General features: G+C 65.9%; 51 protein-coding genes. 26 read left to right on the forward strand and 25 right to left on the reverse strand.

The genetic code is table 11. The features are described from left to right. The 3 genes from ACFQ4E_RS13140 to tsf all read left to right on the forward strand — a co-directional run. Nucleotides 1–180, forward strand: a 180-nt coding sequence (locus ACFQ4E_RS13140; protein ID WP_386804274.1) for a hypothetical protein, incomplete at its 5' end; no start/stop codon positions are given. A gap of 322 nt (nucleotides 181–502) precedes the next feature. Further along, nucleotides 503–1,288, forward strand: coding sequence for a 30S ribosomal protein S2 (rpsB, locus tag ACFQ4E_RS13145; RefSeq protein WP_386804276.1), 786 nt, complete (start codon nucleotides 503–505; stop codon nucleotides 1,286–1,288). Nucleotides 1,289–1,379: 91 nt separating this feature from the next. Further along, nucleotides 1,380–2,255 (forward strand): translation elongation factor Ts, encoded by an 876-nt coding sequence (tsf, locus tag ACFQ4E_RS13150; protein ID WP_386804278.1) that lies wholly within the window; start codon nucleotides 1,380–1,382, stop codon nucleotides 2,253–2,255. Nucleotides 2,256–2,723: 468 nt separating this feature from the next. Here the strand turns inward: tsf and ACFQ4E_RS13155 are convergent, their stop codons facing one another. The 3 genes from ACFQ4E_RS13155 to ACFQ4E_RS13165 form a co-directional block, all read right to left on the reverse strand. After that, complete coding sequence (locus ACFQ4E_RS13155) at nucleotides 2,724–3,515, reverse strand: LuxR family transcriptional regulator (protein ID WP_386804280.1); 792 nt, start codon at nucleotides 3,513–3,515, stop codon at nucleotides 2,724–2,726. Between the two features lie 6 nt (nucleotides 3,516–3,521). Next, on the reverse strand, nucleotides 3,522–3,959 hold the full coding sequence (gene aroQ, locus ACFQ4E_RS13160) for a type II 3-dehydroquinate dehydratase (protein WP_386804282.1): 438 nt from the start codon (nucleotides 3,957–3,959) through the stop codon (nucleotides 3,522–3,524). A 147-nt stretch (nucleotides 3,960–4,106) separates the two neighbouring features. Further along, nucleotides 4,107–4,892 (reverse strand): DeoR/GlpR family DNA-binding transcription regulator, encoded by a 786-nt coding sequence (locus ACFQ4E_RS13165; protein ID WP_386804283.1) that lies wholly within the window; start codon nucleotides 4,890–4,892, stop codon nucleotides 4,107–4,109. Between the two features lie 268 nt (nucleotides 4,893–5,160). Between ACFQ4E_RS13165 and glpD the strand changes: the two genes are divergently transcribed. The 9 genes from glpD to ACFQ4E_RS13210 all read left to right on the forward strand — a co-directional run bounded on the left by glpD (nucleotide 5,161) and on the right by ACFQ4E_RS13210 (nucleotide 14,047). After that, nucleotides 5,161–6,759, forward strand: coding sequence for a glycerol-3-phosphate dehydrogenase (gene glpD / locus ACFQ4E_RS13170; protein ID WP_386804285.1), 1,599 nt, complete (start codon nucleotides 5,161–5,163; stop codon nucleotides 6,757–6,759). A 15-nt stretch (nucleotides 6,760–6,774) separates the two neighbouring features. Then, nucleotides 6,775–7,866, forward strand: coding sequence for an ABC transporter ATP-binding protein (locus ACFQ4E_RS13175; protein ID WP_386804287.1), 1,092 nt, complete (start codon nucleotides 6,775–6,777; stop codon nucleotides 7,864–7,866). Continuing rightward, on the forward strand, nucleotides 7,866–8,963 hold the full coding sequence (locus ACFQ4E_RS13180) for an ABC transporter ATP-binding protein (protein ID WP_386804289.1): 1,098 nt from the start codon (nucleotides 7,866–7,868) through the stop codon (nucleotides 8,961–8,963). Before ACFQ4E_RS13175 ends, ACFQ4E_RS13180 begins: the two co-directional genes overlap by 1 nt. Nucleotides 8,964–9,003: 40 nt before the next feature. Beyond that, nucleotides 9,004–9,873, forward strand: coding sequence for a carbohydrate ABC transporter permease (locus tag ACFQ4E_RS13185; protein WP_386804291.1), 870 nt, complete (start codon nucleotides 9,004–9,006; stop codon nucleotides 9,871–9,873). 109 nt (nucleotides 9,874–9,982) lie between these two features. After that, complete coding sequence (locus ACFQ4E_RS13190; protein ID WP_386804293.1) at nucleotides 9,983–10,855, forward strand: carbohydrate ABC transporter permease; 873 nt, start codon at nucleotides 9,983–9,985, stop codon at nucleotides 10,853–10,855. A 419-nt stretch (nucleotides 10,856–11,274) separates the two neighbouring features. Continuing rightward, nucleotides 11,275–11,571 (forward strand): SH3 domain-containing protein, encoded by a 297-nt coding sequence (locus tag ACFQ4E_RS13195; protein ID WP_386804295.1) that lies wholly within the window; start codon nucleotides 11,275–11,277, stop codon nucleotides 11,569–11,571. A 118-nt stretch (nucleotides 11,572–11,689) separates the two neighbouring features. Next, on the forward strand, nucleotides 11,690–11,953 hold the full coding sequence (locus ACFQ4E_RS13200) for a hypothetical protein (RefSeq protein WP_386804297.1): 264 nt from the start codon (nucleotides 11,690–11,692) through the stop codon (nucleotides 11,951–11,953). A 1-nt stretch (nucleotide 11,954) separates the two neighbouring features. Further along, the gene (locus tag ACFQ4E_RS13205; protein WP_386804298.1) at nucleotides 11,955–12,227 is read left to right on the forward strand and encodes a DUF2160 domain-containing protein; all 273 of its coding nucleotides are present in this window, start codon (nucleotides 11,955–11,957) and stop codon (nucleotides 12,225–12,227) included. 98 nt (nucleotides 12,228–12,325) lie between these two features. Beyond that, entirely contained in the window at nucleotides 12,326–14,047 is a 1,722-nt protein-coding gene (locus ACFQ4E_RS13210; protein ID WP_386804300.1) for an ABC transporter substrate-binding protein, read from the forward strand. Between the two features lie 198 nt (nucleotides 14,048–14,245). On the opposite strand, the gene ACFQ4E_RS13215 is transcribed toward ACFQ4E_RS13210, so the two are convergent. Beyond that, nucleotides 14,246–15,184, reverse strand: a complete 939-nt coding sequence (locus ACFQ4E_RS13215; RefSeq protein WP_386804302.1) for a LysR family transcriptional regulator — start codon at nucleotides 15,182–15,184, stop codon at nucleotides 14,246–14,248. 96 nt (nucleotides 15,185–15,280) lie between these two features. Here ACFQ4E_RS13215 and ACFQ4E_RS13220 point away from each other — a divergent pair, with 96 nt between their 5' ends. From ACFQ4E_RS13220 to ACFQ4E_RS13230, 3 genes are all read left to right on the forward strand, one after another. Beyond that, nucleotides 15,281–16,474 carry a cytochrome P450 gene (locus ACFQ4E_RS13220; protein ID WP_386804304.1) on the forward strand — a complete coding sequence of 398 codons (1,194 nt, stop codon included), beginning with the start codon at nucleotides 15,281–15,283 and terminating at the stop codon, nucleotides 16,472–16,474. Nucleotides 16,475–16,550: 76 nt separating this feature from the next. Continuing rightward, nucleotides 16,551–17,588 (forward strand): TRAP transporter substrate-binding protein, encoded by a 1,038-nt coding sequence (locus ACFQ4E_RS13225; RefSeq protein ID WP_386804306.1) that lies wholly within the window; start codon nucleotides 16,551–16,553, stop codon nucleotides 17,586–17,588. Between the two features lie 114 nt (nucleotides 17,589–17,702). Continuing rightward, nucleotides 17,703–18,170 carry a DUF3237 domain-containing protein gene (locus ACFQ4E_RS13230; RefSeq protein WP_386804308.1) on the forward strand — a complete coding sequence of 156 codons (468 nt, stop codon included), beginning with the start codon at nucleotides 17,703–17,705 and terminating at the stop codon, nucleotides 18,168–18,170. A 9-nt stretch (nucleotides 18,171–18,179) separates the two neighbouring features. Here ACFQ4E_RS13230 and ACFQ4E_RS13235 read toward each other — a convergent pair whose 3' ends face one another. The 4 genes from ACFQ4E_RS13235 to pcaC all read right to left on the reverse strand — a co-directional run bounded on the left by ACFQ4E_RS13235 (nucleotide 18,180) and on the right by pcaC (nucleotide 20,834). Further along, entirely contained in the window at nucleotides 18,180–19,019 is an 840-nt protein-coding gene (locus ACFQ4E_RS13235) for a BKACE family enzyme (RefSeq protein ID WP_386804310.1), read from the reverse strand. Nucleotides 19,020–19,127: 108 nt separating this feature from the next. Further along, the gene (gene pcaG / locus ACFQ4E_RS13240; RefSeq protein WP_386804312.1) at nucleotides 19,128–19,724 is read right to left on the reverse strand and encodes a protocatechuate 3,4-dioxygenase subunit alpha; all 597 of its coding nucleotides are present in this window, start codon (nucleotides 19,722–19,724) and stop codon (nucleotides 19,128–19,130) included. Between the two features lie 5 nt (nucleotides 19,725–19,729). Continuing rightward, nucleotides 19,730–20,458, reverse strand: a complete 729-nt coding sequence (gene pcaH / locus ACFQ4E_RS13245) for a protocatechuate 3,4-dioxygenase subunit beta (RefSeq protein ID WP_386804313.1) — start codon at nucleotides 20,456–20,458, stop codon at nucleotides 19,730–19,732. Continuing rightward, the gene (pcaC, locus tag ACFQ4E_RS13250; protein ID WP_386804315.1) at nucleotides 20,451–20,834 is read right to left on the reverse strand and encodes a 4-carboxymuconolactone decarboxylase; all 384 of its coding nucleotides are present in this window, start codon (nucleotides 20,832–20,834) and stop codon (nucleotides 20,451–20,453) included. The genes pcaH and pcaC overlap by 8 nt, the downstream gene beginning before the upstream one ends. A 103-nt stretch (nucleotides 20,835–20,937) precedes the next feature. Between pcaC and ACFQ4E_RS13255 the strand changes: the two genes are divergently transcribed. Continuing rightward, entirely contained in the window at nucleotides 20,938–21,855 is a 918-nt protein-coding gene (locus ACFQ4E_RS13255; protein WP_386804317.1) for a LysR substrate-binding domain-containing protein, read from the forward strand. Here ACFQ4E_RS13255 and ACFQ4E_RS13260 read toward each other — a convergent pair. Then, complete coding sequence (locus tag ACFQ4E_RS13260) at nucleotides 21,840–23,063, reverse strand: acyl-CoA dehydrogenase (RefSeq protein ID WP_386804379.1); 1,224 nt, start codon at nucleotides 23,061–23,063, stop codon at nucleotides 21,840–21,842. The two genes, ACFQ4E_RS13255 and ACFQ4E_RS13260, sit on opposite strands and share 16 nt — an antisense overlap. Nucleotides 23,064–23,220: 157 nt before the next feature. Between ACFQ4E_RS13260 and ACFQ4E_RS13265 the strand changes: the two genes are divergently transcribed. The 8 genes from ACFQ4E_RS13265 to ACFQ4E_RS13300 all read left to right on the forward strand — a co-directional run bounded on the left by ACFQ4E_RS13265 (nucleotide 23,221) and on the right by ACFQ4E_RS13300 (nucleotide 31,319). Then, a complete protein-coding gene (locus ACFQ4E_RS13265; protein ID WP_386804318.1) occupies nucleotides 23,221–23,841 on the forward strand; it encodes a MarC family protein in 621 nt (206 codons plus the stop codon). A 65-nt stretch (nucleotides 23,842–23,906) separates the two neighbouring features. Further along, entirely contained in the window at nucleotides 23,907–24,488 is a 582-nt protein-coding gene (locus tag ACFQ4E_RS13270; protein WP_386804320.1) for a retropepsin-like aspartic protease family protein, read from the forward strand. A 40-nt stretch (nucleotides 24,489–24,528) separates the two neighbouring features. Beyond that, a complete protein-coding gene (locus tag ACFQ4E_RS13275; protein WP_386804322.1) occupies nucleotides 24,529–26,379 on the forward strand; it encodes an ABCB family ABC transporter ATP-binding protein/permease in 1,851 nt (616 codons plus the stop codon). A gap of 1 nt (nucleotide 26,380) precedes the next feature. Then, the gene (locus ACFQ4E_RS13280; protein ID WP_386804324.1) at nucleotides 26,381–26,719 is read left to right on the forward strand and encodes a hypothetical protein; all 339 of its coding nucleotides are present in this window, start codon (nucleotides 26,381–26,383) and stop codon (nucleotides 26,717–26,719) included. A 233-nt stretch (nucleotides 26,720–26,952) separates the two neighbouring features. Further along, complete coding sequence (locus ACFQ4E_RS13285) at nucleotides 26,953–27,645, forward strand: metal-dependent hydrolase (RefSeq protein WP_386804326.1); 693 nt, start codon at nucleotides 26,953–26,955, stop codon at nucleotides 27,643–27,645. An 88-nt stretch (nucleotides 27,646–27,733) separates the two neighbouring features. After that, nucleotides 27,734–28,735 carry a hypothetical protein gene (locus ACFQ4E_RS13290; RefSeq protein ID WP_386804328.1) on the forward strand — a complete coding sequence of 334 codons (1,002 nt, stop codon included), beginning with the start codon at nucleotides 27,734–27,736 and terminating at the stop codon, nucleotides 28,733–28,735. A gap of 49 nt (nucleotides 28,736–28,784) precedes the next feature. Continuing rightward, nucleotides 28,785–29,945: a WD40/YVTN/BNR-like repeat-containing protein gene (locus ACFQ4E_RS13295; protein ID WP_386804330.1), complete on the forward strand. Its 1,161-nt coding sequence runs from the start codon at nucleotides 28,785–28,787 to the stop codon at nucleotides 29,943–29,945. 81 nt (nucleotides 29,946–30,026) lie between these two features. After that, the gene (locus ACFQ4E_RS13300; protein ID WP_386804332.1) at nucleotides 30,027–31,319 is read left to right on the forward strand and encodes an O-acetylhomoserine aminocarboxypropyltransferase/cysteine synthase family protein; all 1,293 of its coding nucleotides are present in this window, start codon (nucleotides 30,027–30,029) and stop codon (nucleotides 31,317–31,319) included. A 149-nt stretch (nucleotides 31,320–31,468) separates the two neighbouring features. On the opposite strand, the gene ACFQ4E_RS13305 is transcribed toward ACFQ4E_RS13300, so the two are convergent. The 4 genes from ACFQ4E_RS13305 to ACFQ4E_RS13320 all read right to left on the reverse strand — a co-directional run bounded on the left by ACFQ4E_RS13305 (nucleotide 31,469) and on the right by ACFQ4E_RS13320 (nucleotide 35,900). Next, nucleotides 31,469–32,362: a fructose bisphosphate aldolase gene (locus ACFQ4E_RS13305; RefSeq protein WP_386804334.1), complete on the reverse strand. Its 894-nt coding sequence runs from the start codon at nucleotides 32,360–32,362 to the stop codon at nucleotides 31,469–31,471. An 82-nt stretch (nucleotides 32,363–32,444) separates the two neighbouring features. Further along, a complete protein-coding gene (locus ACFQ4E_RS13310; RefSeq protein ID WP_386804336.1) occupies nucleotides 32,445–33,791 on the reverse strand; it encodes a cytochrome P450 in 1,347 nt (448 codons plus the stop codon). After that, nucleotides 33,788–35,020: a hypothetical protein gene (locus ACFQ4E_RS13315; RefSeq protein ID WP_386804339.1), complete on the reverse strand. Its 1,233-nt coding sequence runs from the start codon at nucleotides 35,018–35,020 to the stop codon at nucleotides 33,788–33,790. The genes ACFQ4E_RS13310 and ACFQ4E_RS13315 overlap by 4 nt, the downstream gene beginning before the upstream one ends. Before the next feature lie 127 nt (nucleotides 35,021–35,147). Further along, complete coding sequence (locus ACFQ4E_RS13320; protein ID WP_386804340.1) at nucleotides 35,148–35,900, reverse strand: cytochrome c biogenesis CcdA family protein; 753 nt, start codon at nucleotides 35,898–35,900, stop codon at nucleotides 35,148–35,150. A 93-nt stretch (nucleotides 35,901–35,993) separates the two neighbouring features. Between ACFQ4E_RS13320 and ACFQ4E_RS13325 the strand changes: the two genes are divergently transcribed. Further along, complete coding sequence (locus ACFQ4E_RS13325; protein ID WP_386804381.1) at nucleotides 35,994–36,224, forward strand: sulfurtransferase TusA family protein; 231 nt, start codon at nucleotides 35,994–35,996, stop codon at nucleotides 36,222–36,224. A 73-nt stretch (nucleotides 36,225–36,297) separates the two neighbouring features. Here the strand turns inward: ACFQ4E_RS13325 and ACFQ4E_RS13330 are convergent, their stop codons facing one another. Next, nucleotides 36,298–39,129 (reverse strand): Rne/Rng family ribonuclease, encoded by a 2,832-nt coding sequence (locus tag ACFQ4E_RS13330; RefSeq protein ID WP_386804342.1) that lies wholly within the window; start codon nucleotides 39,127–39,129, stop codon nucleotides 36,298–36,300. Nucleotides 39,130–39,534: 405 nt separating this feature from the next. After that, entirely contained in the window at nucleotides 39,535–40,413 is an 879-nt protein-coding gene (locus ACFQ4E_RS13335) for an NAD(P)-dependent oxidoreductase (RefSeq protein ID WP_386804343.1), read from the reverse strand. A gap of 116 nt (nucleotides 40,414–40,529) precedes the next feature. Between ACFQ4E_RS13335 and ACFQ4E_RS13340 the strand changes: the two genes are divergently transcribed. Beyond that, nucleotides 40,530–42,995 carry a penicillin acylase family protein gene (locus ACFQ4E_RS13340; RefSeq protein WP_386804345.1) on the forward strand — a complete coding sequence of 822 codons (2,466 nt, stop codon included), beginning with the start codon at nucleotides 40,530–40,532 and terminating at the stop codon, nucleotides 42,993–42,995. 4 nt (nucleotides 42,996–42,999) lie between these two features. Here ACFQ4E_RS13340 and ACFQ4E_RS13345 read toward each other — a convergent pair whose 3' ends face one another. From ACFQ4E_RS13345 to dusB, 10 genes are all read right to left on the reverse strand, one after another. Then, nucleotides 43,000–43,986, reverse strand: a complete 987-nt coding sequence (locus ACFQ4E_RS13345) for an FUSC family protein (protein ID WP_386804347.1) — start codon at nucleotides 43,984–43,986, stop codon at nucleotides 43,000–43,002. 58 nt (nucleotides 43,987–44,044) lie between these two features. Next, nucleotides 44,045–45,298 (reverse strand): GTPase HflX, encoded by a 1,254-nt coding sequence (gene hflX / locus ACFQ4E_RS13350; protein WP_386804383.1) that lies wholly within the window; start codon nucleotides 45,296–45,298, stop codon nucleotides 44,045–44,047. 17 nt (nucleotides 45,299–45,315) lie between these two features. Next, entirely contained in the window at nucleotides 45,316–45,555 is a 240-nt protein-coding gene (hfq, locus tag ACFQ4E_RS13355; protein WP_386804349.1) for an RNA chaperone Hfq, read from the reverse strand. 130 nt (nucleotides 45,556–45,685) lie between these two features. Then, on the reverse strand, nucleotides 45,686–47,203 hold the full coding sequence (locus ACFQ4E_RS13360) for a potassium transporter TrkG (RefSeq protein ID WP_386804351.1): 1,518 nt from the start codon (nucleotides 47,201–47,203) through the stop codon (nucleotides 45,686–45,688). 1 nt (nucleotide 47,204) lies between these two features. Beyond that, nucleotides 47,205–48,581, reverse strand: coding sequence for a Trk system potassium transporter TrkA (gene trkA / locus ACFQ4E_RS13365; protein WP_386804352.1), 1,377 nt, complete (start codon nucleotides 48,579–48,581; stop codon nucleotides 47,205–47,207). A gap of 144 nt (nucleotides 48,582–48,725) precedes the next feature. Further along, nucleotides 48,726–50,153 carry a nitrogen assimilation response regulator NtrX gene (ntrX, locus tag ACFQ4E_RS13370; RefSeq protein WP_386804354.1) on the reverse strand — a complete coding sequence of 476 codons (1,428 nt, stop codon included), beginning with the start codon at nucleotides 50,151–50,153 and terminating at the stop codon, nucleotides 48,726–48,728. Between the two features lie 16 nt (nucleotides 50,154–50,169). Continuing rightward, on the reverse strand, nucleotides 50,170–52,488 hold the full coding sequence (locus ACFQ4E_RS13375) for a sensor histidine kinase NtrY-like (protein ID WP_386804355.1): 2,319 nt from the start codon (nucleotides 52,486–52,488) through the stop codon (nucleotides 50,170–50,172). Between the two features lie 54 nt (nucleotides 52,489–52,542). After that, on the reverse strand, nucleotides 52,543–53,913 hold the full coding sequence (locus ACFQ4E_RS13380; RefSeq protein WP_386804357.1) for a response regulator: 1,371 nt from the start codon (nucleotides 53,911–53,913) through the stop codon (nucleotides 52,543–52,545). Further along, nucleotides 53,913–54,998, reverse strand: coding sequence for a two-component system sensor histidine kinase NtrB (locus ACFQ4E_RS13385; RefSeq protein WP_386804359.1), 1,086 nt, complete (start codon nucleotides 54,996–54,998; stop codon nucleotides 53,913–53,915). Before ACFQ4E_RS13385 ends, ACFQ4E_RS13380 begins: the two co-directional genes overlap by 1 nt. Next, nucleotides 54,995–55,984 (reverse strand): tRNA dihydrouridine synthase DusB, encoded by a 990-nt coding sequence (gene dusB, locus ACFQ4E_RS13390; RefSeq protein WP_386804360.1) that lies wholly within the window; start codon nucleotides 55,982–55,984, stop codon nucleotides 54,995–54,997. The genes ACFQ4E_RS13385 and dusB overlap by 4 nt, the downstream gene beginning before the upstream one ends. Nucleotides 55,985–56,089: the final 105 nt, after the last annotated feature.

Raw genomic sequence — 56,089 nt, forward strand, 5'->3', positions numbered from 1 at the left:
GAACTTGCTGCTGCTCATCATGGCCTCCTTGCCTCAAAATTAGCGAAGAAGGCGTCCACGATACACGGGGCTATTCACGACCGAGATCGACGGGATGCCTCCGGCGCAGCTCATCTGCTGAATTCCTTGCAATCCTGGCCCAGCGCGGCCAGCGTGCAGCCGTGGAACGGCTCCCGGTGAGAACCCCAAATAACGGCAAAGCAGGGGGCGCTGCCCCCTCTTGGCCTTCGGCCAATTCACCCCCGGCGGTATTTGGGAAAAAGAGAAGCTCAAGGGCGCGGCGCTCCTGAGGCTTCTTCTTTTTCCAAATACGCACCCCAACGCCGGCCACAGGCTCCGGCCCGTCGAGGGGTTGCGCGTCGGGTGAAACCCCGCTATCAGCGCGCGCATTCGCAATCCCGCAGGCGGGGGCGGGCGGATCGGGGGAGACATCCCCGGACGTCCACCGGTTGACCGAACGGTCTTCTCCCCGCCGAGGCGTAAACCGGAAAGGTAATACGGCATGGCTCTTCCCGAGTTCTCCATGCGCCAGCTCCTCGAAGCCGGCGTTCACTTCGGCCACCAGACGCAGCGTTGGAACCCCCGCATGGGCGAGTTCATCTACGGCGCGCGCAACGGCATCCACATCATGGACCTGACGCAGACCGTCCCGATGCTGGACGCGGCGCTCAACGCGATCCGCGAGACCGTCGCCAAGGGCGGCCGCGTGCTCTTCGTCGGCACCAAGCGCCAGGCGCAGCAGCCGGTCGCGGAAGCCGCAGAGAAATGCGCGCAGTACTACATGAACCACCGCTGGCTCGGTGGCACGCTGACCAACTGGCAGACCGTGTCGCAGTCGATCAACCGTCTCAAGTCGATCGACGAGCAGATGGAGCAGGGCGCCGAGGGCCTCACCAAGAAAGAGCGCCTGAACATGGAGCGTGACCAGCAGAAGCTGCAGGCCTCGCTCGGCGGCATCCGCGAGATGGGTGGCGTGCCCGACATGCTCTTCGTCATCGACGTCAAGAAAGAGCAGCTCGCCGTCGCCGAAGCCAACAAGCTCGGCATCCCGGTCGTGGCCGTGGTCGACACCAACTGCTCGCCCGAGGGCGTGGACTACATCATCCCCGGCAACGATGACGCGGCCCGTGCCATCGCGCTCTACTGCGACCTCGTCAGCCGCGCCGCGCTCGACGGCATGACCGCCCAGATGGGCGCTGCCGGCGTCGATCTCGGTGCGCTCGAAGAGGCGCCGGTCGAAGAGGCCGCCGCCGAAGAGGCTCCCGCCGAGGAAAAGGCCGAGGGCTGAGCCCATCGTCGCATCCGCGACATCAGCAGATGATATTTCCAGGGCTGCCCGCCGTCCGGGCGGCCCCGCAATCCAATCGAGGAGAACCACCATGGCGATTACAGCCGCACAGGTGAAAGAGCTGCGCGAGATGACCGGCGCAGGCATGATGGATGCCAAGAAAGCCCTGACCGAGAACGATGGCGACATGACCGCCGCCGTTGACTGGCTCCGCACCAAGGGCCTGGCCAAGGCCGCCAAGAAATCCGGCCGCACGGCCGCAGAGGGCCTCGTTGCCGTCAAGGTCGATGGCGGCACCGGCGTCGCGGTCGAGGTCAATGCCGAGACCGATTTCGTCGCCAAGAACGCCGAGTTCCAGGAGATGGTCGGCCAGATCGCGGATGCCGCGGTCGGCGTGGACAGCGTCGAGGCGCTGGCCGATGCCGAGGCCGGCGGCAAGAAGGTCTCCGAGCTGATCACCGACAAGATCGCCAAGATCGGCGAGAACATGACGCTGCGCCGGATGGCCAAGCTCTCGGGCGGTCAGGTCGTGTCCTACGTCCACAACGCCGCTACCGACGGCATGGGCAATATCGGCGTTCTGGTCGCGCTCTCGGGCGAGAACGAAGCGTTCGGTCGCCAGGTCGCGATGCATATCGCCGCCGTGAACCCCGCGTCGCTCTCCGAGGCCGATCTCGATCCGGCAGTGGTCGAGAAGGAGCGTCAGGTCCAGATCGACATCGCGCGCGAAAGCGGCAAGCCCGAGCAGGTCATCGAGAAGATGATCGAGGGCCGCATGAAGAAGTTCCTCGCCGAGGTGACGCTTCTCGGCCAGGCCTTCGTGATCGATCCCGACAAGACCGTGGCGCAGGCCGCCAAGGATGCCGGCGTCGAGATCACCGGCTATGTGCGCATGCAGGTTGGCGAAGGCATCGAGAAAGAGAAAGAGGATTTCGCGGCCGAGGTCGCGAAGGCCGCACAGGGCTGATCCTCCCGGATCGGGGCTTCGGCTTCGACAGAGAGATTGACCGATTTGAGAGCCGCCGGGGGTGCCCGGCGGCTCTTGTCGTGCTGGGCCAAACGATGACCGCAACGCGACAAAGGTTTTGTAAAAAAGGTCGGTCCGGATCGCTCATGCACGTGACAGAAGCGAGCCGGCCCTAGGATTGGCGCGTCTCGGTGGCCTCGCGAGAGGCTAAGACGCGCGTATCCCCACACAACAAGGGTGCCGAGGCCAGGACGCTCCGAAATTACGAAGGTCTGGCCCCGGCCGTTCCATGGCCTTGCGGCCATCACTCACGGAACGCGTGTAGAGTGTGACGGCATCGCACGTTTAGAAAGTAAGGGATTCCTGACCTTTGGGGGGATCGGGACCTGATTGTCGTTCATGCGTGATCAATCGGGCACGCAAAGAACGATCTCTAATTGTGCCCCGCAGAATGACTCAACCTGAGGATTATTTCTCGGGTTTGGGTTTCCCGCTCAAGCCGCCATCCTCGAGGCCGACGACGAACACCTGGTTGCGGAAGGTCGCCTTCACCACCGCCTGCGCGGTGCTGTCCACGTTCAGGGCTTGCCGCGCGAGCCGGAGGTGCTTCTCGACCGTCGCGGCGGTCAGGCCGGTGATCTGAGCGACGTCGCCGATGGTCTTGCCGTCGGCGACATATTCGAGGACCTCGCGCTGGCGCGCGGTCAGGCTTTGGTCGGCGGGCTCGTGCGGCAGGCTCAGGACCTTGAGATGCAGGAGGTTGTTGGCAAGCTCGATATCCTCGCCATGCTCCTCCCAGATCGCGTCGACCTCGTCCTGGGTCATCTCCGGTTTCGCCACGAGGCCGATCGCGCCCTTGGTGCGGCGCGACTGGCTGGGAAAGGAGATCGTGTACCCGGCGACGACACCGTGCTGCCGGTTGAACTCGTAGATGCGGCGCTCGGCGGGGCTGAGATCGTCCGCGGCGGCGCGGGCATGGAGGAGGCTCCACGAGGCGGCACCTTCGTGCTCGAGGGCCCAGCGCACCATCGGCGCATCCGCATAGAGACGCTGGTTCACGAAGGCCGAGGCGTAGTCGGGGCTGTGATTGGTCAGCATCAGGAAATCGCTCGGATCTCCGAGTGAATCGCCGTGCCGGAAGCGCGTGACGCCGTAGAGCATGCGGGTGAAGCCATAGCTGGCCATGCACTCCACATGCACCGCCCACAGCCCGTCCATGCTGTCGGCGGAATTGAGCGCAACCAGGAAATCCCGGACCAAGCGCCCTTACCGGTCGAGATGAGAAACGAGCGCGTCCATCGCCAGCGTGTAGCCGCGGGCTCCGAAGCCGCAGATGACGCCGACCGCGACGCGCGCGATATACGAAACATGGCGGAAGTCTTCGCGCGCATGCACGTTCGAGAGGTGCAGTTCGATCGCTGGCAGTTCGACCGAGGCGATCGCATCCATCAGCGCGATGGAGGTGTGCGTGTAGGCGCCCGCGTTCAGGATGATCCCGGCCGAGCGCCCCTTGGCGGCATGGATCGCATCGACCAGCGCACCCTCATGGTTGGATTGGTCGAAATCCAGGTCCACGCCCACCGTTTCGGCATGGGCGCGGCACATCGATTCGATGTCGGCGAGGGTGGTGCGGCCGTAAACCTCGGGCTGCCGAGTCCCTAAGAGGTTCAAATTAGGGCCGTTCAGAATCAGCAAACGCTGCATGGAACTTTCGTCAACCTAGTAAACCGGTGAAGCTGCCGATTTGAATACCACGCGCACGATTCGATAAACAGGGGGTGAGCCTCGAAATTCAGCCTATGGTGTAATCAGCACACGAAATAGGCGAAAGGCGCTGTCTCTCCACTAGGTCTAGACCAGCCGTGCAGTATCGACCGGCGATGCGACGATCACTTCGGTCTGCCATTCGCGGCACGCTCGCGACAGGTCCGGCGGCAAGGGCCGGTCGGTGAAGAGGGTGTCGATATCGGCGAGCGACGCGATGCGGGCCGGCGCCGTGCGCGAGAACTTGACGTGATCGGCGACCAGGAACGTCTTGCGCGATTGGCGCAGGATGGCCTGGCTGACACTGACTTCCTGAATGTCGAAATCCAGCATGTCGCCGTCACGGTCGAGCGCCGAGCAGCCGATCACCGCCAGATCGAACTTGAACTGGCGGATGGTCTCGGCCGCCAGGGCGCCCACCAGCCCGCCATCGGCCCGACGCAGCTGTCCGCCGGTCAGAATGAGGGTGCAGTCGGGATTGGCGACGAGGAGCGTGGCCACGTTCACGTTGTTGGTGACCACCATCAGGTCCTCGTGCTGCAGGAGCTCGCGGGCCACCGCTTCGGTCGAGGTGCCGATATTGAGGAAAACCGAGATGCCGTTCGGCACCCGCGCCGCACAGGCGCGGGCAATGGCGGCCTTGGCGTCGGCGCTCAGGTTGCGCCGTTCCTCGTAGCCGATATTGGTCGTCCCGGACGGGAGCACCGCGCCCCCATGAACGCGTTCAAGACGTCCGGCCTCGGCCAGATCGGTCAGATCCCGCCGGATCGTCTGCAAGGTCACGCCGAAATGCGCCGCCAGCCCCTCTACGGTCACTTTGCCTTCGCGCCGCGCGATCTCGAGAATCTCGGGATGCCGGAAGGTCTGGGACATGGGTGGAACGCCTCCTGACGGCGATTCGAACAAGAACGAACACACAATAGGCGAAAAACGCGCTCTTCCCCAAGGGAAACCGCTGGATTCATGCGGCGAGCGCAGCCTCGCTGGCGTCAGGACAGATGTTGAGTGGGCGGAAGCGTCTGGAAATACGCTTAAAAATAAAAACCGAACATAAACGCGCGCAATTCGATTGCGCATGGCTTCGCTTGGGGGGATACTTGGGTTCAAGAACGTCGAAAAGACGACCGGGGGAGGGGACCGCGTGGCGCAGGCCAGCGATCATCACATCAGCGATCTGTTCGTCATCGGAGGCGGCATCAACGGATGCGGTATCGCCCGTGACGCGGCGGGGCGCGGCCTGACGGTCACTCTCGCCGAGATGGACGATCTGGCCTCGGCGACCTCTTCTGCATCGACTAAACTATTTCACGGCGGATTGCGGTATCTCGAGTATTTCGAGTTCCGCCTTGTCCGCGAGGCCTTGATCGAGCGCGAAGTTCTGCTGCGCGCCATGCCGCATATCTCTTGGCCGATGCGCTTCGTGCTGCCGTATCATCGCGACATGCGCTTCGATGCCGAGACACCGACATCTCGGCTTCTAGGTGCGGTGATGCCGTGGATGCGGGGCCGTCGTCCGGCCTGGCTCATCCGGCTGGGGTTGTTCCTCTATGACCATCTCGGCGGACGGAAGATCCTGCCCGGCACCGCCACGCTGTCGCTGCCTGGCACCAAGGAAGGCGCGCCCCTGCAGTCACGCTTCGAGACCGCGTTCGAATATTCCGATTGCTGGGTCGAGGATTCGCGCCTCGTCGCACTCAATGCCCGCGATGCAGAGGCACGGGGTGCAGAGATCCTGACGCGAACGCGGGTCCTGTCGGCCCGCGTCGACGGCGGCATGTGGCATATCGAAACCGAGGATGCCGAGACCGGACAGCGTGACATGTTCCGGGCGAAGTTGCTCGTCAACGCGGGCGGTCCCTGGGTCGGGCGGCTTCTGCACGACACGATCGACAGCGAGGCCACGGATGGGGTTCGCCTCGTGCGTGGCAGTCATATCGTGACCAAGCGTCTCTTCGATCACGACAAGTGCTACTTTTTCCAAGGGACCGACGGGCGGATCATCTTCGCCATCCCGTATGAGCGGGATTTCACGCTGATTGGGACCACCGACAGCGACCATCCCGATCCCTCTGAGCGTCCGGTCTGCACGCCGGAAGAGCGCCGCTACCTCATCGACTTCGCTAATTCTTACCTCGCCGACCCGATCTCCGAGGAGGACATCGTCTGGACTTATTCGGGCGTGCGTCCGCTCTATGACGACGGCGCGTCGAGCGCGACGGCAGCGACCCGGGACTACACGCTGAAGATCGACGAAAGCGCAGGCGCGCCGATGCTGAACGTGTTCGGCGGCAAGATCACCACCTATCGCCGTTTGGCCGAGCACGCGCTCGACAAGATGGCCGCGCATGTGCCGACCAAGCGCGGGGCCTGGACCGCTGGCGTGGCGCTGCCGGGCGGAAATTTCGCCGTGACCGGCATCGAGGATCTCGTGGCGGATCTGTTGCGGGATTACGGATTTCTGAGCAATGACTGGGCGTTGCGGCTCGTGCGCGCCTACGGGACCGAAGCGGCCGAGATCCTCGGAGACGCGAAAACCGAAGCCGATCTCGGTCGAAGCTTCGGTGCGACCTTGACCGAGGCGGAAATCAAATGGCTCATGTCACGGGAGTTCGCGCGCACCGCGGAGGACGTGGTTTGGCGCCGCAGCAAACAGGGCCTGCGGCTCGACGCTGGCGAGATCGCCGAGATCGACCGGTTCATGGCGGCGGCACGCGACACGCGCCCGGAGGCGGCGGAATGACAGGGGAGAGGCAGCATGACGCTTGAGCTCAAAGGCGTATCGAAATCGGTCGACGGGCAGGTGCATATCCACCCGACCGATCTGACGCTTGAAGGCGGCACCATGAACGTGCTGCTCGGCCCGACGACCTCGGGGAAGACGTCGCTCATGCGGCTGATGGCCGGGCTCGACATGCCCACCAGCGGCACGATCCACTGGAAGGGCGAGGACGTGACCGGCCAGCGGGTGCAGGACCGCAAGGTGGCGATGGTCTACCAGCAGTTCATCAACTACCCGTCGATGACCGTCTACGACAACATCGCCTCGCCAATGCGGCTTCTGGGTCTCGGCAAGGACGAGATCGACCGCAAGGTCCGCGAGGCCGCCGACCTGATGCAGCTCTCGCCGATGCTCGACCGCAAGCCGCTGGAGCTTTCCGGAGGCCAGCAGCAGCGCTGCGCCCTGGCGCGCGCTCTGGTCAAGAACGCAGGTCTGGTGCTGCTCGACGAGCCGCTGGCGAACCTCGATTACAAGCTGCGCGAGGAGTTGCGCGCCGAGATCCCGCGCATCTTCGAGGAATCCGGCTCGATCTTCGTCTACGCGACCACCGAACCCGAGGAAGCGCTGCTCCTCGGCGGCAATTGCGCGACGCTCTGGGAGGGCCGCGTGACGCAGTTCGGCCCGACCGCCCGCGTCTACCGCCAGCCGAGCGACGCAACCACGGCGCGGGTCTTCTCGGATCCGCCGATGAACTTCCTGCGCCTGACCAAGCGCGGCGCGAGCTACACCACCGAGGGCGGCCAGAGCATCGACGCGGACCGCTTCGGACCCGAGGGCCTGAGCGATGGCGCCTATCTCGCGGGGTTCCGGCCCAACCACGTCTCGCTCGACGCGCATCGTCCCGGAGCCATCGGCTTCGACACCACGCTCTCGGTTACCGAGATCACCGGGTCGGAAACCTTCGTCCATCTCGATCACCACGGCCAGCGATGGGTCGGGCTGGTGCACGGCGTGCGCGATCTGAAACCGGGGCAGGGGCTGACCGTCTATCTCGACCCCGCGCATGTCTATCTCTTCTCCGAGGACGGCGCGCTCGTCGCCTCGGCCCCCTATGCGGAGGCCGCGTAATGGCGCAGATCACCCTCGACAATCTGGCCCATTCCTACCTGGCGAACCCGTCTGACGAGGGCGATTACGCGCTCAAGGAGCTGAACCACACCTGGCGCGACGGCGAGGCCTACGCGCTTCTGGGGCCGTCGGGCTGCGGGAAATCCACGCTTCTCAACATCATCTCGGGTCTTCTGATCCCGAGCCACGGCCGGGTGCTCTTTGGTGACACAGACGTTACGCGCCTGCCCACCGCCGAGCGCAACATCGCGCAGGTGTTCCAGTTCCCGGTGGTCTACGACACGATGACGGTGCGCGAGAACCTCGCATTTCCGCTCAAGAACCGCGGCATGGATGGCGCCGAGATCGCCCGCCGTGTCGGGCGCGTCGCCAAGATGATCGACGTGGAGGCGGTGCTCGACCGCAAGGCGCGCGGCCTCACGGCGGACGCCAAGCAGAAGATCAGCCTCGGGCGCGGCATGGTCCGCGAGGACGTCAACGCGCTTCTCTTCGACGAGCCGCTGACGGTGATCGACCCGCATATGAAATGGGAGCTTCGGACCCAGCTCAAGAAGCTCCATGCCGATTTCGGCCACACGATGATCTACGTCACCCATGACCAGACCGAGGCGCTGACCTTCGCCGACAAGGTCGTCGTGATGTTCGACGGGCGCGTCGTCCAGATCGGCACGCCGGAGGAGCTGTTCCAGACGCCCGAGCACACCTTCGTGGGCTATTTCATCGGCTCGCCCGGCATGAACGTCCTGCCGGCGCGGATCGAGGGCCGGACCGCGCATCTCGATGCCGGCAGCGTGCCGCTCGGCGCGGGCTACGGAGCGCTCTCGGGCAAGGTCGAGATCGGCGTCCGGCCGGAGTTTGTGTCGCTTTCGTCGACCGAGGGCCTACCGGTCGAGATCGTCCGCGTCGAAGACGTTGGCCGCCACAAGATCATCCGCGCGAAGCTTTCGGGCAAAGCGCTTAACATCATTGCCGACGAGGGCACCGAGATCGGCGCGGACATGACCCGCGTCACCTTCGATCCCGATCACGTCAACGTCTATGCCGACGACTGGCGCGTCGCGCCCTCCGGAGCGCACGCGACGGGAGAGGCGGCATGAGACACGATCTCCTCAAGACCCGAACCGGAGGTTTCCGCTGATGGACAAGACCGTCAACCAGAAGGCCTGGTTCCTCGTGCTGCCGGTCCTCGTGCTCGTGGCATTCTCGGCGGTGATCCCGCTGATGACCGTGGTCAACTACTCCGTCCAGGACACCTTCGGGAACAACCAGTTCTTCTGGGCCGGGCTCGAATGGTTCGAGGAGATGCTCGAGGACGAGCGGATGTGGAACGCGCTCCAGCGCCAGCTCCTTTTCTCGGCCATCATCCTCGCCATCGAGGTGCCGCTGGGCATCTTCGTGGCGCTCAACATGCCGAAATCGGGGTTCTGGTCGTCCTTCTGCCTCGTCCTGATGTCGCTGCCGCTCCTGATCCCCTGGAACGTGGTCGGCACGATCTGGCAGATCTTCGGCCGCGTCGATATCGGGCTTCTGGGCTACACGCTCGACGCGCTCGGCATCTCCTACAACTACACGCAGGACACGCTTGCGGCCTGGGCCACGATCATCGTGATGGATGTCTGGCACTGGACCTCGCTCGTGGCGCTTCTGGCCTATGCGGGTCTCAAGTCGATCCCGGACGCCTATTACCAGGCCGCCAAGATCGACCAGGCCTCGCGCTGGAAGGTGTTCCGCTTCATCGAACTGCCCAAGATGATGGGCGTGTTGATGATCGCGATCCTCCTGCGCTTCATGGACAGCTTCATGATCTACACCGAGCCTTTCGTCGTGACCGGAGGCGGGCCGGGCAACGCCACCACGCTTCTCTCCATCGACCTCGTGAAAATGGCTCTGGGACAGTTCGACCTCGGACCGGCGGCGGCGTTCTCGCTGATGTATTTCCTCGTAATCCTGCTGATCTCCTGGGTGTTCTACACCGTGATGGTCAATCTCGACAAAAAGGGCATGTGAGCATGAGCCTGCGCGACCGTCCGAACGAGACAGCCATGATCCGAGGGCAGGGGGCCCAACCACCTGCCCCGGTCCCCGCCCAAACGACGACCGTCCGGAGGATTGACGGATGACCGAAGCGACCACGGATACCATTCCCGAGAGCCTCGCGGCCGAGGGCAGCAACCGCCGCCGCCGCGTCCGGGTGAACTCGAGCGCCGTCGTGATGACGCTCTACCTCGTGTTCCTGCTCTTGCCGATCTACTGGCTCCTGAACATGAGCTTCAAGACGAACACCGAGATCCTCAACAGCTTCACGCTCTTTCCGTCGAACTTCACGCTCGCCAATTACGCCACCATCTTCAGCGATCCGGCCTGGTACATGGGCTATGTGAATTCGCTGATCTATGTGGTGATGAACACGGTGATCTCGCTCGCGGTGGCGCTGCCCGCGGCCTACGCGTTCTCGCGCTACCATTTCATGGGCGACAAGCACCTGTTCTTCTGGCTCCTGACCAACCGCATGGCGCCTCCGGCGGTCTTCGCGCTGCCGTTCTTCCAGCTCTACTCGTCGGTCGGGCTCTTCGACACGCATATCGCGGTGGCGCTGGCGCATTGTCTCTTCAACGTGCCGCTGGCGGTCTGGATCCTCGAGGGCTTCATGCGCGGCGTGCCGAAGGAGATCGACGAGACCGCCTATATCGACGGCTACAGCTTCGGCGCGTTCTTCGTGAAGATCTTCATGCCCCTGATCGCGAGCGGCATCGGCGTCGCCGCCTTCTTCTGCTTCATGTTCTCCTGGGTGGAGCTTCTCCTGTCGCGCACGCTGACCACGGTCGACGCGAAACCCATCGCCGCGATCATGACCCGGACCCAAGGCGCCGCGGGCATCGACTGGGGCGTCTTGGCCGCGGCGGGCGTCCTGACCATCGTGCCTGGCGCGCTCGTGATCTACTTCGTGCGCAACTACATCGCCAAGGGCTTCGCCCTGGGACGGGTGTGATCATGAGATCGCTGGCCCTCATCGGACTGGTCGCCTCGGGCGCCTCGGCGACAGAGCATAACGTACCGCCCTCGCATGATCTGGTCTGCAACGAAAACGGATACGTTCTGACCCTTCGCGAGGGTCGTTTCGCGGGACGTCCTTTGTATCTCGGCAATGCCTGTGATGCGTTTCATGCGCCTTCCGGAGACGGGAATTGGTGCTGGGGCAACGGCAGCGTGTCCGTGGAGTTCTCGGGACAGGCATATTCGTTTTCCGGCATGGAGTTGGCTTGCGAGACACGCGCGTCGGCTGCGCCCTCCGGGTCGGGCTGCGGCTGCCACACCGATCCGCTTCCGAGCTGGAGGCAGTGAGGTGCTGTTAATTTTATTAAAAAGACTTGGGAGGTTTTTATGAGTAAATTGCTTGCAGGATTTCTGATGGCCGCGCTTGCCACGCCAGCGGTTGCGCAGAACATCGTTGTTCCGGCGGATCGCGCTTGGTCCGAATCCGGTTGTCTCGTGAAAGGGCTCGATCCGAACGGCGATGGATTTCTCGCCCTGCGTGCCGGACCGGGGACCAACTACGCGCAGATCGGCAGTCTCCACAATGGCGACGCCGCCTACATCTACGGCGGTCGCGGCAAATGGCTCTATGTCGAGAACGGCTCGATGAACGGTCGCGAGGCGAAGTTTCGCGGCTGGATCTACAACGCCTGGTGCGAGTTCTATCCGTGATGTTGCGGTTTTCTTTTCTTCTGTCCGTCCGTCACTCCATCGGTTTGAAGAGAGTTTTGCAAAAGAGAGTTCGCGAGCATATCTTCATTGGTCGATATCATTTCCAACGAGCGCAGCTATGGAAGCTAACACCATGCTAAAAATTTCGATTTACGACGTTGAATGTTTTGAACGTTTCTTCGACAGCGCATCGCACCAAGAAGAAACAGTCCCGATCGATGGGATACAACTCGTTAATGTCGCGGCTTCTGCGTGGATTGAAGTTCACAGCAAAATTCGAACCATCAACTTTGTCTATCCAGGTGGACGTGAGTTGGTTTTGAAATTCCGCGAGCAGGAAGAGTTTCTCGACACTTGTGAGAAACTTGGGAGGAACGTGTAAAATGGCATGGATGGCCTGGACCTGGCCCACGGCGGCCTTCTTCCTCATCATCGCGGCGCTGCTCGTGGTCTTCACGGTGCTCGCGATCCGGTATCCCGAAACCCCGCGTGTCGGCGTCCTCAGGATCGAGACGACGCGCGGCGACCGGCTCTTCATCACTCTTCTCGGCTCGGCCTTCATCAATCTGGCCTGGCTTGGATTGGTCGGCGCCAACCAACCGGTTGCGCTGATCCTCTGCCTGATCTTTGCCGCGGCGGTGTTCCGCTGGGTGTAGATCGGGGACGCTCGGCGGCGTTCCGGGTGCAAGGGTCACAGAACCCGCACCGGCGCCGCCTCAAGACACCAACAAGTTCGTTCAACGGGAGGTACCTCATGAACTTGACCCTGAAATCAACCACATCGCTGGCCATGGTGCTGTCGGTGCTGGGCACCGGCGCCTTCGCCGGCATGGAGGAGGCGACCGCCTTCCTCGATGCCGAGATCGGCGACATGTCGGCGCTCACCCGCGAAGAGCAGGAAGCCGAGATGCAGTGGTTCGTCGATGCCGCGCAGCCCTTTGCCGGTATGGAGATCAAGGTCGTCTCCGAGACGATCACCACCCACGAATACGAAAGCCAGGTGCTTGCACCGGCCTTCAGCGCCATCACCGGCATCCAGGTCACCCATGACCTGATCGGCGAAGGCGACGTGGTCGAGAAGCTCCAGACCCAGATGCAGTCCGGCGAGAACATCTACGACGGCTACATCAACGACAGCGACCTGATCGGCACGCATTGGCGCTACCAGCAGGCGCGCAACCTGACCGACTGGATGGCGGGCGAGGGGGCTGACGTCACCAATCCCGGGCTCGACCTCGAGGATTTCATCGGCCTGAGCTTCACCACCGGCCCGGACGGCAAGGTCTACCAGCTGCCCGACCAGCAGTTCGCGAACCTCTACTGGTTTCGCTACGACTGGTTCAACGACGAGAAGAACCAGGCCGACTTCAAGGAAGCCTATGGCTACGATCTCGGCGTTCCGGTCAACTGGTCGGCCTACGAGGACATCGCCGAGTTCTTCACCGGCCGCGACCTCAGCCATCTCGGTGTCGAGGGCGAGGTCTTCGGCAACATGGACTATGGCAAGAAGGACCCGTCGCTCGGCTGGCGCTACACCGACGCGTGGATGTCGATGGCCGGCATGGGCGATGTGGGTGAACCGAACGGCCTTCCGGTCGACGAATGGGGCATCCGGGTGAACGAGAACAGCCAGCCCACCGGCTCCTGCGTGGCCCGTGGCGGTGCGACCAACTCTCCGGCGGCGGTCTACGCCGTGACCAAGGCCATCGAATGGCTTGAGAAGTATTCGCCGCCCGCAGCCGCAGGCATGACCTTCTCCGAAGCCGGCCCGATCCCGGCGCAGGGCAACGTCGCGCAGCAGATGTTCTGGTACACCGCCTTCACCGCCGCCACGGTCGAGCCCGACCTGCCGGTGATGAACGAGGACGGCACGCCCAAGTGGCGCATGGCGCCGAGCCCGCATGGCGTCTACTGGAAGGAAGGCCAGAAGGTCGGCTACCAGGACGCAGGCTCATGGACGCTGATGGAATCGACCCCGGTCGATCGGGCCAAGGCGGCCTGGCTCTACGCCCAGTTCGTCACCTCGAAGACCGTGGACGTGAAGAAGAGCCATGTCGGCCTGACCTTCATCCGCGAGTCGACGATCCAGCACGAGAGCTTCACCGAGCGCGCCGACAAGCTGGGCGGCCTGGTGGAATTCTACCGGTCTCCGGCCCGCGTCCAGTGGTCGCCGACCGGCACCAACGTGCCGGATTACCCGAAGCTCGCGCAGCTTTGGTGGCAGAACATCGGTGACGCCATGTCCGGCGCCAAGACCCCGCAGGAAGCGCTGGACGCGCTCTGTGCCGACCAGGAGTCGGTTCTGGAGCGTCTCGAGCGTGCGGGCATCCAGGGCGATATCGGTCCGGTCATGAACGAGGAGCAGGACGCGCAGTACTGGTTCGACCAGCCCGGCGCGCCGTATGCCAAGATCGAGAACGAGGACGAAGAGCCCAAGACCGTCAGCTATGACGAGCTGATCAAGTCCTGGCAGTAAGCGACTGAGTTTGCGCTAGAAACACGACCGGAGCCTCTCGGGGCTCCGGTTTTTTCGTGGCCGGTCGGTGTGGCGATCCGTCAGGGGATCGAGAATGGCGGGCGTCGGGGCCGTTTTGCGTATTTGGAAAAAGAAGAAGCCTGGTGGGTTGGTGCTTTGGTCGACTGGTGTGCTCATCTGGTAATTACATAATACTGATTATGAGATAACCGGGTGCGTCTCGCCCCGGGTATCCGGACCGGTCTCCTGCGCCACTTCCGCGATCTGCCCGCGCAGCCATTGGTGCATCGGAGCGCGATGCGTGCGCTCGGTCCAAAACAGATGCACTTCGAGATCCGCCTCCACCGGACATGGCACGACCGCGATGACCGGCCCGAAGCTCTGGGCGATGCGTGACGGCACGGTCGCGATCAAATCCGTGCCTTCGATCAGCCGCGGCAGATGCGCCGGGCTTGGCACCTCGATCACCGTGTTCGGTTCGTGACCCATTTCGGCGACCGCCTGGACGATCCGCGACCGCCAGCTCACGCCGTAATTCACCACCGCCTGGGGCCAGCCGAGAAACGTCTTGAGATCGATCTCCGAGCCCGCCAGCGGATGATCCTCGGCCATCACGATCACATGCACGTCGCGCAGCAGCACGCGTCCGAAAAAGCCGGTCTCCTGCAACCGGATCGGCCCGATCAGCAGCTCGCTCTCGCCGCGGTCGAGCTGCTCCTTGCCGCGCACCGCCGACGAGATCACCTTGAGCCGGATGCCCGGCGCATCGCGGCGCAGCCGCCGCACCAGCCCCGGCAAGAGCGTCACGCGCTCATAATAGTTGCAGGACAGTACGATCTCGTCTTCCGCGGCCCACGGATCGAACTCGGTCGGCGCCGACAAGGCGCTGAATTCGTCGATCATGCGCGCCGCCGTGGCGACGATCTCCTGGCAGCGGTCGGTCGCCACGATCCCGGCGCCCTGGCGCACGAAAAGCGGATCGCCGAACACCTTGCGCAGGCGGTCGACCGTGTAGCTGACGGAGCTTTGCGTGACCTCCAGCGCCTCGGCCGCGCGGCTGAACGAGCCATAGGACAGCACGAGTTGCAGCACCCGGAGCGCGGCGAAATCCACCGACATCGGATCGTGTTTCTTCATGCCATCCCGATCGACAGTTTCGATGGAGCTTACAAATAGCATCGCTTTGCCAAATGTCCCAGCGCGGTCTACCTCTGTGGCCAAGGGAGACCACACATGACCACAGCGACCGCCGCCCGCACCGCGCCCGTCGACGATCAGACGACGATCCGCGACCTGACGCTCGACCCCTACCCGATCTACACGAAGTTTCGCAAAGAAACGCCTGTTATTACGGTGAAATCTGCCGGTCGCACGCTGCTGACCAAGGCCGAGGACACGAAATACGTCAAGGACAACCCCGAGCTCTTCTCGTCCGACGATCCGAACACGCCCATGAAGCGCGCCTTCCGGGCGCATACGCTGATGCGCAAGGATGGTGACGAGCACCGGGCCGAACGGCACGCGATGGCCTCGGCCTTCGGCGGGCGCGCGATCAAGCAGAACTGGGAGGAGACCTACACGAAGATCGCCGAGGAGTATGTGGCCCGCCTGCCCCGCGGCGAAACCGTCGATCTGTTCCCGGCGCTCGCCGGTCCCTTCGCCGCGCGCTGTCTCACGCATCTCCTCGGGATCACCGAGGCGAGCGACGAGGAGATGCAGCGCTGGTCGCAGGTGCTGATCGACGGCGCCGGCAATTTCGGTTGGAGCGAAGATCTCTTCGCGCCTTGCGACGCCGCCAATGACGAGATGGACGTGCTCTTCGACCGCGCCTCCGACCAGCACCGGGCCGAGCCCAATGCCTCGGCGCTTTCGGTGATGGTCAATGCGGACGATCCGATCCCAACGAGCCAGATCTACGCGAACATTAAGATCGCCATCGGCGGCGGGATCAACGAGCCGCGCGACGCGCTACTGACCATTCTCTACGGTCTTCTGACCAATCCCGATCAGCTCGAGGCCGCCAAGCGCGACGCGATGTGGTCGCAGGCCTTCGAGGAAGGCGTCCGCTGGGTCGCGCCCATCCAGGCCTCTTCGCGGCTCGTCACCGAGGATACCGAGATCCGCGGTATCCAAATTCCCAAGGGCGATACGGTGATGACCATCCAGGCCTCGGCCAACTGGGACGAGGACGTCGTCGAGAACGGGCATCTCTTCAATATCTTCCGCGAGCGCATCGACCACCAGAGCTTCGGCAACGGTCCGCATTTCTGCCAGGGAAAGCATGTCGCGCGCCGGATGATCGCCAATATCATGCTGCCGATGCTCTTCGACCGGTTTCCGAACATGAGTTTGGAAGCACCTGAAGAGGTTCAGTTTTACGGGTTCGGGTTCCGCGGTCCGCGGAACCTTCCTGTGACGCTGAACTGATCGCTTGCGACACCGAGTCTATCGGTTATAGCTTATCATCAATCCGGTCGGAGGAGGCCGGACCTAGGGAGGACACATGATCAAGAGAACATTCCTGCGCTCGGCCGCAGCTGCCGCGCTCGCCCTCGGGATGATCCCCGGCGCCCTGTCGGCGCAAGAGATCACCCTGCGCCTGCACCAGTTCCTGCCGCCCCCGGCGACCGTTCCCGCGCATATCCTGAAGCCCTGGGCGACCCGGGTCGAGGAGGCCTCCGGCGGCAAGGTGAAGATCGAGCATTACGACGCGATGTCGCTCGGCGGCACGCCTCCGAGCCTCTACGACCAGGCGGTCGACGGCGTCGCGGATATCGTGATGACGGTCGTCGGCTACACCCCGGGCCGCTTCCCGAAGACCGAGGTTTTCGAGCTGCCCTTCATGATGACCGACCCGGTCGCCACCGCGAAGGCGTTCCAGGAACTGGTCGAGACCGAGCTTCAGGCCGGCGAGTACAGCGACACGCATGTGCTGGGCGCATGGGTTCACGGCCCCGGCGTGATCCACACCGAGAACGGCGTCAACACGCTCGAGGACATGGAAGGCCTCAAGATGCGCGGCCCGACCCGCGTCATCACCAACCTCCTGAAGGAACTCGGCGCGACCCCGGTCGGGATGCCCCTGCCCGCGATCCCCGAGGCGCTTTCCAAGGGCGTGGTCGACGGGACAGTGATCCCGTGGGAGGTGACGCCCGCGATCAAGCTGGCCGATCTGGTGACCAACCACACCGAGTTCGGGGGCGACGAGTCGCTCTACACCGCCACGATCATCATGACGATGAACAAGGCGCGCTACGACAGCCTGCCCGACGACGTGAAAGCCGCGATCGACGGCGAGAGCGGCATGAAGCTCGCCGAGTTCGCCGCGCAGGTCATGTATGACTACGACAAGCCGGGCCGCGATATCGCCGAGGCGGCGGGCAACACCATCGTGACGCTCCCGCCCGAGGAAGTCGCTCGTTGGAAGGAAAAAGCCCAGCCCGTGATCGCCACTTGGGTCGAAGAGATGAACGCCAATGGTGTCGACGGCCAGGCGCTGATCGACCAGGCCAAGGCGCTGATCGAAAAACATGGCGGCTGACCTCCTCTGCTCGCCATGAACCGGCCGCCGGACGACTGACCCGTCCGGCGGCCATTTCTTTTCGGGGCAGAGGCATGCGCGCTCGGTCCCGATCCTGCTCAACAGGAGCCGCCGATGTCTGCCCTGCCCCCGCCTGCCCTCGCCCATGTCTGCGACCTGACCGTCGATCTCGCCCCGATCCGGGACATGGGACAGGGTCGCGCCGGGGATCGGCGGATTTTCCAGATCATCGGGGGCACGGTGACGGGCCCGCGGCTCAACGGGCGCATCCTCAATCTCGGGGCCGATTGGCAGACCATCTGGCCGAGCGGCGTGGCCGAGCTCGATACGCGCTACGCGATCGAGACCGAGGATGGCGTCACCATCGAGATTCGGAACTACGGTTACCGCCACGGCCCCGCCGAGGTGATCGCGGCCATCGCCGCGGGCGAAGAGGTCGATCCGTCGCGCTATTACATGCGCACGCAGGCCCGGCTCGAGGCCGGCGACGCGCGTTACGACTGGGTCAATCGCACGCTCTTCGTGGGAACCGGCGCCCGGCGCCATGGCCGGGTGCTGGTCTCGCTTTTCGCGGTGGAATGATCCCGCGGGTCAGGCGACCTCGGGCATCTTGAGGCCAAGGATCTCGCGCGCCTGCTGCCAGGTCGCGACCGGGCGCTCGTATTTCTCGCAGATCGACACCGTCCTTTTTACCAGCGCCGCGTTCGAGGGCGCGAGGGTTTCCTTGTCGAGGCGGATATTGTCTTCCAGCCCGGTGCGGGTGTGGCCGCCGCGCGAGATGCACCATTCGTTAACCTGCGCCTGCGCCGCGCCGATCCCGGCACCGCACCAGAGCGCGTTCGGGGCCAGACGGTGCAGGGTCTCGATGTAGAAATCGAAGATCCGCTCGTCGACCGGCATGGCGTTCTTCACACCCATCACGAACTGGACGTAGAGCGGCGAGGCGATCTTGCCCGCGTCGGCCATGCGCGTGGCCTGGACGATATGAGACAGATCAAAGGCTTCGATCTCAGGCTTCACATCGTGTTTGAGCATTTCCTCGGAGAGCCAGGCGACCAGATCCGGCGGGTTCTCGTAGACCCGGGTCGGGAAGTTGTTCGATCCGACCGAGAGCGAGGCCATGTCCGGCTTGAGCGGCAGCATGCCGCCCCGCGCCTGCCCCGCGCCCGAGCGACCGCCGGTCGAAAGCTGCACGATCATGCCCGGGCAATGCGTTTCGATACCCTCCTTGAGCCGCGCGAAGCGCTCGGGGTCGGAGGTCGGTTTGCCCTCGTCGTCGCGCACGTGGCAATGCGCGATGGTGGCGCCCGCCTCGAAGCTTTCCTGAACCGATTCAACCTGTTCCGCGACGGTCACCGGGACTGCGGGATTGTCGGTCTTGGTCGGGACCGAGCCCGTGATGGCCACGCAGATGATGCAGGGATTGCTCATATGTCACCTTTGCTTTTGTCTGTAAGCGCTTGAAAAAGCGCATGGGACGGCCGGAGCCGCCCCGAAATCCATGTCATTCTACCGAATATTTCGCTGCGACACATCGGTTCAGAGATCGAGGAACACGGTCTCGCCGTCGCCCTGAAGGCGGATGTCGAAGCGATAGGCTCCGTCACCGGTCTTCTTTGCGATGAGCGTCTCGACCCGGTGGCGCTGCTCGATCCGGCCCAGGAGCGGGTCGTCGTCGTTCTCTTCGTCCTCGAAATAGATCCGCGTGCTGAGGCCAATATTGATGCCGCGCGCGACGATCCAGAGGCTGATATGAGGCGCCTGCATCCGGCCATCGCGGGTGGTCACCGGGCCCGGCTTCACGGTTCTCAGCGTGAACTCGCCGCTCTCGGCATCGGCGGCGAAGCGGCAATAGCCCGAGACGTTCGGGTCGGCCCCGTCCTGCCCCGCGAAACGTCCCTCCGCGTCCGGCTGCCAGCTTTCCAGCATGGCGTCGCGCAGCGCCCAGCCGGTGCCGTCGAAGACCGAGCCGGTGATGTTGACGATCTCGCCCTTGGCCCCGTCGGAGATGGGCGACAGGCCCAGATCCTCGGGGTAGACCTCGATCCCGGAAAAGCGCGGGATGCAACCGATATGGACATAGGGACCCGCGGTTTGCGACGGGGTTTCCTGCAAGGTTTCAAGTGCTTGGACCATGTCTTTCACATCCCTTCGAGCTTGTTCTCGAACATGGTCTGGCGGCGGCCGCGCAGCACGATGTCGAACTTGTAGGCGAGGAAATCGAGCGGACGCGCGGCGCTCATGTCGAGCGGCGCGACCAGTCGGTCGATCTGGCCGTGATCCTTGATCGTCTTCACGATCGGGCAGCGCGCGATCAGCGGATCGCCCTCGAAATACATCTGGCTGATAAGCCGCTGTCCGAAGCTGTGCCCGAAAATCGAGAAGTGGATATGCATGGGCCGCCAGTCGTTCCCACGGTTCGGCCAGGGATAGGCGCCGGGGCGGATGGTAAGGAACTGGTAAGTGCCGCGCTCGTCGGTCAGCGTCCGTCCGCAGCCGCCGAAATTCGGATCGAGCGGCGCGAGGTAATTGTCTTTCTTGTGGCGATACCGGCCCCCGGCATTCGCCTGCCAGATCTCGACCAGCGTGTTCGGCACCGGGCGGGCGTTCTCGTCCAGAACGCGGCCATGCACGAGGATGCGCTCGCCGACGGCCGGGCTCTCGCCGCGGGTGAAATTCAGGATCAGGTTGTTGTCGAGCGGCCCGATCAGCCCGTGCCCGAAGCGCGGGCCGGTTTCCTCGGACGGGGTCGATTCCATCGACAGGAGCGGCAGGTTGGGCGAGCGGGTGACCGAGGTCTTGTAGCCCGGGTCGTAAGGGTCGGGATGGATCTCGCGATTGCGCGGGATCAGGGCACCGAGGTCACTCATCGTTCGTCTCCATCTCGGCGAAGGTCTCTTTGGCGAGTTTCAGCGCGTGGTTGGCGCGCGGCACACCGGCATAGATCGCGACATGCTGGAACACCTCCATCACGTCCTCCTTGCTGGCGCCGGTCCGCGCGGTGGCGCGAATGTGCATCGGTATTTCCTCGAAATTGCCGCAAGCCGCGAGCAGCGCGAGGGTCAGCATCGAGCGTTCGCGGCGGCTGATCCGGTCGGACGCCCAGACCGTCCCCCAGGCACCTTCCGTGATCAGGCTCTGGAACGGCTCGTCGAAGGCGGTCTTTTTCGCTTCGGCGCGGTCGACATGGGCGTCGCCCAACACGCTGCGACGCACCGACATGCCGGTGTCGTATCGATCTGTCATGGGTCCTCCTCAGTCCCTTCCGGGAGATGAGGCTCACACTGGCATGGCTTTCTGCAGATTTGAATTATAAGATGATGCAAACGACATAACCTATAGGTTATACTTGCTCGACCCTGCCCTCAGCCTTCGCCAAGTCCGCGTCTTCCTCGAGATCGCCCGCCTCGGCAGCCTCAGCGCGGCTGCGGATACGCTCAACGTCTCCCAGCCTGCGGTCTCGAAGACCCTGAAAGACCTCGAGGATCTTCTGGGCACAGCGCTTTTCGACCGGACCGGGCGTGGCATGGTGCTGACCCGTGCCGGGCGGCTCTTCCAGCGTCACTCCGGAGCCGCGGTGGTCGATCTGGAGAAAGCGCAGGATCTGGTGCGCGGCGGACGGGGACGCGGCTCGCGGCTGGCGATCGGCCTCTTGCCGACAGTCGCCACCGATATCGCGCCACGGGCCGCCCTGGCCTTTCGGCAACGCTTTCCCGACACGGTGCTGCGGCTCTCGACCGGCCCCAACTGGATGCTGCGCGCCCAGCTTCTCGAAGGTGCGCTCGACATGGTCGTGGGGCGGATGGCGGCGGCGGAGCTCATGGAGGGGCTGTCCTTCCGGCAGCTCTATACCGACCGGATCGTCGCCGTCGTGCGCCCCGGCCATCCGCTCATTGGCAATCGCGACCCCTCCGCGCTTGCAACCGTTCCGCTGATGCTGCCGCCCGCTGGAGCGGTGATCGCGGCGACGGTGAGGGCCTTTCTCCTGCGCTCGGGCCTTCAGGCCGAAGAGCCCGCCTTCGAGACCGTCTCGCTCGCCTTCGGGCGCAAGGTGGTGATGCTCTCCGACACCGTCTGGTTCATCTCGCAAGGCGTGATCGCGGATGAGCTGGCGGCGGGCTCGCTCGCCACGCTCGACGTAGGCGACCCGCTCTTGGCCGGCCCGGTCGGCATCTCGATGCGCGACCAGGCGGTGATCGGCCCGGATCTCGCCGGGCTGATCGAGGCGTTCGAGATGGCCGCCGGGGAGGCTCAGAAAAACGCCTGAAGCCCCGTCTGCGCGCGCCCGAGGATGAGCGCGTGGACGTCATGCGTGCCCTCGTAGGTGTTCACGGTCTCGAGGTTCACCATGTGGCGGATCACCTGGAACTCGGCCGAGATGCCGTTGCCGCCATGCATGTCGCGGGCCATGCGCGCGATGTCGAGCGCCTTGCCGCAATTGTTGCGCTTGATGAGCGAGATCATCTCGGGCGCGGCGCGGGCCTCGTCCATCAGCCGCCCGACGCGGAGACAGGCCTGAAGACCGAGTGTGATCTCGGTCTGCATGTCCGCGAGCTTCTTCTGGAAGAGCTGCGTCTGCGCGATCGGCCGCCCGAACTGGGTGCGATCGAGCCCGTATTGACGTGCGCCGTGCCAGCAGAACTCCGCCGCGCCCATGACGCCCCAGGCGATGCCGTAGCGGGCACGGTTGAGGCAGCCGAACGGGCCCTTGAGGCCCGAGACATGCGGCAGAAGCGCGTCCTCGCCAACCTCGACCCCGTCCATCACGATCTCGCCGGTGACCGATGCCCTGAGCGACAGTTTCTGCGCGATCTTGGGCGCGGACAGTCCTTTCATGCCCTTCTCGAGCACAAAGCCCCGGATTTTGCCGTCATGCGCCTCGGACTTGGCCCAGACGACGAAGACATCGGCGATGGGGCTGTTCGAGATCCACATCTTGGAGCCGGAAATCCGGTAGCCGCCGTCGGTCTTGACCGCGCGCGTCTTCATGCCCGCGGGATCGGAGCCCGCATCGGGCTCGGTCAGGCCGAAACAGCCGATCCACTCGCCGGAGGCGAGCTTCGGGAGATATTTCTGGCGCTGCTCCTCGGTGCCGTAGGCGTAGATCGGATACATGACGAGCGAGCTCTGCACCGACATCATCGACCGGTAGCCGGAATCGACCCGCTCGATCTCGCGCGCGACGAGGCCGTAAGAGACGTAATTGCCGCCGAGCCCGCCATATTCCTCGGGGATGGTCGTGCCGAGAAGCCCCATCTTGCCCATCTCGGCGAAGATCTCGGGATCGACGGTTTCGTTGAGATAGGCCTCGGTCACCCGCGGCTGCAGCTTTTCCTGCGCATAGGCGCGGGCGCTGTCGGCGATCATGCGCTCGTCTTCCTCGAGCTGGTCGCTCAGGCGGAAGGGATCCTCCCAGTCGAAGCGCCCGAGATCCGGGGCGTCCTTGGGCTTGAGGGAGGGTTTGGGGTGGCTCATCTCGGTCATGGCGGCGGTCCTTTGGCACGTGTCGCGCTAGGATAGACCGGCCCGGGCAGGATGGAAAACCGTGTTCTCCATTGCGCAGGCACGCGCCCCCTGCCCCCGCGCGCCCCGAGGCTTGCCAGAGCGTTGCGGAAGGACTAGGGGCGGGCGCATGGATCTCGCCTTCTTCGTCACCGCCTTCGCGACGCTCTTCGTGATCATGGACCCGATCGGGGTCACGCCGATCTTCATCGCGCTCACCCGCGGCGAGGACGACGCGCACCGCCGTGCCGTGGCCATTCGCGGCTGCGTGGTGGCCGCCGTGGTTCTTTCGCTCTTCGCGTTCCTGGGCGAGGAGCTTCTCGGCACGATTGGCATCGGCATGCCCGCGTTCCGGATCGCGGGCGGCGTGGTCTTGTTCCTGACCGCGCTCGACATGCTCTTCGAGCGCCGCACCAAGCGGCGCAGCAGCAGCGCCGAGGCCGACGAGGACAAGCCCGATCCGTCGGTCTTTCCCATCGCGATCCCGCTTCTGGCCGGGCCCGGCTCGATCACCTCGATCATCCTTCTGAGCGGTCAGGGCGACGGCTGGCTCGACACGCTGGCGGTGCTCGGGGTGATGGCGCTCGTGCTCGTGATCGCGCTGGCGCTTCTGCTCACGGCAGGTCCGATCGAGCGCGGCCTCGGCGTCACCGGCATCACCGTCGTCACCCGGCTTCTGGGCATGATCCTCGCCGCGCTGTCGGTTCAGTTCGTCATCGACGGGCTCCTGGCCTCGGGTCTTTATCCCTGACGCCTTCCGCCCCGGCACCTCCGGCCCTATCTTGAAGGGGTGACGACAGGAAAGGCCGCATCGGCATGTGCGATTTCGAGATCGGCAATCTTCTCTACCTGGTCCTTCTGGGATCGGCGCTGGTCTTCTGGGCCTTCGTCCAGAACCGCGAAGCGCTCGGCAAGAAGATGCAGGCCCTCGCCGCCTGGGGCCTGATCTTTCTCGGCGTGATCGCGGCGGTGGGCCTCTGGGAGGACATCCGCCAGACCGTGCGCCCGAGCCAGGCGGTCTTTGCCGAGGAGGGCCGCGTGGTCCTCCCGCAGGAGCCCGACGGCCATTTCTACGTGACGCTCGATGTCAACGAGGCCCCGGTGCGCTTCATGGTCGATACCGGCGCCACCGGCACGGTCCTGACCGAACGCGACGCGGAACGCGCCGGGCTCGATCCCGCCACCCTCGCCTTTTATTCCGAGGCCCGCACCGCCAATGGCGTCATCCGCACCGCGCCCGTCACGCTCGACAATGTGCGGCTCGGCCCCTTCCTCGACACCTCCGTCCCGGCCTATGTGAACCCCGGCGAAATGGAGCAGTCGCTCCTCGGCATGAGCTATCTCGGCCGCTTCGACAGCCTGCAAATCCGCCAGGGCGAGCTGATCCTCGAACGCTGAGCCTCTGGCAATCCGCCGCACCCGCGCCTATGTCGGGCCGATGGCCAGCGACACGACAGTTTCCCCCGACGGCGCCGACGAGAGCGCCGAAGAGATCGCCCGCGAGGAGCGCCGCTCCGGCCTACGGACGATCCGCCGGGTCGGCCCCTATCTCTGGCCCGACGACCAGCCCTGGGTGAAGCGCCGCGTCCTGATCGCGCTCGGGTTTCTGATCTTCGCCAAGATCATCGCCGTGACGGTGCCGCTCTTTTACAAGGCCGCGGTCGATTACCTGTCGAACGATCCCTCCGCCGCCTGGACGCTCGGCGCGGGCGCAGTGGCCCTGACGCTCGCCTACGGCCTGGCGCGGCTGATGAACGTGGGCTTCCAGCAATTGCGCGACGCGGTCTTCGCCCGGGTGGGCCAGCGCGCGCTCCGGGCGCTCGCGCGCGAGACCTTCGCCCATATCCACCGCCTGTCGCTGCGCTATCACATCACGCGCCGTACCGGCGGGCTCAGCCGGATCATCGAGCGCGGCGTGAAGGGCGTCGAGTTCCTCCTCCGCTTCCTTCTGTTTTCCATCGGCCCGCTGGTGCTGGAGCTGGTGCTGATCGGCATCGTGCTCTTCTGGCTCTTCGACATCTGGTACCTGGTGGTCGTCGCCGTCACCATCGCGCTTTACGTCACCTTCACCTTCAAGGTCACCGAATGGCGCGTGAAGCTGCGCCGCGAGATGAACACGCAGGACACCGACGCCAACCAGAAGGCCATCGACAGCCTCCTGAATTTCGAAACCGTCAAGTATTTCAACGCCGAGCGGCGCGAGGCGCAGCGCTACGACCGCGCCATGCAGGGCTACGAGGAAGCGGCGGTGAAAACCGCGACCTCGCTTGCGATGCTGAATTTCGGCCAGTCGCTGATCATCACCGGCGGTCTCGTCGCGGTTATGGTGATGGCCGCCATCGGCGTCGAGCGGGGCGCGCTGACCGTGGGCGATTTCGTCATGGTCAACGCCTACATGATCCAGATCACCATGCCGCTGAATTTCCTCGGCACGGTCTATCGCGAGATCCGCCAAAGCCTCGTCGACATGGGCGAGATGTTCGATCTCCTGGAGCAGCCCGCCGAGGTGCAGGACAAGCCCGGCGCGCCCGCTCTGGAGGTCAGCGGAGGCCGGGTCGAGTTCGACCGCATCCGCTTCGGCTACGACCCGACCCGCCCGATCCTGCGCGGCGTGTCGCTGGAGGTCGGCGCGGGCGAAAGCGTGGCGCTTGTCGGTCCCTCGGGCTCGGGCAAATCCACCATCGGACGGCTTCTCTTCCGCTTCTACGATGTCTCCGGAGGCGCGATCCGCATCGACGGCCAGGATCTGCGCGAGGTCACGCAGGAGAGCCTGCATGCCGCCATCGGCGTGGTGCCGCAGGACACCGTCCTCTTCAACGACACCATCCGCTACAACATCGCCTATGGCCGCGATGGCGCCACCGAGGACGAGATCGTCGCCGCGGCGAAATCCGCCCAGATCCACGACTTCATCCTCTCCCTGCCCGAAGGCTACGACACCGAGGTCGGCGAGCGCGGCCTGAAACTCTCCGGCGGCGAGAAGCAACGGGTGGGGATCGCGCGCACGCTCCTGAAGAACCCGCCGATCCTGCTTCTGGACGAGGCCACCTCGGCGCTCGACACCGAGACCGAACAGGGCATCCAGGAGGCGCTCGCCCGCGCCGCCGAAGGTCGCACCGTGCTGACCATCGCGCACCGCCTGTCGACCATCGCCGATGCCGACCGCATCGTGGTGCTCGAGGCCGGCGAAGTGGTCGAGACCGGCACCCATGACGATCTCCTGGCCCGCGGCGGACGCTATGCCGGGCTCTGGGCGCGGCAGGCGGCCGAACGCGACGACGCCGCCTGAGATGCCGCGCAAGGACTATCCCGAGACCCCCGACGGGCGATATTTCGTCGCCCGCGCCCGTCTCTGGCGCAAGACCGACCCCCGCCTCTCCGACAGCGACCGCCGCGCCGCGGTCAAGGCGCTGATGCAGGCCCGCCGCGCCGTCCAGACAGCAGAGACCGACACTGACATCCAAGCCGCCCGCGCCGCGGTCGATGCCGCCAAGCGCAGGCTCGGAGAGCGCGGCCCCGTCTGGTGGGACGACGGCGCGCCGGATGAGACCGGCACCCACCCCAAAAACTGCTCCTACGCCACATGGTGGGAGGCGCTGCCCCCCGAGACGCGCGACCGCGGCCTCTGACGCGCCGCACACCCGCGCCCGGGCGGGTCCCGCACCCGGCCGCAAGCGCCACCTCCGGCCTCGAGCGCCTCCCCCCTCCCTTCATCTGTCCCGAAATATCCCGGAGAGCGCGAGAGGCAGCGCCTCTCGCTCGGCCGGAACGGCCGACACCGGCCCTCCCCAAGGAGCGCGACTGGACCGAACGGCGCACCGCCCCATACTCAAGCGCTGCGACACATGAAGGAGACCCGCATATGAAGATCATCTGGCTCGGACACGCGTCCTTCCGCCTTGAAATCGGCGACCAGGTGCTGCTGGTCGATCCCTGGCTCACCGGCAACCCGCTCTTCCCCGAGGACCGCAAGGACGAGGCGACGACCGGCGCGACCCGCATCCTCCTCACTCATGCGCATTTCGACCATGCGAGCGAAGTGCTCGATCTGGCGCGGTCCCTCGATGTTCCTGTGGTCGGCCAGTTCGACCTGATGAACCACTGGGCCGAGACCGAAGGCATCGAGACCTTGGGCTTCAACAAGGGCGGCACCGTCGCGCTGGGCGATGTGCAGGTGACGATGGTGCATGCCACCCATTCCTCGACCCTGCCCGGCGACAAGGCGCTCGTGTCCGGCGGCAGCGAATGCGGCTACATGATCGCGGCCGAGGGTCACGTGATCTACCTCTCGGGCGACACCGATGTCATGGCCGACATGAAGGTCTTCAACGACCTCCACGAGCCCGATATCGGCATTCTCTGCGCGGGCGGGCATTTCACCATGGACATGCGCCGCGCCGGCTATGCCGCGAAGACCTTCTTCGATTTCAAGACCGTGATCCCCTGCCATTACCGCACCTTCGACGCGCTCGAGCAATCCGCCGAGGCGCTGGTGGCCGCCCTGTCCGGTGTCGACGTGATCGAGCCCGAGGTGTTGCAGCCCATCGAGATCTGAGCATGCCGCGTGCCGCCGGGGCTTTCCCGGCGGCACGGCTTCGGTCTAGTCTCGGCCCAAAGAGGCAAGAGCAGACAGGCCCGCCCCCATGCCAGACCCCGCCGCGCCGCCGCGCGTCAACGTGATGATCGTCGGCCAGTCCGGGCGGCTCGGCTACGAGGCCGCGCTCTTCGCGCTCTCCTTCACGGCAAGCGGCTCGTCCGACCGCTTCCGCCTCTGGATCGCCGAGCCGCAGCCGGGCGGCGCTTGGCCGGGCGATCCGCGCATCGCAGACCCAGCCTTGCGCGCGCTGATCGAGGAGGCGGGCGGCACGGTTCTGCCCTTCGAGGCCCGCCATTTCGGCGCGAGCTACCCCTATGGCAACAAGATCGAGGCGCTAAAGGCCCTGCCCGAGGGCGAGCCTTTCGTCTTTTTCGACACCGACACGCTGATCCTCGACGCGCTCGACCAGGTGCCCTTCGATTTCGACCGTCCGACCGCCTCGCTCCGCCGCGAAGGCACTTGGCCCGAGATCGAGCTTTACGGGCCCGGCTACGCGGCGATCTGGAAGTCGCTCTACGACCGGTTCGGGCTCGATTTCGAGAGCTCGCTCGACCTCTCCGAGCCAGACGAGTACTGGCGCCGCTATCTCTATTTCAACGCGGGCTTCTTCTTCTATCGCTGCCCGCGCGTCTTCGGAGACCGCTTCCTCGAGACCGCGCTCGCGATCCGCGACGACCCGCCGCCCGAGCTTGTCTGCCAGAGCCTCGATCCCTGGCTCGACCAGGTCGCCTTGCCCTTGGTGATCCATGCCCTTGGCGGAGGGCGCGATGCGCTGCCCGAGGGTCTCCTGGACGGGTCGGTGAGCTGCCACTACCGGCTCCTTCCGCTCCTTTATGCCCGCGAAGACGCACGTGTCGTCGGCACTCTCGAGACCATCTGCGCGCCGAACAAGGTCAAGAAGGTTCTCAAGAGCTACGAGCCGATCAAGCGGATGATCTACCAAGGCCGCGGCGAGAAGGTCCGCGCGCTCTTTGACCAGGCGGATCTGCCCCGCAAGGAACAGGCGATCCGCAACCGCATCAAGCGCGAGGGATTCTGGATGCGCTGACGCGCCGCGCGCCGTGTTATGCTCGACAGAGCACAGCGCGAGTCGCGATATGCCCGTCACGCTTCTTGTCGGAACCACCAAAGGTCTCTTTCTGATCTCGAGCGACCCGCAGCAGGACGCGTGGCGCGTCCGTGGGCCGGTCTGCGACGGGTGGCGCATCAACCACGCTCTGGGCGCCCCCGAGACGGGACGGATATGGGCGGTCGGCGGCGACGACTGGACCGGTGCGGGCGTCTGGTCGGGCAGCTCCGATGGCGCGTGGGAACTGACGCAGCTCGCGCACGGTCAGCGCGAAAGATTTGCCCGGACCGACCCCGAGACCGCCGCCGCGCTCGGTGTGACGCCCTCGCCCGACGCGCCCTATGACGGCGAGATCGACGCGCTCTGGTCGATCGCAGGCACGCCCGAGCGGCTTCTCGTGGGAACGAAACCCGCGCAGCTCTACGAGAGCCGCGACGGCGGAGTGACCTGGACCCGCAACACGGCCCTCGCCGATCATGAGAGCCGCGAGAGCTGGTTTCCGGGCGCGGCGGGGCTGACGCTCCACACGATCCTGGTGCTGCCCGGCCCGCCCGAGACGCTGCTTTTGGGCATCTCGGCGGCCGGCGTCTTCGCCAGCGAGGATGGTGGCGCAAGCTGGGAGCGGCGGAACCGCCTTTCGAACGCGGGTGCTGCGAGCGAACGCCCGCATCCGGCGGCAGGGCGCGATGGCGAGATAGGGCATTGCGTGCACAACATGGTGCAGGCGGGCGGCGTTGGCGACCGGGTCTACATGCAAAACCACCACGGCGTCTTCGCCAGTCTCGATGCGGGCCGAAGCTGGGAGGACATCACCCGCGGCCTGCCCTCGACCTTCGGGTTTCCGGTCGCGAGCCTGCCCGGCGCGCCCGAGACGGTCTTCACCCTGCCCCTGAACGGCGACTCCGCGGGCCGCTATCCGCCCGATGCCGCCGCGGCGGTCTGGCGCTCGGAGGATGGCGGAAAAACCTGGCGCGACTGCCGCACGGGCCTGCCGCAGGTCGCCTGCCATTTCACCGTGCTGCGACAGGCGATGGCGACCGACCGCGCCGAGACCCCGGGGCTCTATTTCGGCACCAATACCGGCTCGGTCTTCGCAAGCCACGACGCGGGCGAGAGTTGGGACGAGATCGCGCGGCACCTCCCGACGGTGCTCTCGATCGAGACGCTCACCCGCCCCGCATCTGTCTGAGCCAAGACGAGATTCCGCGATTGCGCCCGGCCCGCGCCCGTCCTAGCCTCGCGCCGCATTGGGACAGGGAGAGATTTCCACATGAGCGATCAACCGAGCTACGGCTTCGACACGCTTCAGATTCACGCGGGCAGCCGCCCCGATCCGGCGACGGGCGCGCGGCAGACGCCGATCTACCAGACCACCGCCTATGTCTTCCGCGACGCCGAGCACGCGGCCGCGCTCTTCAACCTTCAGGAAGTGGGCTTCATCTACTCGCGCCTGACCAACCCAACCGTCGCGGTGCTGCAGGAGCGTCTGGCCACGCTCGAGGGCGGCGCCGGTGCGGTCTGCTGTTCGTCGGGTCACGCGGCACAGATCATGGCGCTCTTCCCGCTGATGGGACCGGGCTGCAACGTAGTGGTCTCCACCCGACTCTACGGCGGCACGGTCACGCAGTTCAGCCAGACCATCAAGCGCTTCGGCTGGTCGGCGAAATTCGTCGATTTCGATGATCTGGACGCGGTCGAGGCCGCGGTCGATGACGACACCCGCGCGATCTTCTGCGAATCCATCGCCAATCCCGGCGGCTACATCACCGATCTCGATGCCGTGGCCGGGATCGCCGACAAGGTCGGCCTGCCGCTCATCGTCGACAACACCTCGGCCACGCCTTATCTCTGCCGCCCGATCGAGCACGGCGCGACGCTGGTGGTGCATTCGCTGACCAAGTACCTGACCGGCAACGGAACGGTGACCGGCGGCGTCGTGGTGGATTCCGGCCGGTTCGACTGGTCCGCCTCGGGCAAGTTCCCGTCGCTCTCCGAGCCCGAGCCCGCCTATCACGGGCTCAAGTTCCACGAGACCTTCGGCCCGCTCGCCTTCACCTTCCACGGCATCGCCATCGGTCTGCGCGATCTCGGCATGACGCTGAACCCGCAGGCGGCGCATTACACGCTGATGGGGATCGAGACCCTGTCGCTGCGGATGGAGCGGCACGTGGCCAACGCGATGAAGGTCGCGGGATGGCTCGAGGGCCATGACGCGGTGGCGAAGGTCACCTATGCGGGTCTGACCTCTTCGCCCTATCACGACCGGGTGGCGCGGATCTGTCCCAAGGGTGCAGGCGGGCTCTTCACGGTGACGCTCAAAGGCGGCTACGGGGCCTGCGTGAAGCTCGTCGACAGCCTCGAGCTTTTCAGCCATGTCGCCAATCTCGGCGACACCCGGAGCCTCGTGATCCATTCGGCCTCGACCACCCACCGCCAGCTGACCGAAGAGCAGCAGGTGGCCGCGGGGGCCGCGCCGGACGTGGTCCGCATCTCGATCGGCATCGAAGACGCCGACGACCTGATCCGCGATCTCGACCAGGCGCTGGTGAAAGCCTCGGCCTGACACAGGCCAAGCTCCAGAATTTTAATTAAAATTCTGGAGCTCCCCAATCGGCTGGACGCTGTGATGCTATATGCTGAATGCGTGACTGCGGATCGAAGCACCGCAAAGGCCACCAGAATTTTAGATAAAATTCTGGTGGCCGCGCCGGATCAGAGCGACGCGCGGTAGATCTTGTCGATATTCGCGCCGAGCGCCGCGTTGAACTCGTCATCCGATTGCTGCTTCGACAGGCCTTCGGTCAGAGCCCGGCTGAAGCTCGCGATCATCTTGTCGTTCTGCGCCAGCCGCTTGCACGCATCGTCGGTCGAGTAGCCGCCCGAGAGCGCCACGACACGCAGCACGCGCGGGTGATCGGCCAGCACGTCATAGAGCCCGGGCTCGGTCGGGATGGTGAGCTTGAGCATCACAGTCCGGTCCTCGGGCAGCGCATCGAGATGCGTCTTGATCGCGTCGCGCAGCATAACCTCGGCCTCCGCCTTGGTCTCGGAATGGATGTCGACCTCGGGCTCCAGGATCGGCACGAGACCCGCCTTGCACACGGTCTCGCCGACCTCGAACTGCTGGGCCACCACCGCGGCGATGCCGTCGGCATTGGCCTCGTGGACGACCGAGCGTTCCTTGGTGCCGAAGATCCCCAAGCCACGCGCTTCTTCGAGAAGCGCCTCGAGCCCGGGCATCGGCTTCATCAGCTGAACGCCCTGCGCCTTGTCCTCGAGCCCTTTGTCGATCTTCAGGAACGGCACGATGCCGCGATCCTCCCAGAGCGCCGCCGAGGTGAGCTTGCCATCCACTTCGCCGCGCATGGTGCGCTCGAACAGGATCGCGCCCAGAACCTTCTCGGAGGTGAAATCAGGCGCCGTGATGATCCGCGACCGCATCTTGTGGATCTCGGCGAACATCGCCTCTTCGCCGTCATACTCGCTTTCCTCGACGCCGTAGAGCCGCAGCGCCTTGGGCGTCGAGCCGCCCGATTGGTCGAGAGCGGCGATGAAGCCGTGGCCCTCGCCCATGCGCTTGGTCATTTCTGCACGATCGTCGGCCATGTCTGCCTCCCCGAATTCCTTGTCGCGCCAAGGTCTAGGCGATCCCTCGGCGCTTGGGTAGAGCACGGACCCGCGTTTATCGCTAACGGCGCGCGACGCGGAGATGAATGCCGTCGCGCGCGCGCACGGTGAGATGCGCGACCGGCTCGGGGACATGGGTCTCGACCGGAGCGACGCGGAGATCCCGCAAGATCAGGGCCAGGAGAAGCGGCCCCTCGAGCATCGCGAAGCCCGCGCCCGGACAGACGCGCGCTCCGGCGGAGAACGGGATATAGGCGTCGCGCCCGCAGCTCCGGCCGTTCTCGGTGCCCCACCGCGCCGGGTCGAACCTGTCGGGATCGTCCCAGAGGCGTTCGTGGCGGTGAAGATGCCAGGGGCTGAGGACGACCTGCGCGCCCTTGGGAAGCGCGCGGTCGCGGAACCGCTCCGGGCAGGTCGTCTCGCGGACCATCATCGGCACCGGCGGGTAGAGCCGGAGCGCCTCGCGGAAGACATCACGCGAGACACGCAGGCGCGACATGTCCGACGCCTCTCCGGTCAGAGCGCGCGCCTCTTCGGCGACGCGCTGCTGCCAATCGGGATGGGTGGCGCAAAGATAGAGCGCCCAGGCCAGCGCCGAGGCCGAGGTCTCGTGCCCGGCCAGGAAGAAGATCGCGACCTGGTCGACCATCTCCTCGGTGGAGAAGGTCCCGCCGGTCTGGGGATCGGGCGTTGTCATGATCTTGGTGGCGAGGTCATCGGGCGCGGTCCCGGCCTCGATCTCGCGCATGCGCGCGGCGGTCAGGTCGGTGATCAGGCGGCGGATGCGGGCGGCGGCGGCGCGCGTGTCGCGGCGGAAGAGCCGCGGCATCCAGCGCGGCAGCGGCAGGAGCGCGGCGAGGTTCAGGATCGGCTGGCTGCGCTGGTAGGCGCGGAACTCGTGGAACACGGCCTGCGCCGTCTCGTGCTGGATGGGTAGCGAAAAGAGCGTGCGGAAGATCACGTCGGCGGCGGCGTGGCTGGTCTCTTCCTCGATCTCGACGGTCTCGCCCGCCCGCGCCGCGAGACGCGCCGCCGCGGCCTCGCCGGCATGCCACATGGGCGCAAAGGTGTCGCGGAGCCGTCCACCCTCGAAGGCGGGGTCGATGATCCGGCGCTGGCGCTCCCAGACGGCGCCGTTGGTCAGAAACACGCTCTCTCCCAGAAGCGGCCTCAGTCCCTCGCCCACCCGGTCGGATTTCGGGAAATCGCGCGGGCGGTCCTTGAGAACCGTCTTCACCAGATCCGGCTGGTTGACGAGATAGGAGCGGAAAAACGGCGTCCGGAACTCGGCCATCCAGGCGCGGTAGAGCCGCGCGGGCTGGGCCGAGAGGATGTCGTCGCGAAAGAGCCGGGCGTAGCGCCAGAGCGACACGCGGCCCTCGCGCGCGCGGGGCTTCGGCGGGATCATGCGGCCATGGAGGTGAACTTGGAGACCGGGATGTCGATCCGGCTCATCGACGGCGGCCGGTCGGCATAGCGGTCGCGCAACGTCATCGGCCCGGCGGTGATCTGGAAGTAATCATAGTCCAAAGGCCGGTCGAAGGCGCAGAGATACTGGAAATGCAGGCGGAAGAAGCGCCAGCGCAACTCCTTCCAGCGCTCGGGGCTGAGCGACTGGGTGAATTGCGCCGAGAACACCAGCGGCCAGCGCCGCGCGTCCGGCGCGACACCGGAGACCGCGACCGGATCGCAGAGCGCGAAGGCGCAGCCATCGCCGGGGGCGGTGACATCCACCCAGGTCAGCTCGCGCCGCGCCGAGAGGTAATGCAGATCTGCGCGGAGCCGATGCGCTCCGGGCAGGAAGGAGAGCATCGGCACCACCTGACCGAGGCTCAGAAAAGCCAGTCTCGGGCCGCGATGCGGCGCCTGCCCCTTGCGGATCAGGTCGGCGAGGATCGAGACCGCCAGATGCGCGCCCGAGGAGTGACCGACCACGAGCACCTCGTCCACGTCCTCGGTCAGCGCCTCGGCGATGCGGGCGCGGAACTCGGCCATCCGCCCCTCGAGCTCGGGCGGGTTGGCGCCGTTCCAGCGCGCGGAATAGGCGTAGTCATGCATCAGGTAATAGGCGAAGAGCTTGCCGTCATGGGACTTGAACCACCTGAGCGTGGCGACGATCACCGCGGCCCCCAGAAGGATCGCCAGAGGGATCCAGAAGATGCCGGTCCAGGGCGCGGTCTGCGCGAGACCCCAGGCGATGAGCCAGGCCAGCACCAGCGCCACCAGTGCCTGCCCCAGGAGCATGCCGATGGGATAGAGCGCCGCGATCACCGGGCCCTTGCGCAGCCGCATCAGGCGGCGGAGCGCGCCGGAGCCGATATAGGTCCAGGCGGTGCGGACCAGCTCGCGATAGGTGCCGGGGATGGTCGTCGCCATGCTGTCGCGCACGATGTCGGACCAGACCAGCACCTCGATCTCGGCGCGGGTGACGTGACCGTCGATATGGCCTTCGACCTGCCAGCCATATTGCGCATCCGCCCGCCGCTCGGGGCTGAGCGCGATGTCGTAGCCGGAGATCCGGGCCTGGTCCGCGCCTTCCTTGCGATAAAGCTCGCGGTAGCGGCGGGGATGGATCGGGTCGTAGCCGGGAATGTAGAACACCCGGCGACGTGCGACCGGGGCATCCTTGGGCGGCATGGGGTGTCTCCGTGCTCGGGCGCGCTCTTACGGGGCGGTTCTGCTCCAACTCGCGCGCCAGATTAGCGGAGTTTTCGGGCAGGACTAAGGCGGATCTCGCCGCTGTGGCGCGGAGGCCACGGGTGGCTCAGCCGAGCGTGGCGAGGGCCGGAAAGGTCTCGAGCAGCCAGAAGGAGAAGGCCGAGAACGCGCCGGTCAGAAGCGCGAGGCCGACGACCAAGAGAAGCACACCCATCAGCCGCTCGATCAGCTTCATGTGCCGCTTGATCCGCGTCATCAGCCCCATCGCGCGGCTGAGGAAGATCGCCGCCAGCAGGAACGGGATGCCGAGACCGGCGGCATAGACGCCCAGAAGCAGCGTGCCGCGCGCGACATTGGCCTCGGAGGCGGCGAGCGACAGGATCGCGCCCAGCTGCGGGCCGATGCAGGGCGTCCAGCCGAAGGCAAAGGCCAGCCCCAGGATATAGGCCCCGAAGGCCGAGCCGCCGCTTTCGCCCGCGTCGATCCGGGCCTCGCGGTCGAGGAACGGGATGCGGAAGACGCCCAGGAAGTGCAGACCGAAGACGATCACCACCGCACCGGCGATCCGCGACAGAAGTATCTGGTTCTGCAGGAAGAACGCACCCAGCCACGAGGCCGTGAAGCCCAGGAACAGGAACACCGTCGAGAGCCCCAGCACGAAGAAGAGCGCGGCAAGGGTCGCGCGCGCCCGTGCCGATCCGCCCGCCTGCATCTCGTTCAGGGACACGCCGGACATGAAGGCCAGATAGGGCGGGACGACCGGCAGGACGCAGGGGCTCAGGAACGAGATGATGCCCGCCGCCAGCGCCACCAGCATGGCGGGCAGGAGCGAGGCGTCGATGATCTCGATTCCGAACATGAAACCCGCTTACGCGATCCGGCGGGCGGCGTCACCCGGGCTGAGCGTCACAACCCCGTGGACAGGCTGAAACTTTCGGCCTATCGCTCGGCCATGACCTACACGATGCACGAGCTCGACGCCACCGGGCTCCTTTGCCCCCTGCCCGTCCTCAAGGCCCGCAAGCGGCTCCAGCCGCTGGCCGCGGGAGATCTGCTCGTCGTCCGCACCGACGATCCGGCGGCGGTGGTCGACATGCCGCATTTCTGCGCCGAGGCCGGGCATGCGCTCGAAGAAAGCCGCGAGGACGGCGCGGCGATGGTCTGGACCATCCGCAAGGGCTGACACCGCGAGATGTGAATGAAAAACGCCCCGGTCGCAAAACCGGGGCGTTTTCGTTCTCGAATTCCGAGCCGGATCAGCGGCCGAGATTCCACCAGCCGCGCCGCTTGGGCTTGTCGTCCTCTTCGGCGCGCTCGTCCGAGGCCTCTGCGGGCTCCAGCTCGCGCGGCTCTTCCGGCGCAACCTCCGGCTCGGGCTCGGCGACGGACACCTCCGCCTCGGGCTGGACCTCGGGCGCGGGCGCCTCGGGGGTCGGGATCGGGTCCTCGGCCGGGGCTTCGGTCACCGGATCCGCGATGGTCGCCACCTCTTCCGGCGCGGGTGCGGGCGCGACGCTACCGGTCTCGGCGGCGGCGGGCTCGGGCGCGGACGGGGCCTCTTCCATCTTCACATCGACCGGCTCGGCCTTGGGCTCTGCCTCGGCGGGAGACGCGGTCGCGGCCTCGTCGGCGGCTTCCTCGGCCAGCTCCGGCTTCGCTGCGGGCTTCTTGCGGCTGCGCGAGCGGGTGGTCTTCTTCTTGGGCTTCGGAGCCTCCTCCTCGGCGGTCTCTTCAGAAGTGGCGTCGGCGGTCTCGGCAGCAGGTGCGGCCTCCGGAGCCTCCTCGGTCGCTTTCGACGGCTTGCGGCTGCGCGAGACGGTGCGCTTCTTCGGGGTGTCCCCCTCGCCCGCGTTCTCGGTCTCCGACCCGTCGGTTTCGGACGCATCGTCGCCCTCGTCCGAGCTGTTCTGGTCGTCGTCAGCGCGCGACTCGTCGCCCTGACCCTCGCCATTGCCGGATTTCTTGCTGCGACGACGACGACGGCGGCGCTTCTTGGGCTTCTGTTCGCCCTCCTGCGCCTCGGTCTCGGGACGCTCGTCCTCGGTCGAGACCTCGTCCTCTTCGTCTTCCGCTTCGGCTTCCTCGGCGTCGATCTGGTCCATCAGCATCGCGTCGACCGACACGACCGGCGCGGTCGCTTCGGGGACAGAGCGCGTCGCGGTCTTGAACTTCTCCATCGAGAAATCCGGGCTCACGAGCGACGGATCGCCCTCGACCCGGACTGCCATGCCATAGCGCAGCTCGATCTGGGCGATGTGCTCGCGCTTCTGGTTCATCAGGTAGTTGGCGATACCCACCGGGCATTTCACCAGCACCTCGCGGGAGCGGCGGCGGACGCCCTCTTCCTCGATCTGGCGCAGCACCTGCAGCGCGAGGTTGTCGTCCGAGCGGATGAGGCCGGTGCCGTGGCAGGACGGGCACGGCGCCGTCGTCGCCTCGATCATGCCGGGGCGCAGACGCTGGCGCGACATCTCGAGGAGGCCGAAACCCGAGATCCGGCCCACCTGGATGCGGGCGCGGTCGGTCTTGAGCTTGTCCTTCAGCTTCTTCTCGACGGCGGCGTTGTTCTTGCGCTCGTCCATGTCGATGAAGTCGATGACGATGAGACCCGCGAGGTCGCGCAGACGCAGCTGGCGCGCCACCTCTTCGGCGGCCTCCAGGTTGGTCTTGAGCGCGGTCTCCTCGATCGAGCCTTCCTTGGTGGCCCGGCCGGAGTTGACGTCGATGGCGACGAGCGCCTCGGTCACGCCGATCACGATGTAGCCGCCGGATTTGAGCTGCACCGTCGGGTTGAACATCGAGCTCAGGTAGCTCTCGACCTGATAGCGCGCGAAGAGCGGCATCGGGTCGGCGTAATGCTTCACGTTCTTCGCGTGGGACGGCATGATCATCTTCATGAAGTCCTTGGCGATGCGGTAGCCGCGCTCGCCCTCCACGAAGACCTCGTCGATGTCGCGATTGTAGAGGTCGCGGATCGAGCGTTTGATCAGATCGCCTTCCTCGTAGATCTTGGCCGGCGCGATGGATTTCAGCGTCAGCTCGCGGATCTGCTCCCAGAGGCGCTGAAGATACTCGTAGTCGCGCTTGATCTCGGTCTTGGTGCGCTTGGCGCCCGCGGTCCGGATGATCAGGCCGGCGCCCTTGGGCACGTCGATGGAATTGGCGATTTCCTTCAGCTTCGAGCGGTCGGCCGCGTTGGTGATCTTCCGAGAGATGCCGCCGCCACGGGCGGTGTTCGGCATCAGCACGCAGTAACGACCGGCAAGGCTGAGATAGGTGGTCAGCGCCGCGCCCTTGTTGCCGCGCTCTTCCTTGACGACCTGCACCAAGAGGATCTGGCGGACCTTGATGACTTCCTGGATCTTGTAGCGACGCGCGCGCGGCTTGCGGACCGGGCGGATGTCTTCCTCGGTGTCGTCATCGGCGACGGATTCGATGGAATCGTCGCTGTCCTTGGCGTTCTCCTCGGCGCCGTCCTCGTCCGACGCGTCGGCGCTGTCATCGCTCTCGTCCGAGGCAGTGTCATACTCGACCTCGTCGCCGGAGGGCGTGTCGACCGGGGTCTCGGCGACGGTTTCCATGGGCGAGCTGCCCTCGTCGTCATGGGCCTCGTCCTCGCCATCGGCGAGGTCGATCGTCTCCATGCCGTTGATCGTGTCGGGGACCTTGGTCAGGACCTCGTCACCGGTCTCGGCCTTTTCGGCCTTCTCGCTCTTGGAGTTGCGCGAGCCCCGGCGCGAGCGCGACCGGGAGCGGGACTTGGATTTGCCCTCTTCCTCTTCGCGCGCGGCCTCGCGGGCCTCGGCCTCTTCCTCTTCCATCAGCGCCTGACGGTCGGCGACCGGGATCTGATAGTAGTCGGGATGGATTTCCGAGAAGGCGAGGAAGCCGTGACGGTTGCCGCCGTAATCCACGAAAGCCGCCTGGAGCGAGGGCTCCACGCGGGTGACTTTCGCTAGATAGATATTGCCGGCGAGCTGCCGCTTGTTTTCGGATTCGAAGTCGAATTCCTCGACCTTGTTTCCGTCCACCACCACGACGCGGGTCTCTTCCGCGTGGGTGGCGTCGATGAGCATTTTCTTAGCCATAGTGTCCGTTTGCAACGCCACAGCGTGCCCGTCCCAGGGGGACCGGCGGTCGTGCGGCGATGTCTGTCAGGGGCGATGCGCGGCGTGGGGGCAGGCAGAGACCCGGGGTCCCTGTTCATCTGCCTCATGTCCTGCGCGCGCGTCATCGCGGTTCTTCTCCGACGCGGGCGGTCTGTTGACCGGCGCCACGCCCATTTATACATGCCCGTCGCGACAATTGCGGGCCGGGCAATTCAGGATGGCCCCGAGGGGCCGGATCGGTCTGAACGCGGGTCCTCATGTCGGACCGGCCCGTTCAGCGAAACTCTGTGGCGGTCGGGCACCCCGTGACCGGGGCGCGCCTGCCGTTCGGCAAACTTACTGCGCCATAGGGTCGAACACAATGGTCAATCGCCGAGCCCTATCTCAGATGTTGCCGAAGGCGCGCAACCTCCGGATGAGCGCGGAGGTATCCCATCGCCCGCCGCCCATGGCCTGCACGTCCTTGTAGAACTGGTCGACAAGCGCCGTCACCGGCAGGGGCGCGCCGATCGAATCCCCGGCCTTCAGGCAGATGCCGAGATCCTTGCGCATCCAGTCGATGGCGAAGCCGTGCTCGAAATGATCGTCGAGCATGGTCTCGTAGCGGTTCGACATCTGCCAAGAGCCTGCAGCGCCCTGGCTGATGACCTCGACCACCGCGTGCCCGTCGAGCCCGGCCTTCTCGGCGAAATGCAGCGCCTCCGAGAGCCCCTGCACGAGACCGGCGATGGCGATCTGGTTGCACATCTTGGTCATCTGGCCCGCGCCCGAGCCGCCGATCCGGCGGCACATCTTGGCATAGACCTGCATGATCGGCTCGGCGCGGTCGAAATGCTCATGGTCGCCGCCGCACATGATCGACAGCTGGCCGTTCTCCGCCCCCGCCTGTCCACCCGAGATCGGCGCGTCGACAAAGCCCAGACCGGCCTCGCTGGCCGCGCCATAGAGCTCTTCGGTCACCTGCGCCGAGACGGTGGTGTGATCGACGAAGATCGCGCCCTCGTTCATGCCCGCAAAGGCACCGTCCTCGCCGGTGCAGACCGCGCGCAGGTCGTCATCATTGCCGACGCAGGCCATCACGAAGCTCGCGCCCTCGGCGGCCTCGCGGGGCGTCGCGGCGTGAGTGCCGCCATGTTCCTTGGCCCATGTCTCCGCCTTCGAGGCCGTCCGGTTGTAGACCGTCACGTCGTGGCCCGCCCGCTGCAGATGGCCCGCCATCGGGAAGCCCATCACGCCGAGCCCCAGAAACGCACATTTCGCCATGATCTCTCTCCTGTCCCTGTCGTGAGCGGCCCTGCTCTTGGCAAGGCTTTGGTAACGGTTTAGTCCCATCCGGGCGCGCGCCAAGGCAAGGCGCGAGGGTGAGGGCATTCAGAGCAATGGCATTTCTGTTCAGATGGCTTGTCCGGCTGATCTCGGTCGCATTGCTCCTCGGCATGCTGGGCGTCGTGGTGGTCTACTACCTCGCCTCGCGGTCGCTGCCCGACTACAACCGCGACGTCACGGTCGCGGGCCTCGAAGAGCCGGTCGAGATCGTGCGCGACAATTCGAACGTGCCGCATATATTCGCCACCACCGATGCGGACGCGTTCTTCGGCCTGGGATATGTGCACGCGCAGGACCGGCTCTGGCAGATGACGCTGATGCGCCGCACCGCGCAGGGCCGCCTCTCCGAGCTCTTCGGCACCCGCACGGTCGAGACCGACAAGCTTCTGCGCCGCTTCGACCTCTACATGCTGGCGCGGCAATCGGTCGAGGCGCAGGACGCGCGCACGATGATGGCGCTCGAGGCCTATTCCGCCGGGGTGAACGCCCGGATCGACGAGATCAACCGCGACAGTCTCGGGCGCGGCGCGCCGGAGTTCTTCCTCTTCGATCCGACGCTCGCACCCTGGCAGCCCGCCGACAGTCTGGCCGTGATCAAGCTGATGGCGCTGCAGCTATCGGGCTTCCTTTCGGAAGAGGTGCTGCGGGCGCGAACGTCGCTCACGCTCGGTGACGAGGATCGTCTCTCCGACATCCTGCCCGATCTCCCCGGCGAGGGCGTGGCTGCCCTGCCCGCCTATGCCGAGCTTGCCCCCGGCATCGGTCGCGGCACGCTCTTTGCGGAAAGCACCGATCCCGGATTGCTCTGGCCCGCGCCGCCGCGCGGTCTGGCCGGGGCATCGAACGGCTGGGCCGCGGCGCCGGACCGGTCGGCCTCGGGCGGGACGCTTCTGGCCAATGACCCGCATCTGGGCCTGACGGCCCCGACGATCTGGTATCTCGCGCGGATGCAGCTCTCGACCGGCGGCGTCATCGGCGGGTCGATCCCCGGCATCCCGGCGATCATGGTCGGTCGGTCCGAGCGGCTGGGCTGGGGGCTGACCTCGGCCTATCTCGACGATCAGGATCTGCACCTTGAGGAACTGAACCCCGACAATCCCGAGGAATACCGCACGCCCGATGGCTGGAAGCGGTTCGAAACCCGCCGCTCCATCGTCAACATCAAGGATTCCCCGCCCGTAACGCTGACGCTGCGCTGGACCGAGAACGGCCCGGTCATTCCCGGCACGCGCTACGATCTGCAGACCGTCACACCGCCGGGGCATGTCATGTCGCTCAGCTGGACCGCGCTCTCGAGCGAGGACAGCTCGGCCAGCGCCGCGGTCGGGCTGATGTTCGCAAGCTCCGTCGAAGAGGCGGTCGAACTGTCCGAGGCCTATGTCGCGCCGGCGCAGATGCTGACGTTGATCGACCGCGACAAGATCGGCATGAAGCTTGTGGGCCATGCGCCCGCGCGCGATCCGCGCCACCAGAGCCAGGGCCGCCTTCCGGCCCCGGGGTGGCGCGCCGAGAACCGCTGGCAGGGCCGCCTGCCCTATGCCGACAACCCGGAGTTCATCGCGCCCGAGGGCGGCATCGTCGGCAACACCAACAACAAGGTCATCGACCGGCCGTTCCCGGAGCATGTCAGTTTCGACTGGGGCGACAGCCAGCGCGTGCAGCGCTGGCAGACGATGATGCAGAACCGCGGCGTCCACACCCGCGACAGTTTCATCGAAGCACAGCTCGACACCGTCTCGGTCGCCGCACGGACGCTCCTGCCGCTGATCGGCGCGGATCTCTGGTTCACCGGCGAGGCCGCGCCCGAGGGGACACCGGATCGCCAGCGCCAGCGCGCGCTCGAGCTTCTGGCCAACTGGTCGGGCGAGATGAACGAGCACCTGCCCGAGCCGCTTCTTTACGCGGCCTGGCTGCGCGCGTTGCAGGAGCGGCTGATCCGCGACGATATCGGCCCGCTCGCGGACAAGTACGACCATGTCGAGCCGCTCTTCATCGAGCGCGTCTTCCGAGACATCGACGGGGCTTCGGCCTGGTGCGACATCAAGCAATCCGCGCGCGAGGAAAGCTGCTCGGACATCGCGCGGCTGGCGCTCGACGACGCGCTGGTCTGGGTCGGCGAGAAATACGGCACCGATCTCGAAAGCCTGCGCTGGGGCGATGCCCACCAGGCGGCGCACACCCATACAGTGCTGGGCGACGTGCCGCTGCTGAAGGCCTTCGTGAACATCCGGCAATCGACCTCGGGGGGCGATTTCACGCTCCAGCGCGGCAAGACATCGGGGCGCGATCCGAACCCGTTCGAGAACGTGCACGCGGCGGGCTATCGCGGCGTCTACGATTTCGCCGATCCCGACAGCTCGGTCTTCATCAGCGCGACCGGCCAGTCCGGCCATTTTCTGTCGCGCCATTACGACAATCTCGGCCAGCTCTGGCGGCGCGGCGAGTATATCCCGATGTCGCTCGATCCGGACCTCGCCCGGGCGGCCTCGGTCGGGATCACCCGTCTGAGCCCGCGCTGAGCGCTCAGTCGTAGGGCGCCGTCTCCATCAACTCGCGGAAGGCCTCAGGGTGCAGAACCCGGAGCGCGCCGAAGGTCAGAAGGCCCAGGAGACCCGTCATCACCGCAGCCGCGAACATGGTGGTGATGCGTTCTGTCGCGAGATGGTCGAGGTCCGAGACCAGCGAGAGCGCTTCAAGCACCGTCACCGTCAGGCAGGCGGTGAAGAAGACATAGCTCCGCGGCAGCAGCCGGAACGCGAGCGCGAGCGCCAGCGCGCCCATCACGCCCGAGACCCAGGGCAGCTTGATCCAGAGCGCGATGACCAGCGAAATGGCAGTGCCGATGATCGTGCCCACGGTGCGTTTGGCGGTGCGCGAGAAAAGCTCGCCGAAGGGCGGCAGCCAGAGCACCACGAAGGTCAACGGGAACCAGAACCCGTGCTCGCCGAAGAAATGCCGTCCCACCCAGATCGAGATAACCAGGCCGACACCGAGCGCCGCCCCGAAGGCGGCCGAATAGGTGCGCGAGGAGCGTTCGGCCCGCGTCAACTCGCTGACCTCGAAGAAGATCAGCGTGACCCCGAGGCTCCAGCCCATCGCGACGAGATAGATCAGGAACAGCCCCGACAGATCCTCGGTCGGAAGGATCGGCCCGGTGAAGATCGTCCAGATGAAGAGCGCGCGCAGGCAGGGCATGGCAAAGCCGTGCTGGCAGGCGATCGAGGTCATCGCGGCGAGTGCGGCGGCCACCGGCAGGGCGAGGCTCGGTTCGCCCAGAACCAGCATCCCGGCCATGCCGGTGACGAGCGTGACGACGACGGCGGGCTGAAGGCCTGCGTCGCGCGCGGCGATATGGGCGGGCAGCGCGGCGACGAAGGCCACCGCCCCGATCCGCCCGAACAGCATCACGCCGATCAGCGGCGGCACCGCGATGGCCGCCAGCATCACCGCGACGTCCCGCCAGTTCATCGGCGTGTCGCCATCCACGAAGAATGTCTTGAGCGCCTGCATCTCTCCTCCAACTGCCTCCGAGATAGGTCGGGGGCGCGGGCCGGAAAGTGCGGCGAAATCAGAGCTTTTCGAACTGCGCCGCGTCCGAGGCCGTCCAGCGGACGGTCAGGTCATAGCCGTCCTCGGTCTGCTCTTCTCCGGCGACGAGCCCCTTCTGGAAGAGCCAGGCGCGTCTGCGCCCGTCGTCGAAGCCCAGATGCAGCGCCTCTTCGCGGGTCTCCCCGGCAAGGACATCCGCGACCGCGTCGAGAAACCCGTCGAGCCCCTGCCCGCTCACGGCGGAGACCGCGAAGAGCCCCTCATCGCGCGAGGCGCGCGTGACCGCGGCGTCGCGGACCTCGGGATCGAGAAGGTCGATCTTGTTCCAGAGCTCGATCTGCGGCGTGGTTTCGGTCACGCCGAGCGAGGCGAGGATCGCCCGCACATCCTCGGCCTGCTCCTCTGTCGCGGGATGCGAGATATCGCGCACATGCACGATCAGGTCGGCGGCCAGAACCTCTTCCAGAGTGGCGCGGAAGGCCGCGACCAACTCGGTCGGCAGGTCCGAGATGAAGCCCACCGTGTCCGACAGGATCACTTCGGGGCCCGAGGACAGCTTGACCGCCCGCATGGTCGGGTCGAGCGTGGCGAAGAGCATGTCCTTGGCCATGACCTCGGCACCGGTCAGGCGGTTGAAGAGCGTGGATTTTCCGGCGTTGGTGTAGCCCACGAGCGCGACGATCGGATAGGGCACCTTGGCGCGCGCTTTCCGGTGCAGGTCGCGGGTCTTGACCACACGGTCGAGTTGCCGGCGAAGCCGCACGAGCTGCTCGTCGATGGCGCGCCGGTCGGCCTCGATCTGGGTTTCGCCGGGACCGCCCACGAAGCCCAGACCGCCGCGCTGACGTTCCAGGTGGGTCCAGGCGCGGACCAGCCGGGTGCGCTGGTAGCTCAGCGCTGCCATCTCGACCTGCAGCACGCCCTCGCGGGTCGCCGCGCGGTCCGAGAAGATCTCGAGGATCAGGCCGGTGCGGTCCAGAAGCTTGACCTTCCACTCCTTCTCGAGATTGCGCTGCTGCACCGGGCTCACGGGGCCGTCGACGAGAACAAGCTCGACCTCGGCCTCCTTCAGCCGCTCGCGCAGCTCCTCGATCTTGCCGGAGCCGAACAGCGTGCCGGGATGGGGATCGCGCAAGGGCACGATTTCGGCCCCCGCGACCGTCAGGTCGGGAAGCGCTTCGGCCAGAGACACGGCCTCTTCCAGCGCCGGGGCTGCATCGCGCCGGTCACGGTCGGTCTTGATGTCCGGATGCAGGACCCAGGCCCGGGTCACATGCGGGGCATGTTCCTTCAATTGCCCTCGTCACCGTCATAGAGATTGATCGGTTGCGCGGGCATGATCGTCGAGATCGCGTGCTTGTAGACAAGCTGCGACTGGCCGTCGCGGCGCAGCAGCACGCAGAAATTGTCGAACCACGTGATCACGCCCTGAAGCTTGACCCCGTTGATGAGAAATACAGTGACCGGAACCTTTGTTTTACGGACGTGATTGAGAAACGCGTCCTGCAGGTTTTGTCTGTCCGATGCCATTCGAAAAAGCCTTTGTTCTTGCGCCTTATTGCGACCCTCAGCGGCACGCCGTCCCCAAGTATGGAGACAGGGCCAGCGAGATTCCAGAGGAAATCTGTGCGACTTTGGCCCTGTTAGCGCATGGCAATGCTCAATCCCGCCAAAGCTCGGGCGTGATCATCGCGACGATGGCCAGAACCTCGAGCCGACCGAGCACCATCGCCGCGCAGAGAAGCGCCTTGGTGCTGTCGGCCATCTGCGCGATCTGGATCGGCATTTCGGTGGCGAAGGTGACGAGCGGGCCGGTATTGGTGAGCATCGCCGCGGACAGGACGAAGGCCGGCTCGAACCTGACACCGGTGAGCGAGAGCGCCAGCACCGTGCCGGTCACGGTCAGCGCGAAGATCATGAAGAACACCCAGGCGATGAACGCACCCTCGCGGCGGGTGCGGCGGCTCAGAAGCCCCGAGCGGCCGACCGAGCTTGGGTGGATGAGCTTTTCAAGCTCGCGACGGCCGTTCAGGTAGAGGATGAACACGCGCAGGAGCTTCACGCCCCCCGCCGTGGTCGCGACGCCTCCGCCGGTCACCGCCAGGGCCATCAGGATCAGGCCCGGCGTGTCGAGCCCCGACCAGTTCTGCGCGCGCGCCCAATCGACGCTTTCGAACCCGGTCGTGGTCAGGAACGAGAGCGTGGTGAAGACCGCGCCCCAGAACGCGCGGAACGCGGCGATCAGGTCCTCTTCCTCGCCGACCTCGAAGCTTGCGAGCCAGTGGCGCAGGAACAGGGCCGAGGGCACGAGGATGGTGATCATCAGCCCCATGCGGAACTCCGGATCGTACCAGAGACCGGTGCGCCGCGCCGCCGAGGTGTCGTTCGAGAAGGTCAGCCGCGAGAGCGCGAAAAGGAGGAAACAGAAGACGATCACCTCGCCGCCGAGGCCCGCCTCGGAGCGCGCGATCCCTCCGACCGGCGAGATGCCCGAGGTCGCCATCACCGACATCGCGTGGCAGAGCGCCACGAAGGGCCGCTCGCCCGCGACCGCCAGGAGCACGAAGAGCGCGCCTGTCAGCATCGCATAGACCGGGACCAGTGCCGCGACCGCGCGCGCCAGCCTCTGGCGCGGGTCCGACTGGTCGCGATGCGCCGCACCCGGCGCCGCGGCCTGTCCGGGTTCGGAGACCGCCGTGACCTCGAAGCCGCCGAGCGTCAGCGGCGCGAGGATGGCCGAGGCCGCGATCCAGAGAAGCAGCCCCCCGAGCCAGCCCACCAGCGCCCGCCAAAGATGCTCGGCCCCCGAAAGGCGCGCGGGGTCGAAGAGCGTCGCGCCCGTCGTCGTGAGCGCCGAGACCATCTCGAAATAGGCGTTGAGAAAACTCGTCGTGCGCACCGCCTCGTGGAAGGGGATCGCCAGGATGGCGGGCAGGAGGATGTAGCCCAGCAGCAGCGCCAGGAGCTGGCGCAGCGGGTTGCGGTTGTGCTCGCGTCCCGCCAGCGCCACCGCTACCAGCGCGGTGAGCACCAGCCCGATGATCGCGGCATAGAGGAACGCCCGCGCGTCGTGGTGGTCGTTCAATTTCAGCGCGTAGCCCGCCGGGACCAGCATTGCCAGCGACGCGATCCCGGTGAAAAGAAGGATCAGCGGCAGGGACAGCAGGAAACGGGGCATTTCAGAAGAAATCGATGGAGACCTGCAGGAGCCGCTCCACTTCCGCGACGTCCTTCGAGAGCGCAAAGATGACGATCAGATCGCCCTCTTCAATGCGCAGATCGCCGGTGATCTTGACCACTTTGCCTTCCTTGGCGACCGCGCCGACCAGAACGCCTTCCGGGAAGTCGATGTCGCGGATCTTCGTTCCGGCGATGGGCGAGGTCGACAGCACCTCGGCCTCGATCACCTCGGCCTCGGCGTCGCCGATGGAATAGACCGAGCGCACGCGACCATGGCGGATGTGGCGCAGGATCGAACTGACGGTGGTGGCGCGCGGGTTGATATAGGCGTCGATCCCCAGGGGCTCCATGAGGGGCACCAGCGTGGGGTCGTTGATCAGCGCGATGGCCATGCGGCAGCCCTCGGCCTTGGCGCGCACCGCCGCGAGCATGTTGGTCTTGTCGTCGTCGGTGACGCAGAGCACCGCGTCGGCGCGGTCGATATTGGCCTCGGCCAGAAGCGAGGAATCGAGACCGTCGCCATGGAGCACGATGGTCTTCTCCAGCGCCTCGGCGGCCACTTCCGCGATCCGGCGGTTCTTCTCGATCACCTTGGCGCGCACGCGCTGGGCCCGGTTCTCGAGGTTCTTGGCGACCATGAGCCCGACATTGCCGCCGCCGATCAGGACGACCCGCTCCTGCGACAGGACCGGCTTGTCGAAGATCTCGAGCGTGCGACGGATATCGTCGGAATGGACCATCACATAGGCGCTGTCGCCGACGAAAAGCTGATCGCGCGGCTCGGGCGCGAAGAGCGTGCCTTCTCGGCGCACGGCGACGACGACCGAGCGCAGGGTCGAGAAGAGATCGGTCAACTGCCTGAGCGGCGTGTTCACCACCGGGCATTCGGCGTCGATGGTCAGGCCCAGAAGCTGCGCCCGCCCGTCGAGGAAGACCTCGGTATCGAAGGCCGCGGGCGCGCCGAGGCGCTGGAGGGCGGCGTCGGCCACCTCGCGTTCGGGGCTGATCACCACGTCGATGGGCAGGTGATCGCGGCGATAGAGATCGGAATAGATCGCGGTCAGGTAGCTCTGCGAGCGGAGCCGGGCGATCTTGCGCGGGATCGAGAAGATCGAGTGGGCCACCTGGCAGGTGACCATGTTGACCTCGTCGGAATGGGTCGCGGCGATGATCATGTCCGCGTCCTCTGCGCCCGCGCGCTCAAGCACGTCGGGATAGGACGCGAAGCCCGCGATGCCCTGCACGTCGAGCGTATCGGTGGCACGGCGCACGAGATCGGGATTGTTGTCGACGACGGTGACGTCGTTCCTCTCGCCCGAGAGGTGGCGGGCGATCTGCCAGCCGACCTGGCCCGCGCCGCAAATGATGACCTTCATGCCCTGCCTTCAATGCCGGGGATCTTCGATGTTCCGGTCTGACAGGTAACGCGCGGCGGGTCAACGGAGCGCGGCGTCCCTGCGCACGGGACCACGACCGGACCGCTGGCAGGGACGCATCGCGCCCCTGCCCCGAGGTCCCTGTCAGGAGGCCTTGCGTTGCGGCTCGGGCTCTTCTTCCTCGACATGCGCGACGCGCGCGCCGCCCTTGGCCGAGGTGACGACGCCGAGGCTCTTGAGCTTGCGGTGCAGCGCCGAGCGCTCCATGCCGACGAAGCTGGCGGTGCGGCTGATATTGCCGCCGAACCGGTTGATCTGCGTGAGCAGGTATTCGCGTTCGAAGGCCTCGCGCGCCTCGCGCAGCGGCAGGGTGGCCAGCGCCCCCGAGAGGACGACGCGCCCCTCCTCGGAGCCGGACGGCCCGGTGTCCTGAGGCAGCTCGCGCGCCTCGATCGCGTCGGTGCCGTCGCCGAGGATCAGCACCCGCTCGATCAGGTTCTTCAGCTGGCGCACGTTCCCGGGCCAGATCATGGTCTGCAGGAGCGCCACCGCCTCGTCGGAGATCTCGCGCAGCGGCAGGCCCTGGGCCTTGTTGAAGAGCCCGACGAAATGCCGCGCGAGAAGCGGGATGTCCTCGCGCCGGTCCTCGAGGCTCGGCACCGAGATCGGCACCACGTTCAGGCGGTGATAGAGCTCCTGGCGGAAGGTGCCCGCGGCGATCTCATGGGCGAGGTCGCGGTTGGTCGAGGAGATCACCCTCAGGTCCACCCGCACCTTGTCCTGACCGCCGACGCGCTGGAACTGCTGGTCGACCAGCACCCGCAGGATCTTCGACTGGGTGCCGAGCGGCATGTCCGCGACCTCGTCGAAAAAGACGACGCCGCCATGGGCCTGCTCCAGAAGCCCGGGCTCGATCCCGCGATCCGCGGTTTCGCGGCCGAAGAGGATCTCTTCCATCTGCTCGGGCGCGATATTGGCGCAGTTGACGGTGATGAAGGGCCCCTGCGCACGGCCCGACTTGGCGTGGATGTAGCGGGCCGCGACCTCCTTGCCTGCACCGGCGGGACCCGTCAGCATCACCCGTCCGTTCGATTTGGTGACCTTGTCGAGCTGGCTGACGAGACCGCGGAATGAGGCGCAATCGCCGATCATCTCGGCGGTCTGGGTCTCGCGGCGCTTGAGGCTCTGGTTCTCGCGACGGAGGCGCGAGGTTTCCATCGCGCGCCGGATGACCACCAGAAGCTGGTCGATGTTGAAGGGCTTCTCGATGAAGTCGTAGGCGCCCTGCTTGATCGCCGCGACCGCGATCTCGATATTGCCGTGACCCGAGATGATGACCACCGGGATGCCGGGATTGTCGCGCTTGACGGTCTTGAGGATGTCGATCCCGTCCATCTTGCTGTCCTTCAGCCAGATATCGAGGATGATCAGCGCCGGAGGCTCGCCGTTGATCTCGGCCATTGCCTCGTTCGAGGTCCCGGCCAGACGCGTGGTGTAGCCCTCGTCCTCGAGGATGTCCCCGATCAATTCCCGGATGTCCCGCTCGTCGTCGACGATCAGAATGTCGCCCATGTCGTAAATCCTTTCCTCAAACCGTGTCCACTGCTCGTTCGGCCGCCTCTTTCGGGCCGGTGTGCCCGAGCGGAAGGCGGACCACCGCCATCGCTCCGGCATGAGACGCGCCGCCGAACACCGGCGCATCCTCGAGGGCCAGCGTTCCGCCGTGCTCCTCGATAATCTTCTTGACGATGGGCAGGCCGAGGCCGGTGCCCTTGTCGCGGGTCGTCACGTACGGCTCGAAGAGCCGCGCGCGGTCCTCGGGCAGCCCGATGCCATTGTCGGCGATGCGGATGACGGCGCGGCCGTCTTCGAGCGCCATGCCGACATGGATCTCGGGCGCGAACCCCTCGGGCGCGCCCTGCTCCACCAGGCTCTCGATCGCCTCGCCTGCATTCTTGATGAGGTTGGTCAGCGCCTGGCTGATCATCGTGGCGTCTAACTCCGCCGGAACCGCCTGCCGCGGCAGGTCGGTGACGAAGCGCACATCCGGCTGGCCGGTCTCTTGCAGGAGCACCGCGCCGCGCAGGAGATCGGCCAGATCCTCGGGATTGGTCTCGGGCTCGGGCATCCGCGCGAATTTGGAGAACTCGTCGACGATCCGGCGCAGGTCATTGGTCTGCCGCACGATGACCTCGGTCATCTGGTCGAGCCGCTCGGCCTCGGTCTCGTCGAGCCCCTTGCGGAACTTGCGCTTGATCCGCTCGGCCGAGAGCTGGATCGGCGTCAGCGGGTTCTTGATCTCATGCGCGATCCGCCGCGCCACGTCGCCCCAGGCCGCCATCCGCTGCGCGCTGACCAGATCGGTCACGTCATCAAAGGCGACCACGTAACCCTCGAGGCTGTCATCCTCGCGCCGCCGTGGCGAGACGCGGACCAGGAGATGTTCGAGACTGCCGGACCGCGACAGCTTGACCTCTTCCTGCACGACCTCCGCGCCGGTGTCGCGCAGACGATCGAAAAGCGGCGTGAACTCGGGCACCGCGACCGAGAGCGGCAGGCTGTCTTGCTCCTGGTCGCTGGACCAGCCCAGAAGCTTTTCGGCGGAGCGGTTGACGAAGGTGATCCGGCCCTCGGGGTCAAGCCCCACGACCCCGGAGGTAACGGAGGTCAGAACCGAGTCGAAGAGCCGCTGCCGGCGCTCGATCTGCCTTGTGTTGTCGAGAAGCGTCTGCCGCTGGCCTTTGAGCTGCCGCGTCATCTGGTTGAAGTACCGCCCCAGCATGGCGATCTCGTCATCGCCCTCGTCCTCGAGCACCTGCACGTCCAGATCGCCCGCGCCGACGCGCTGCGCCGCACCGGCCAGACGCCCGACGGGCCGCGACAGCCGCTCGGCGAACCAGAGACCCAGCCAGATCGCGGCGAGGATAAGCAGCACCGCGAAGCCCAGGTAGAGCAGCGCGAAATCGAAGAGCCGACGTCCGCGCTCGCTTTCCTGCTGCTGGTAGAAGCGCGCGGTCTCCTGCGTGTCGTCGAGAAGGTTGAGGATGCCGCCATCGACTTCGCGGCTGACGTAGAGGAACCGGTCCACGAAAGCGTCGAGCGGGATCAGCGCGCGGAACTCGTTGTTCGACCAGTCCTCTATCACCGCCGCTCCTTGCGTCTCGGCCTCGGCGATCTTCGCCGCGCCCGGATCCTCGAAGTCGAAGAGATACGAGCGCTCGCCCCGGGCCCGGATCGTGCCTTCGCCGTCGATCACATAGGCTTCGCGGAGACCGCGCTGGATCTGTCCCTGCCCGCTCGACAGGACCTGCCGCAGCTCGCCATCGTCCATGAAGGGGGCGGCGCGCCGGTTGGCATCAAGGAAGGCCGCAAGCGCGGTCGCGTCCTGGATCAGGTCTTCGCGATGCTCGAGCTCATAGGCCTCGGCGGCCGAGAGCGAGGCGCCGACCACGTTCGACACGCGGGTCGAGAACCAGGTCTCGAGACCGACGTTGATGGTCAGGACGGCAAAGACCGCGACGGTGATCGTCGGCAAGAGCGCCATCAGCGCGAAGACGCCGGTCAGGCGCAGGTGCAACCGCGATCCGGCCGATTGCGCGCGCCGCGCAGACACCATCCGGGCAAGCGCGCTCATCACCAGCGCGGCCAGAAGCAGGACATAGACGAGATCGGCGAGAAGGATGAAGCGCAGCGCCATGCTCTGCGACGAGCCGCGATCCAGAGGACCCAGCACCAGATAGGTCGTCACCGCGAGGACAGGTCCGAGAAAGACAAGCCCCAGGGTGAACGCGTTCTGGACGCGCCTCTGTCGCCTGAGCTTTGCCAGGCGAGTCCAGTTCAGACTCCGTGCTCGGGTGGCCACAGCCGCCTCTCGAATTGATGACTGCTCGATGCAGCCAACCGCCATATCTTGTGGTCTCTCCGGAGCAACCGGCCCCGTGGCCACGTTTCTGTTGCGGTTTTACATCAATTTGCGGCGTCGTGTCACGCGGATATCGAGATCGGTGATCTTCTTTCTCAGGGTGTTTCGATTGATTCCCAGCAAATCCGCACACTTGGCCTGATTTCCTCCGGTGGCGTCGAGTGCGATTTCTATGAGCGGTGCCTCAACTTCGCGCAAAATCCGGGCATAGAGGCCCGGCGGAGGCAGCATATTGCCGTGCAGATCGAAGTAGCGCCGCAGATGTCGGGCCACGGAGGTGCCGAGTTTTTCCGAATCTCCGCCCCTCAGGATCGGGCCGGTATCGGGCTGGTTGCCGAGCACCGCCTCGACCTCGGAGCGCGTGATTTCGTCGGCGCGGCTGGTGAGGCTGAGCCGCCGCACCGCGTTCTCGAGCTGGCGCACGTTGCCGGGCCAGGAATACTGCCGGAACAGCTCGGCCGCGTCCGCCGACAGCCAGCGCTTGGCGCCACCGTCGCGCTCGGCGCGCAGAAGGAAATGTTCGGTCAGAAGCGCGATGTCGTCGACACGCTCGCGCAGCGACGGAACCGAGATCGTGGCGCCCGACATCCGGTAGTAGAGATCGCGGCGGACATGGCCGTCCTCCATCGCCTGGGCCAGATCGGTCTGGCTGGTGGCCATGAAGCGCGGCACATGCTCGCCCGGCACATCCATCATCCGCACCAGCCGCGCCTGAACCTCGTCCTCGATATCCGAGATCTCGTCGATCAGGAGCGTGCCGCCCTTGACCCGCGCCAGCACCCGCGCGGGGCCTTCGAGATCGGACAGATCCGCGCCGGTCGCGACCACGAAGGGCAAGGTTCGCCGGTCCGAGAAATCGTGGATCGCCTTCGCGATCAGGGATTTACCGGTCCCGCTTTCACCGGTGATCAGGACCGGGAGATCGGTGTTCATCACCTTGGCGACCAGCCGGTAAAGCGCCTGCATCGCTGCGGTTTTGCCTACGAGCGGCAGTTCCTCGGGCCCGTCCGCGCCGACGACGGGCTCGTCCCGGCGCGGCGCACGACGGCGGTTTTCGAGCGCCTTGGCGGTGCGCTTCATCAGGTCCGGCAGGTCGAAGGGCTTCGGCAGGTAGTCATAGGCCTCGGCCTCGGCGGCCTGGATCGCGGTCATGATCGTGTTCTGCGCCGAGATCACGATCACCGGCAGGTCGGGCCGGTCCGTGTGAATTTTCGGCAGCATTTCCAGCCCGTTGCCATCCGGCATGACCACGTCCGAGATCACCACGTCGCCCTTACCCTCGCCGACCCAGCGCATCAGCGTGGTCAGCGACGAGGTCGCGTGCACCTTGCACCCCGCGCGGGTCAGGGCCTGGGTCAGGACCGTGCGGATCGTGCGGTCGTCATCGGCGACAAGGATCGTGCCATCCATCAGTCGGTCTCCTTCAAATGTCGCGGCGCCAAAGGCAGGGAGATGCGGAACAGCGTCTTGCCCGGCACGCTGTCGACGGAAATCCACCCGTCATGGTCGGAAATGATCTTGGAGACGAGCGCCAGCCCGAGGCCGGTGCCGTTCTCCTTGCCCGACACGAAGGGGTCGAAGATATCGCCCTTAATGTCGGGCGGCAGGCCCGGGCCGTCGTCGATCACCTCGATCTGCAACGGCAGTTTCTGGCCGGACCCGTCGGCCCGGCGCAGGCGGAAGCTGTGCTCGTAGAAGGTATGCAGCCGGATCGTCCCGCCCTCTTTCGGATCAGCGGCTTCCGAGGCGTTCTTGAGAAGGTTCAGCACCACTTGCAAGAGCTGGTCGGGATCGCCCCAGGCCATCGGCAGCGAGGGGTCGTAATCCTCGATGATCTTCATGTGACCGCCGAACCCCAGAAGCGCGGAGCGCCGCGCGCGATCGAGAACGTCGTGGATGTTCACCGGCTTGCGCTCGGGCGCGGAAAGGTTGCCGAACTGCTCCACCTGCTCGAGAAGCTTCACGATGCGCCGGGTCTCGGCGACGATCAGGTCGGTTAGCTCCAGGTCGTCCTTCGAGAGGCTCATCGACAGAAGCTGCGCTGCACCCGCAATGCCCGCGAGAGGGTTCTTGATCTCGTGGGCCAGCATCTCGGCCATGCCGATGGCGCTCTTGGCGGCGGATTTGACCGAGTGGCTCTGGGTCATCCGGCCCGCCAACTCGCGCGGCGAGATCAGCATGATCATCCAGCCGGTCTGCCCGGTCAGCGGCGCGATCTGCAATGAGCAGACCAGAGGCGCGCGGCTGCCCGTGCCCACGTCGACATCGTTGACGAAAAGCGGCGTGCCCTTCTCGCGGGCGCGGGCGAAACTCTCTTCCAGCGGCGCGTCGACGGCGAGACGGTCCCAGACCGGTTGGCCCATGAGCCATTTGGCCGAGTTGTTCAGGAACCCCTCCGCCGCCGGGTTCAGATCGGCGATGCGGTCCTGGCCGTCGATCAGGATCGCGGGGACCGGAAGCGAGGACCAGAGCGCGAGATCGAGGGCGTCCTTCATGCCGCTCTCCTTTCCGCGCCCTCGGTCAGGATCGCGTCCGGCAGGAGCGACAGGACCTGGGCCGGATCGGTTCCGGTCAGGATCCTGCGGCGCAGATCCGTCGGCGTGCCCGCGCGATCCATGTACCAGCCAAGGTGTTTCCGGGCGACCCGCAGGCCAAGTGCGCTGCCGTAGAAGGTGAGCATCGCCTCGTAATGTGCTGAAATCATGTTGCAGAGCGCCGACCCTTCCGGGATCGTCGGCGCCTCGTGCCCGAACAGCTCGGCGGCGATCTCGGCCAGCCGCCACGGCGCGCCTTGAGCGCCGCGCCCGACCATCACGCCTGCCGCGCCGGAGGCCAGAAGAGCGGCGCGCGCCGAACCAGCATCGGTGATGTCGCCATTGGCGATGACCGGCACCGAGACCGCGTCGCGCACCGCGCGGATCGCGGACCAGTCGGCCTGTCCCTTGTAGAACTGGCAGCGCGTCCGGCCATGGATCACCACCATCCGAACACCGGCCCCTTCGGCGCGACGCGCAAGATCGGCGGCGTTCAGGCAATCTTCGTCCCAGCCGAGCCGCGTTTTCAGCGTGACCGGCACCGAGACCGCGCCCACGACCGCCTCGATCAGCCTGAGCGCGTGGTCGGGGTCGCGCATCAGCGCCGAGCCGGAATAGCCTCCGGTGACCTTCTTGGCGGGGCAACCCATGTTGATGTCGATCACCGCTGCGCCCTGGGCCTCGACCATGCGTGCGGCCTCTGCCATCCAGTGGGGATCGCGCCCGGCCAACTGGACCGAGGTGCGGCCCGCGTCGAAGCCCAGTTCCGCGCGTTCCCGCGTGCCCGCGCGGCCCTGCACCATCTCCTGGCTGGCGATCATCTCGCTCACCACGAGGCCCGCGCCGAAGGAGGCGACGAGATCGCGGAACGGCCGGTCTGTGATCCCCGCGAGAGGCGCGAGAAGGACCGGCGGATCGATGTGAAGTGGGCCGAGTGAGAAGGCCAAGCGCCTATTCCTTGTGCAATGACCCCGGGCTACCCCGAGGCTTGTGGCCATTCAATAACATGCGGGCAAAGCGCAAGCAGCAAGCTGCGTATTGCCTAATTTTTG

Origin of the sequence: Litorisediminicola beolgyonensis (genome assembly GCF_042679605.1) — a bacterium.
GTDB classification, from domain to species: domain Bacteria; phylum Pseudomonadota; class Alphaproteobacteria; order Rhodobacterales; family Rhodobacteraceae; genus Litorisediminicola; species Litorisediminicola beolgyonensis.

Coding starts and splice junctions, on each gene's coding strand:
- pcaG (WP_386804312.1), bottom strand. CDS start 19,724: ATGGTCCAAGCACTTGAAACCTTGCAGGAAACCCCGTCGCAAACCGCG.
- ACFQ4E_RS13180 (WP_386804289.1), top strand. CDS start 7,866: ATGGCGCAGATCACCCTCGACAATCTGGCCCATTCCTACCTGGCGAAC.
- ACFQ4E_RS13330 (WP_386804342.1), bottom strand. CDS start 39,129: ATGGCTAAGAAAATGCTCATCGACGCCACCCACGCGGAAGAGACCCGC.
- ACFQ4E_RS13295 (WP_386804330.1), top strand. CDS start 28,785: ATGCCCGTCACGCTTCTTGTCGGAACCACCAAAGGTCTCTTTCTGATC.
- ACFQ4E_RS13360 (WP_386804351.1), bottom strand. CDS start 47,203: ATGCCCCGTTTCCTGCTGTCCCTGCCGCTGATCCTTCTTTTCACCGGG.
- ACFQ4E_RS13200 (WP_386804297.1), top strand. CDS start 11,690: ATGGAAGCTAACACCATGCTAAAAATTTCGATTTACGACGTTGAATGT.
- ACFQ4E_RS13225 (WP_386804306.1), top strand. CDS start 16,551: ATGATCAAGAGAACATTCCTGCGCTCGGCCGCAGCTGCCGCGCTCGCC.
- ACFQ4E_RS13265 (WP_386804318.1), top strand. CDS start 23,221: ATGGATCTCGCCTTCTTCGTCACCGCCTTCGCGACGCTCTTCGTGATC.
- ACFQ4E_RS13345 (WP_386804347.1), bottom strand. CDS start 43,986: ATGCAGGCGCTCAAGACATTCTTCGTGGATGGCGACACGCCGATGAAC.
- ACFQ4E_RS13385 (WP_386804359.1), bottom strand. CDS start 54,998: ATGAAGGACGCCCTCGATCTCGCGCTCTGGTCCTCGCTTCCGGTCCCC.
- pcaC (WP_386804315.1), bottom strand. CDS start 20,834: ATGACAGATCGATACGACACCGGCATGTCGGTGCGTCGCAGCGTGTTG.
- ACFQ4E_RS13270 (WP_386804320.1), top strand. CDS start 23,907: ATGTGCGATTTCGAGATCGGCAATCTTCTCTACCTGGTCCTTCTGGGA.
- ACFQ4E_RS13260 (WP_386804379.1), bottom strand. CDS start 23,063: ATGAGCCACCCCAAACCCTCCCTCAAGCCCAAGGACGCCCCGGATCTC.
- ACFQ4E_RS13380 (WP_386804357.1), bottom strand. CDS start 53,913: ATGGATGGCACGATCCTTGTCGCCGATGACGACCGCACGATCCGCACG.
- ACFQ4E_RS13220 (WP_386804304.1), top strand. CDS start 15,281: ATGACCACAGCGACCGCCGCCCGCACCGCGCCCGTCGACGATCAGACG.
- ACFQ4E_RS13375 (WP_386804355.1), bottom strand. CDS start 52,488: ATGGCGGTTGGCTGCATCGAGCAGTCATCAATTCGAGAGGCGGCTGTG.
- ACFQ4E_RS13205 (WP_386804298.1), top strand. CDS start 11,955: ATGGCATGGATGGCCTGGACCTGGCCCACGGCGGCCTTCTTCCTCATC.
- ACFQ4E_RS13235 (WP_386804310.1), bottom strand. CDS start 19,019: ATGAGCAATCCCTGCATCATCTGCGTGGCCATCACGGGCTCGGTCCCG.
- ntrX (WP_386804354.1), bottom strand. CDS start 50,153: ATGGGCGACATTCTGATCGTCGACGACGAGCGGGACATCCGGGAATTG.
- ACFQ4E_RS13275 (WP_386804322.1), top strand. CDS start 24,529: ATGGCCAGCGACACGACAGTTTCCCCCGACGGCGCCGACGAGAGCGCC.
- ACFQ4E_RS13290 (WP_386804328.1), top strand. CDS start 27,734: ATGCCAGACCCCGCCGCGCCGCCGCGCGTCAACGTGATGATCGTCGGC.
- ACFQ4E_RS13215 (WP_386804302.1), bottom strand. CDS start 15,184: ATGAAGAAACACGATCCGATGTCGGTGGATTTCGCCGCGCTCCGGGTG.
- rpsB (WP_386804276.1), top strand. CDS start 503: ATGGCTCTTCCCGAGTTCTCCATGCGCCAGCTCCTCGAAGCCGGCGTT.
- ACFQ4E_RS13285 (WP_386804326.1), top strand. CDS start 26,953: ATGAAGATCATCTGGCTCGGACACGCGTCCTTCCGCCTTGAAATCGGC.
- trkA (WP_386804352.1), bottom strand. CDS start 48,581: ATGAAGGTCATCATTTGCGGCGCGGGCCAGGTCGGCTGGCAGATCGCC.
- ACFQ4E_RS13175 (WP_386804287.1), top strand. CDS start 6,775: ATGACGCTTGAGCTCAAAGGCGTATCGAAATCGGTCGACGGGCAGGTG.
- aroQ (WP_386804282.1), bottom strand. CDS start 3,959: ATGCAGCGTTTGCTGATTCTGAACGGCCCTAATTTGAACCTCTTAGGG.
- ACFQ4E_RS13210 (WP_386804300.1), top strand. CDS start 12,326: ATGAACTTGACCCTGAAATCAACCACATCGCTGGCCATGGTGCTGTCG.
- ACFQ4E_RS13335 (WP_386804343.1), bottom strand. CDS start 40,413: ATGGCGAAATGTGCGTTTCTGGGGCTCGGCGTGATGGGCTTCCCGATG.
- pcaH (WP_386804313.1), bottom strand. CDS start 20,458: ATGAGTGACCTCGGTGCCCTGATCCCGCGCAATCGCGAGATCCATCCC.
- ACFQ4E_RS13325 (WP_386804381.1), top strand. CDS start 35,994: ATGACCTACACGATGCACGAGCTCGACGCCACCGGGCTCCTTTGCCCC.
- ACFQ4E_RS13185 (WP_386804291.1), top strand. CDS start 9,004: ATGGACAAGACCGTCAACCAGAAGGCCTGGTTCCTCGTGCTGCCGGTC.
- hfq (WP_386804349.1), bottom strand. CDS start 45,555: ATGGCATCGGACAGACAAAACCTGCAGGACGCGTTTCTCAATCACGTC.
- ACFQ4E_RS13280 (WP_386804324.1), top strand. CDS start 26,381: ATGCCGCGCAAGGACTATCCCGAGACCCCCGACGGGCGATATTTCGTC.
- ACFQ4E_RS13230 (WP_386804308.1), top strand. CDS start 17,703: ATGTCTGCCCTGCCCCCGCCTGCCCTCGCCCATGTCTGCGACCTGACC.
- ACFQ4E_RS13340 (WP_386804345.1), top strand. CDS start 40,530: ATGGCATTTCTGTTCAGATGGCTTGTCCGGCTGATCTCGGTCGCATTG.
- tsf (WP_386804278.1), top strand. CDS start 1,380: ATGGCGATTACAGCCGCACAGGTGAAAGAGCTGCGCGAGATGACCGGC.
- ACFQ4E_RS13310 (WP_386804336.1), bottom strand. CDS start 33,791: ATGATCCCGCCGAAGCCCCGCGCGCGCGAGGGCCGCGTGTCGCTCTGG.
- ACFQ4E_RS13300 (WP_386804332.1), top strand. CDS start 30,027: ATGAGCGATCAACCGAGCTACGGCTTCGACACGCTTCAGATTCACGCG.
- ACFQ4E_RS13165 (WP_386804283.1), bottom strand. CDS start 4,892: ATGTCCCAGACCTTCCGGCATCCCGAGATTCTCGAGATCGCGCGGCGC.
- ACFQ4E_RS13320 (WP_386804340.1), bottom strand. CDS start 35,900: ATGTTCGGAATCGAGATCATCGACGCCTCGCTCCTGCCCGCCATGCTG.
- ACFQ4E_RS13195 (WP_386804295.1), top strand. CDS start 11,275: ATGGCCGCGCTTGCCACGCCAGCGGTTGCGCAGAACATCGTTGTTCCG.
- ACFQ4E_RS13190 (WP_386804293.1), top strand. CDS start 9,983: ATGACCGAAGCGACCACGGATACCATTCCCGAGAGCCTCGCGGCCGAG.
- ACFQ4E_RS13305 (WP_386804334.1), bottom strand. CDS start 32,362: ATGGCCGACGATCGTGCAGAAATGACCAAGCGCATGGGCGAGGGCCAC.
- ACFQ4E_RS13315 (WP_386804339.1), bottom strand. CDS start 35,020: ATGCCGCCCAAGGATGCCCCGGTCGCACGTCGCCGGGTGTTCTACATT.